Origin of the sequence: Kitasatospora sp. NPDC098663 (assembly GCF_044760075.1) — a bacterium.
GTDB lineage: Bacteria > Actinomycetota > Actinomycetes > Streptomycetales > Streptomycetaceae > Kitasatospora.
Genome location: NZ_JBIWAP010000013.1, coordinates 57,672 through 101,344, shown reverse-complemented (window position 1 = coordinate 101,344; position 43,673 = coordinate 57,672). Strand labels below are relative to the sequence as shown.

Annotated in this window: 31 protein-coding genes and 1 pseudogene (1 of these 32 only partly in view); 13 read left to right on the top strand and 19 right to left on the bottom strand. The window is 72.6% G+C overall.

Annotated features, from left to right (window positions below):
• Window positions 1-2,447: pseudogene (locus ACIQVZ_RS16685) on the bottom strand (hypothetical protein); the annotation flags it as partial.
• A 498-nt stretch (window positions 2,448-2,945) separates the two neighbouring features.
• Entirely contained in the window at window positions 2,946-3,389 is a 444-nt protein-coding gene (mce, locus tag ACIQVZ_RS16680; protein WP_402450731.1) for a methylmalonyl-CoA epimerase, read from the bottom strand.
• Window positions 3,390-3,690: 301 nt separating this feature from the next.
• Here mce and ACIQVZ_RS16675 point away from each other — a divergent pair, with 301 nt between their 5' ends.
• Together ACIQVZ_RS16675 and meaB are read left to right on the top strand one after the other, a co-directional pair.
• Entirely contained in the window at window positions 3,691-4,899 is a 1,209-nt protein-coding gene (locus tag ACIQVZ_RS16675; protein ID WP_350879581.1) for an acetyl-CoA C-acetyltransferase, read from the top strand.
• A 79-nt stretch (window positions 4,900-4,978) separates the two neighbouring features.
• Window positions 4,979-5,935: a methylmalonyl Co-A mutase-associated GTPase MeaB gene (gene meaB / locus ACIQVZ_RS16670; RefSeq protein ID WP_350879580.1), complete on the top strand. Its 957-nt coding sequence runs from the start codon at window positions 4,979-4,981 to the stop codon at window positions 5,933-5,935.
• Window positions 5,936-5,993: 58 nt separating this feature from the next.
• Here meaB and ACIQVZ_RS16665 read toward each other — a convergent pair whose 3' ends face one another.
• The 5 genes from ACIQVZ_RS16665 to ACIQVZ_RS16645 form a co-directional block, all read right to left on the bottom strand.
• On the bottom strand, window positions 5,994-6,509 hold the full coding sequence (locus ACIQVZ_RS16665; RefSeq protein WP_350879579.1) for a MarR family transcriptional regulator: 516 nt from the start codon (window positions 6,507-6,509) through the stop codon (window positions 5,994-5,996).
• Between the two features lie 39 nt (window positions 6,510-6,548).
• On the bottom strand, window positions 6,549-7,358 hold the full coding sequence (locus ACIQVZ_RS16660) for an AIM24 family protein (protein ID WP_402450728.1): 810 nt from the start codon (window positions 7,356-7,358) through the stop codon (window positions 6,549-6,551).
• A gap of 203 nt (window positions 7,359-7,561) precedes the next feature.
• Window positions 7,562-8,212 carry an AIM24 family protein gene (locus tag ACIQVZ_RS16655; protein WP_350879578.1) on the bottom strand — a complete coding sequence of 217 codons (651 nt, stop codon included), beginning with the start codon at window positions 8,210-8,212 and terminating at the stop codon, window positions 7,562-7,564.
• Window positions 8,212-8,850, bottom strand: coding sequence for an AIM24 family protein (locus tag ACIQVZ_RS16650; RefSeq protein ID WP_079135621.1), 639 nt, complete (start codon window positions 8,848-8,850; stop codon window positions 8,212-8,214). The genes ACIQVZ_RS16655 and ACIQVZ_RS16650 overlap by 1 nt, the downstream gene beginning before the upstream one ends.
• Before the next feature lie 80 nt (window positions 8,851-8,930).
• A complete protein-coding gene (locus ACIQVZ_RS16645; protein ID WP_350879577.1) occupies window positions 8,931-9,728 on the bottom strand; it encodes a DUF2127 domain-containing protein in 798 nt (265 codons plus the stop codon).
• Window positions 9,729-10,042: 314 nt separating this feature from the next.
• Here ACIQVZ_RS16645 and ACIQVZ_RS16640 point away from each other — a divergent pair, with 314 nt between their 5' ends.
• Window positions 10,043-10,354: a DUF3817 domain-containing protein gene (locus ACIQVZ_RS16640; RefSeq protein ID WP_371517107.1), complete on the top strand. Its 312-nt coding sequence runs from the start codon at window positions 10,043-10,045 to the stop codon at window positions 10,352-10,354.
• Between the two features lie 104 nt (window positions 10,355-10,458).
• Here the strand turns inward: ACIQVZ_RS16640 and ACIQVZ_RS16635 are convergent, their stop codons facing one another.
• Together ACIQVZ_RS16635 and ACIQVZ_RS16630 are read right to left on the bottom strand one after the other, a co-directional pair.
• Entirely contained in the window at window positions 10,459-12,087 is a 1,629-nt protein-coding gene (locus tag ACIQVZ_RS16635) for a M4 family metallopeptidase (RefSeq protein WP_402450606.1), read from the bottom strand.
• 436 nt (window positions 12,088-12,523) lie between these two features.
• Window positions 12,524-14,161, bottom strand: a complete 1,638-nt coding sequence (locus ACIQVZ_RS16630) for a M4 family metallopeptidase (protein ID WP_402450603.1) — start codon at window positions 14,159-14,161, stop codon at window positions 12,524-12,526.
• A 493-nt stretch (window positions 14,162-14,654) separates the two neighbouring features.
• On the opposite strand from ACIQVZ_RS16630, the gene ACIQVZ_RS16625 reads away from it, so the two are divergent.
• The 3 genes from ACIQVZ_RS16625 (at window position 14,655) to ACIQVZ_RS16615 (ending at window position 17,497) form a co-directional block, all read left to right on the top strand.
• Window positions 14,655-15,194 carry a MarR family transcriptional regulator gene (locus tag ACIQVZ_RS16625; protein ID WP_350879573.1) on the top strand — a complete coding sequence of 180 codons (540 nt, stop codon included), beginning with the start codon at window positions 14,655-14,657 and terminating at the stop codon, window positions 15,192-15,194.
• Window positions 15,195-15,271: 77 nt separating this feature from the next.
• On the top strand, window positions 15,272-15,613 hold the full coding sequence (locus ACIQVZ_RS16620) for a DUF3817 domain-containing protein (protein WP_402450600.1): 342 nt from the start codon (window positions 15,272-15,274) through the stop codon (window positions 15,611-15,613).
• Window positions 15,614-15,811: 198 nt separating this feature from the next.
• Complete coding sequence (locus ACIQVZ_RS16615) at window positions 15,812-17,497, top strand: methylmalonyl-CoA mutase family protein (protein WP_350879571.1); 1,686 nt, start codon at window positions 15,812-15,814, stop codon at window positions 17,495-17,497.
• A gap of 57 nt (window positions 17,498-17,554) precedes the next feature.
• Here the strand turns inward: ACIQVZ_RS16615 and ACIQVZ_RS16610 are convergent, their stop codons facing one another.
• Entirely contained in the window at window positions 17,555-18,115 is a 561-nt protein-coding gene (locus tag ACIQVZ_RS16610; protein ID WP_402450727.1) for a TetR/AcrR family transcriptional regulator, read from the bottom strand.
• A 494-nt stretch (window positions 18,116-18,609) separates the two neighbouring features.
• On the opposite strand from ACIQVZ_RS16610, the gene ACIQVZ_RS16605 reads away from it, so the two are divergent.
• From ACIQVZ_RS16605 to ACIQVZ_RS16590, 4 genes are all read left to right on the top strand, one after another.
• Window positions 18,610-19,602, top strand: coding sequence for a tetratricopeptide repeat protein (locus ACIQVZ_RS16605; RefSeq protein WP_402450599.1), 993 nt, complete (start codon window positions 18,610-18,612; stop codon window positions 19,600-19,602).
• 719 nt (window positions 19,603-20,321) lie between these two features.
• Complete coding sequence (locus tag ACIQVZ_RS16600; RefSeq protein ID WP_063347768.1) at window positions 20,322-20,984, top strand: DUF6230 family protein; 663 nt, start codon at window positions 20,322-20,324, stop codon at window positions 20,982-20,984.
• A gap of 132 nt (window positions 20,985-21,116) precedes the next feature.
• Complete coding sequence (locus tag ACIQVZ_RS16595; RefSeq protein WP_402450597.1) at window positions 21,117-21,773, top strand: DUF6114 domain-containing protein; 657 nt, start codon at window positions 21,117-21,119, stop codon at window positions 21,771-21,773.
• Entirely contained in the window at window positions 21,770-23,206 is a 1,437-nt protein-coding gene (locus ACIQVZ_RS16590; protein ID WP_402450595.1) for a hypothetical protein, read from the top strand. Before ACIQVZ_RS16595 ends, ACIQVZ_RS16590 begins: the two co-directional genes overlap by 4 nt.
• Window positions 23,207-23,304: 98 nt before the next feature.
• Here ACIQVZ_RS16590 and pyk read toward each other — a convergent pair whose 3' ends face one another.
• The 3 genes from pyk to pta form a co-directional block, all read right to left on the bottom strand.
• Complete coding sequence (pyk, locus tag ACIQVZ_RS16585) at window positions 23,305-24,732, bottom strand: pyruvate kinase (protein WP_350884703.1); 1,428 nt, start codon at window positions 24,730-24,732, stop codon at window positions 23,305-23,307.
• A 94-nt stretch (window positions 24,733-24,826) separates the two neighbouring features.
• Complete coding sequence (locus ACIQVZ_RS16580) at window positions 24,827-26,041, bottom strand: acetate kinase (protein WP_402450593.1); 1,215 nt, start codon at window positions 26,039-26,041, stop codon at window positions 24,827-24,829.
• Entirely contained in the window at window positions 26,038-28,191 is a 2,154-nt protein-coding gene (gene pta / locus ACIQVZ_RS16575) for a phosphate acetyltransferase (protein WP_402450592.1), read from the bottom strand. The genes ACIQVZ_RS16580 and pta overlap by 4 nt, the downstream gene beginning before the upstream one ends.
• A gap of 178 nt (window positions 28,192-28,369) precedes the next feature.
• On the opposite strand from pta, the gene ACIQVZ_RS16570 reads away from it, so the two are divergent.
• Together ACIQVZ_RS16570 and ACIQVZ_RS16565 are read left to right on the top strand one after the other, a co-directional pair.
• Complete coding sequence (locus ACIQVZ_RS16570; RefSeq protein WP_350884697.1) at window positions 28,370-28,651, top strand: type II toxin-antitoxin system prevent-host-death family antitoxin; 282 nt, start codon at window positions 28,370-28,372, stop codon at window positions 28,649-28,651.
• Entirely contained in the window at window positions 28,648-29,052 is a 405-nt protein-coding gene (locus ACIQVZ_RS16565; RefSeq protein WP_402450590.1) for a type II toxin-antitoxin system VapC family toxin, read from the top strand. The genes ACIQVZ_RS16570 and ACIQVZ_RS16565 overlap by 4 nt, the downstream gene beginning before the upstream one ends.
• Before the next feature lie 56 nt (window positions 29,053-29,108).
• On the opposite strand, the gene glgB is transcribed toward ACIQVZ_RS16565, so the two are convergent.
• The 4 genes from glgB to ACIQVZ_RS16545 form a co-directional block, all read right to left on the bottom strand.
• A complete protein-coding gene (gene glgB / locus ACIQVZ_RS16560) occupies window positions 29,109-31,457 on the bottom strand; it encodes a 1,4-alpha-glucan branching protein GlgB (protein WP_402450588.1) in 2,349 nt (782 codons plus the stop codon).
• Between the two features lie 127 nt (window positions 31,458-31,584).
• Window positions 31,585-33,075 carry a phosphotransferase gene (locus ACIQVZ_RS16555; protein ID WP_402450586.1) on the bottom strand — a complete coding sequence of 497 codons (1,491 nt, stop codon included), beginning with the start codon at window positions 33,073-33,075 and terminating at the stop codon, window positions 31,585-31,587.
• Between the two features lie 241 nt (window positions 33,076-33,316).
• Window positions 33,317-35,041, bottom strand: coding sequence for a maltose alpha-D-glucosyltransferase (treS, locus tag ACIQVZ_RS16550; RefSeq protein WP_063347760.1), 1,725 nt, complete (start codon window positions 35,039-35,041; stop codon window positions 33,317-33,319).
• Window positions 35,038-36,993 carry an alpha-1,4-glucan--maltose-1-phosphate maltosyltransferase gene (locus ACIQVZ_RS16545; RefSeq protein WP_402450724.1) on the bottom strand — a complete coding sequence of 652 codons (1,956 nt, stop codon included), beginning with the start codon at window positions 36,991-36,993 and terminating at the stop codon, window positions 35,038-35,040. Before ACIQVZ_RS16545 ends, treS begins: the two co-directional genes overlap by 4 nt.
• Before the next feature lie 1,007 nt (window positions 36,994-38,000).
• On the opposite strand from ACIQVZ_RS16545, the gene glgP reads away from it, so the two are divergent.
• On the top strand, window positions 38,001-40,682 hold the full coding sequence (gene glgP / locus ACIQVZ_RS16540; protein WP_402450583.1) for an alpha-glucan family phosphorylase: 2,682 nt from the start codon (window positions 38,001-38,003) through the stop codon (window positions 40,680-40,682).
• Window positions 40,683-40,865: 183 nt separating this feature from the next.
• Here glgP and ACIQVZ_RS16535 read toward each other — a convergent pair whose 3' ends face one another.
• Entirely contained in the window at window positions 40,866-42,725 is a 1,860-nt protein-coding gene (locus tag ACIQVZ_RS16535; RefSeq protein ID WP_402450582.1) for an ABC transporter ATP-binding protein, read from the bottom strand.
• Window positions 42,722-43,673, bottom strand: the 3' portion of a protein-coding gene (locus ACIQVZ_RS16530; protein WP_402450579.1) for an ABC transporter ATP-binding protein. The gene runs 866 nt beyond the window's last position; the window shows 952 of its 1,818 coding nt (coding positions 867-1,818); its start codon lies beyond the right edge, outside the window; it ends in the stop codon at window positions 42,722-42,724. Before ACIQVZ_RS16530 ends, ACIQVZ_RS16535 begins: the two co-directional genes overlap by 4 nt.

Genomic DNA, 43,673 nt, shown 5'->3' with positions numbered 1-43,673 from the left:
GCGGCCTGTTCGGCCTTGGCCCGGACGTCGGCGGCGTACGCCTCGGCGGCGGTGCGCTGTTCGGTGGTCTCGCGGTCGGCGAGCTCGCGCAGTTCGGCGCTCTCCCGCTCGGCCAGCTCGCGCAGTTCGGCGCTCTCGCGTTCGGCGAGGGCCCGTAGCTCGGTCGCGGTCTGCTCGGCCTGCTCGTGGGCGGCCTGGGCGGCGGCCAGCTGCTCGGCGGTCTCCTCGCGCTCGCGGTGCAGCCCGGCGGCGGCCTCCTCGTGCTCGCGCCGGCTCTCCTCTCGCAGCGCGTTCGCGGCGGCCTCGGCCTCGCCCCGGGTACGGGCCGCCTCGGCGTCGGCCTCGGTGCGGACGCGCTCGGCGTCGGCCACCGCGGCGTCCCGGACGGCGCTCGCCTCGGCCTGCGCGTCGGCGCTGAGGGCGGTCGCGGCGGCGGTCGCCTCGGCCCGGACCCGCTGGTCGAACTCGGTCGCGTCCCGGCGGAGTTCGGCGGTCTCGCGCTCGGCGGCGGCGCGGTTCTCGGCGGCCGCGGCCTTGGCGGCGGCGAGGGCGTCCTGGCCCTGCTGCTCGGCGGCGGTGGTGGTCTTCTCGGCCTCGGTGCGGGCCCGGGCGAGGGTCTGCTCGGCCCGGCCCTGGGTCTCGGCGGCCTGTTCCTGGGCCTGCGCGCGCAGCCGCTCGATCTCCCCGGCGGCGCCCGCGCGCAGCTCGTCGGCGTCGGTCTTGGCCCTGGTGAGCAGTTCCTCGGCGTTCTTCGCCGACTCCTCGATCTGCACGACGGCCTGGCGGCGGGCCTCGCCGCGCACCCGGTCGGCCTCGGCGGCGGCCTGGGCGCGCAGCTCCTCGGCCTCGGCCCGCAGCCGGGCCGCCTCGTCCTGCATCTGCTCGATCCGCTCGCGGATCGCGGCGGCGTCGTCGAGGGCGGCGTTCTGGGCCTGCTCGACGGCGGCCTGGGCCTGCTCGCGCAGGCGCTGCGCCTCGGCGGCGGCCTCGGTGCGGATCCGCTCGGCCTCGGTGGCGGCCTCGGTGCGGGCGGTCTCGGCGTCCTGGTCGGCCTGGCCGAGCACCTCCTCGGCGGTCTTGGCAGCCTTGGCGAGGTGGACGGTGGCGTCCTTGGCGCCGGCTGCCCGGCCCTCCTCCTCGGCCGCGTGGCGCAGCCGCTGGGCCTCGGCCTCGGCGTGGGCGCGGAGTTCGGCGACGTCCCGGTCGGCCTGGGCGCGCAGTTCGGCGATCGCGGCCTCGGCCTCGGCGCGCAGCTCGCCGGCCACCGATTCGGCGGTGGCCCGCAGCCGTTCGCTCTCCTCGGCGGCGGCGGCCTTGGCGGCCTCCGCCTCGGCCTGCTTGGTGGCGGCCTCGGCGCGGATCGCCTCGGCCTCCTTGGTGGCGTGGGCGACCATCCGGGCGACCTCGGCACGGGCGGTCTGCGAGCGCTGCTCGTTGGCGGCCTCGCCGTCCGCGGCCTTGCGTTCGGCGGCGGCCTCGGCGTCGGCCTGGAGCTGTTCGGCGGCCTGCTCGGCCTGGGCCCGCAGCTCGGCGGACTCGCGGCGGGTGCGTTCGGCCTCGGCGATCGCCTCGGCACGCAGCCGCTCTATCTCGGCCTGGGCGTGGGCGAGCTGCTGCTCGGCCCGGATCTGCTCGGCGGAGGCCTGCTCCTTGAGCCGGCCGATCTCGCCCTTCGCGACGGCGAGCTGCTGCTCGGCGGCGGCGTGCGCGGCGGCCAGCTGCTGCTGGGCCTCGCCGCGGGCGGCGTCCACGTCGGCGGCGGCCTGGGCGCCGGCCTGCTGGGCGTGCTCGGAGGCGGCGCGCAGCAGGCGCTCGGCGTCGCTCTGGGCCCGCTGGATGGCGGCCTCGGCGGCGGCCTGGGCCTCGCCGCGGGCGGCGTCGACGTCGGCGGCGGTCTGGGCGCGGGCCTGGTCGGAGAGCGCGACGGCCTCCGCGCGGGCGGCGGCGACCATGCGCTCGGCCTCGGCGCGGGCGTCCTGGAGCAGGCGCTGGGCCTCCTGCTCGGAGCCGGTCCTGGTCTGCTCGGCCCAGCCGTTGACGTGCTGCTCGGCGGTGCGGCGCAGCTCGGTGAGCTCGTCCTCCAGCTGGCGGCGGCGGGCGGTGAGCTCGGCCTCCAGTCGGGCGGTGCGCTCGGCGGCCTCGGCCATGATCCGCTGGGTGGCGGCCTGGGAGTCGCGCAGCTGGCGTTCGGCGTCGGCGCGCAGCTGCTGGGCCTGCATCTCGGCAGTGCGGAGCATCTGCTCGGCCTGGCCGGAGACGGCGTCGAAGGCGCGCGGCTGGGCGAGCATGCGGCGGGACTCGTGCAGCTTGGCCCGGAGCACCTCCACCTGGTAGGCGAGGTCCTCGGCATGCTCGACTGCCTTGTCCCGCTCCTTTCGAGTCCGACCCATCTCGGCCTCGAACTGGGAGAGGTGATCGTCAACCTCGTAGCGGTCGTTGCCCCGCACTCCGCGGTCCCATCCATCTCCTGGTCGCGTCCTCGACCCGGCCGGTCCAGGGCACCCGTTGTCCGGGTACTGGTCCGACTGGCTCCTTGCATCCGCAGCCGGTGGACGGCCCGCCGGTCAAGCCGGGGCCGCCCGCCGCGGTCGTCGGAGCCCTGGGCGTGGAAGCGCGGTGATGCCGCGTTCCCCCGTCCGGGTGGACTCCTGGGCGAACTCTTGCCTTGTGGAGAATGGTGACAGATCAGTGTTGCGACTGTTCAGCCGTGCCCGCGTTGTGGACTCCCCTGCGACGGGCCGGCCACCGTTGGGCGGACGGGCCTGTCATCGGCCGTGCTCGTCGCCTCCGTCCCCCGGAGCCTTCGCGCACCTGGGCATTGTAGTGGGAGCGCACTGCGGGGGAATGGCCGCGTGGTGGTTTTCCGGCTGTCGGACGAGGTTACTGACGGGTCATGACCGGTGATCGGGGGGTGCCGCCCGGTCGTGGGCGGCACCTGGCGGGGGTCAGTGGGCGTCGTGGGCGCCCGGTTCGGCGGAAGTGACCAGCTCGGTCAGGACGCCGCCGCAGTCCTTGGGGTGCAGGAAGGTGATCCGCGAACCCATCGAGCCGATCCGGGGCTCGTCGTAGAGGACCCGCACGCCCTTGGCCCGGGCGGCCTCGGCGTCGCCGTCCACGTCGGCGGTGCCGAAGGCGATGTGGTGCACGCCCTCGCCGTTCTTCTCCAGCCACTTGGCGACGGTCGAGTCGGGCCGGGTGGGCTCCAGCAGCTGGAGGTAGGAGGCGCCGCCGTCACCGGTGTCGTTGATCTTGAGCATGGCCTCGCGGACGCCCTGCTCCTCGTTGACCTCGGTGTGGAACACCTCGAAGCCGTAGGTGGCGCGGTAGAACTCGACCGTCTTGTCGAGGTCGCGGCAGGCGATGCCGATGTGGTCGATACGGGTCAGCACGGCGACCTCCGGGGGCGGGTTGGGTACCTCGGGAACCAGGTGGCACCAGTGCAGCGCATCGCCGCTGACCGGCGCCAGCGCCGGACGTGCGAGTCTGCTCACACGCCGGGGGTCCACCCGGGCCGCGCACCGGGGGCTCGCCCGGGGCGGACGCCGGGGTTCACCCGGGCCGCGTTGACACGGTGTTGACTGGAAGGTGCCAGTGCGCTCGATCACACCGTCGCTCCGGTGACGGGCGGGTAACAGGTCAGTACATTGAGCGCATCCTCACCTGGCCACGACGTGCGAAGGGGCTCGTCCCATGACCAACACCACCTCTGTGATCGTTGCCGGTGCGCGGACCCCGATGGGTCGCCTGCTCGGTTCCCTCAAGGGCTTCTCCGGTGCCGACCTCGGCGGTTTCGCGATCAAGGCCGCGCTGGAGCGGGCCGGCATCACGGGTGAGCAGGTCCAGTACGTGATCATGGGCCAGGTGCTGCAGGCCGGCGCCGGCCAGATCCCGGCCCGCCAGGCCGCCGTCCAGGCCGGCATCCCGATGAGCGTCCCGGCGCTCACCATCAACAAGGTCTGCCTCTCCGGCCTGGACGCCATCGCGCTGGCCGACCAGCTGATCCGGGCCGGCGAGTTCGACGTCGTGGTGGCCGGCGGCCAGGAGTCGATGACCAACGCCCCGCACCTGCTGCCGAAGTCCCGCGAGGGCTACAAGTACGGCGCGATCGGGATGCTCGACTCGATGGCCCACGACGGCCTCACCGACGCCTACGAGAACATCCCGATGGGCGAGTCCACCGAGAAGCACAACACCCGGCTGGGCATCGCCCGCGAGGTGCAGGACGAGATCGCCGCGGCCTCCCACCAGCGGGCCGCCAAGGCGCAGGCCGACGGCGTCTTCGACGCGGAGATCACCCCGGTCGCGATCCCGCAGCGCAAGGGCGAGCCGGTGCTGTTCGGCCAGGACGAGGGCATCCGCGCGGACACCACCGTCGAGGGCCTGGCCAAGCTGCGTCCGGCGTTCGCCAAGGACGGCACGATCACGGCCGGCACCTCCTCGCAGATCTCCGACGGCGCGGCCGCGGTGGTCGTGATGAGCAAGGCCAAGGCCGAGGAACTGGGCCTGAGCTGGATCGCCGAGATCGGCGCGCACGGCAACGTGGCGGGCCCGGACAACTCGCTGCAGTCGCAGCCGTCCAACGCGATCAGGCACGCGCTGGCCAAGGAGGGCCTGGAGGTCTCCGACCTCGACCTGATCGAGATCAACGAGGCGTTCGCGGCCGTCGCCCACCAGTCGACCAAGGACCTGGGCGTCTCCTCGGACATCGTCAACGTCAACGGCGGCGCGATCGCGCTCGGCCACCCGATCGGGATGTCCGGCGCCCGCGTGGTGCTGCACCTGGCGCTGGAGCTCCAGCGGCGCGGCGGCGGGGTCGGCGCGGCCGCGCTGTGCGGCGGCGGCGGCCAGGGCGACGCCCTGATCGTGCGCGTCCCCAAGGACGCCAGCCCGAAGGCCTGATCAGCTGACATGCCTTCGGGGCTGCGGACCGCCACGAGCGGCGCCGCGGCCCCGAAGGCATCCGCGCTAGGAGCTCCCGATGATCGATGTCGCCACGCTGGTCGAACAGGCCCGGGAGGGCCGGCCGCGGGCGGTCGCCCGGCTGATCACGCTGGTCGAGAACGCCGCCCCGCAACTGCGCGAGGCGATGGCCGCGCTCGCGCCGTACACCGGGCAGGCCTACACGGTGGGCCTGACCGGCTCGCCCGGGGTCGGCAAGTCCACCTCGACCTCGGCGCTGGTCTCCGCCTACCGGCGGCTCGGCAAGCGGGTCGGGGTGCTGGCCGTCGACCCGTCCTCGCCGTTCTCCGGCGGCGCGCTGCTCGGCGACCGGGTCCGGATGCAGGACCACGCCACCGACCCCGAGGTGTTCATCCGCTCGATGGCCACCCGCGGCCACCTCGGCGGGCTGTCCTGGACGGCGCCGCAGGCCCTGCGGGTGCTGGACGCGGCCGGCTGCGACGTGATCCTGGTCGAGACCGTCGGGGTGGGCCAGTCCGAGGTGGAGATCGCCGCCCAGGCCGACACCACCGTGGTGCTGCTCGCCCCCGGCATGGGCGACGGCATCCAGGCCGCCAAGGCCGGGATCCTGGAGATCGGCGACGTCTTCGTGGTCAACAAGGCCGACCGGGACGGCGCCGACGCCACCGCTCGCGAGCTCAACCACATGCTCGGCCTCGGCGAGGCCCGCGGGGCGGGGGACTGGCGCCCGCCGATCGTCAAGACCGTCGCCGCCCGCGGCGAGGGCGTCGACGAACTGGTCGAGGCGCTGGAGAAGCACCGCGCCTGGCTGGAGGAGCACGGCGAACTGGCGGCACGCCGCCGCCGCCGGGCCTCCGACGAGATCGAGGCGATCGCGCTGGCCGAACTGCGCACCCGGATCGGCGACCTGCGCGGGGACCGCCACCTGGCCGGCTTGGCCGAGCGGGTGGTGGCGGGCGAACTGGACCCGTACGGCGCGGCCGACGAACTCGTGGCCGGCCTCACCCGGGGCTGAGGACGGCGCGGGGCCGGCCCCCGGTGGGGCCGGCCCCGGTGTGCTGGGGGGCGGCGCGTCAGGCGCGGCCGCGCAGGCCGCGCAGGTGTTCGGCGACCGGGGCGAGGGCCTCGTACATGGCGTCGAGCTGCTCCTGGGTGAAGCGGTCGATGAAGTGGGCCCGGACGCTGCGCACGTGGTCGGGGGCGACCCGCTGCATGGTCTCCCAGCCGTGCTCGGTGAGGTGGGCGTAGAGGCCGCGGCGGTCGCCGGGGCACTCCTGGCGCAGCACCAGACCGGCGTTCTCCATCCGGGTGATCTGGTGCGAGAGCCGGCTCTTGGACTGGAGGGTGGCGGTGGCGAGGTCGGTCATCCGCATCCGGCGGTCGGGGGCCTCGGAGAGCACGACCAGGATCTCGTAGTCGTTGATCGCCAGGTTGTGCGGCTGGAGTTCACGGCTGAGCTGGTACTCCAGCAGCTTGGCGACCTCCAGATGGGCGCGCCACATCCGCTGCTCCCTGGCGGTCAGCCAGGGAGTCTCCTCCTCGGGCTGCGACGGAGGGGTGTCCGCAGTGTTGATCGTGTGCGTATCCATGGGCTCAGCATACCCTATTTAGTTCAATCTTGTACAAGTTTACAGGCCGAAACGTCGCCCCAGATCGCCCAGATTGCCGAGACCCGGCACGTTGAGGTTGCCCCCGCCGTGGCCCGACGCCGCCGGCTGCGACGGCACCCCGCCCACCGGCACGCCCGCCTCGGCGTCCACCTGGCCCACCGACCGCTCGGCCATCAGCTTCTCGCTGGACTGCAGCAGCACCTGGCCGGCGCCGATGAACTCGAACTGGTGCTCCTCGCCGGAGGCCCCGCCCAGCCCGGTCAGCCGCCGGATGCCGCCGATCAGTCCGTGCATGTAGTCGTGGTCGTAGTGGTGGCACGGCGCCGGGCAGTCCGCCCAGCCGACCAGCGCCTGCGGGTCCACCCGGATCGGCGGCTCGACGAAGTGCACCGGCCCGTTGGAGGCGGCGACGAACTTCCCGGTGCCGAGCAGGGTCAGGAAGCCCGGGATGATCGACTGCTTGAGCCGCAGCGACGGGTCGAAGGCCAGCAGGTTGCCGGAGCGGACGGTCAGGTTGCCGTCGTCCAGGTCGTAGGAGTTGAGGTCGAAGGCCCGGTCGGCCAGCAGCAGCTTGCCGCGGCCCTGGGCGACCACCCAGTCCGCCGCGTGCATCGGCGAGTTGAAGTTCTGGCCGATCACCCGGTCCAGCATGCCGGCGCCGACGCCCTTGAAGGTGATGTCGCCGTAGTAGGCGACCATCTTGCCCTTCTGCAGGAAGTACGAGCCGTTCAGGTCGACCGAGAAGGCGTACGGGTTGACGTTGTCGTTCACCGGCAGGGTGTACGCGTCGTGCACCACCGGGCCGGAGCCGCCGTGCGCACTCGGCAGCGGGGCCTGCGGGCCGCCGAACTGCTCCTGGGCGTAGGCCTGTTGGGGCTGCTGCGGGGGAGGTGGCGGCGGGTAGCCGCCCTGCTGGGGGTAGCCCTGCGCGGGCGGCGGCGCGTAGCCCGGCGGGGGAGGGGCGGCGAAGCCGGGCTGGGTCGGCTGGTCGTACGGTGACTGCCCGTACGGGGGCTGCGGCGGGTAGGACATCAGAGCTTCTCCTCGCTCGCCTGGACGTACACCGCGCCCTGTCCGGACAGCTCCAGCTGGAAGGCCTCGCCGGAGCCGCGGCCGATCATGTCGCGCCAGCCCAGCGCCGTGGACAGCTTGTTCTGCACCTGGCCGCGGTGCGCCACGTACGCCTGGGGGTCGACGTGCACCGGCCGGCCCGGGACGATCGGCAGCTCGAAGACGCCGCCGTGCGCCATCACCGCGACCGAGCCCTTGCCGTCCAGCTGGGTGGTGAACAGGCCCTGGCCGGTGACCTGACCGCGGACCATGCCCATCACCCCGCCCTGCGAGCCCATGAACATGGTGGACTGGCGCAGCGTGCCCTCGAAGGCCAGCAGCCGGTCCGCCTCGACGTACAGGGTGTCGCCGGCCAGGTCGATCACGTGCACGTGGTGGCCGCCGTGGCCGAACATCACCCGGCCCTGGCCCTCGACGGTCATCAGCGGGGTGTCCTCGTTGGCCACCCGGCGGCCGATCATCGACATCACGCCGCCCTGCCCGCCGGTGATGTTCGGCGTGAAACGGACGTCCCCGCTGTACGCGAGCATGGCGCCGCGCTGACTGAACAGCCGCTGCCCGGGCAGCACCACGGCCTCGACCATCTTGCCGTTGATCTTCGTGAAGCCCATCAGACGTCGCCCCCGATGGTGACCTTCTCCGACGGCTGCACGTACACCAGGCCCTCTCCGGTGAACTCCACCTGGACGGCCTCGCCGCCGCCCTCGCCGATCACCGTGGTCCAGCCCGCGCCCGACTTCAGGCTGCGGTGCAGGCTGCCGGTGTGCGCCACGTAGGCGCCCGGGTCCACCCGCAGCGGCTGGCCCTGGCCGACCCGCAGGATGATCGCGGGCCCGTTCGAGGTGACGGCGGCCCAGCCGTGGCCCTCCACCTTGGTGGTGAAGAGGCCGTTGCCGGAGGACATGCCGTTGAGTCCGGTGAAGGTGGTGCCGGTGCGCAGCGAGCCCTCCGTGCAGAGCAGGTTGTCCGCCTCGACGAACAGCGTCTCGCCGTTCAGCCGGACCAGGTTGATCTCGGTGGCCTTGTCGGCGAAGTAGCAGGTGCCCTGGCCCTTCACCTCCATGACGGTCATCTGCTCGCCGGTGAGCCGGCGGGCGACCATGCCGCGCAGGCCGTCCCCGCCGCCGGTCAGCTTCTTGAAGCTCATCTGGCCGGTGTAGGCGACCATCGAGCCGTGTCTGGCCTTGACGGCCTCGCCGGCCAACTCGACCGCGAGTACCCGGGATCCCTGGAGTCTGAACTGTGCCACGGCCGCAATCTAGCGGGCGCGGCCGGTGCAGGGGGAGGGGCGGGAGCGGAACTGGTACCGGTCTGCGACAAACGCGCCGGTCACGCCCGCGCGTGCGCCCCCCGGGCGGCGTGCGGGACGGCGCCGGCCGCCTCCTCGACCTCCAGCAGCGAGGCCGAGTGGCGCTCCGCCTCGAAGGCCACCACACCGCCGCGCAGCCCGAACAGCCGCTTGGACAGCATGATCCAGAGCACCGCGGCGATGTTCAGCACCAGCGTGCCGATCTTCACGGCGCTGACGTGCTCGCTCAGCTCGTAGCCCTCCAGCGGCAGGAAGGCGGCGGTGGCCACGACGGTGAGGTACTCGGCCCAGCGCCTGCCCAGCCAGAGGCCGACCGCCTCGACGATCTCGATCAGCGCGTAGGCCACCAGCGCGCCCGCGACGATCAGCAGGGTGCTCTTCTTGTAGTCGAAGGTCTTGCGGATGGTGTCGACGATCGGGGAGTGTTCGAGGTCCCAGTGGAAGTGGTCGGTGACCGGCCGGAAGACCGACAGGTTCTCGTCGAAGACCCGGTGCACGGCGTCCTGGCTGTTGGAGAACTTCCAGACGGCCCAGGCCACGATGATGATCAGCAGGCCGCGCAGCACCCGCTCGACGGCGAGGAAGCGCAGGATGAAGAGGTCCCGCAGCGCCTTGCCGCGCGGCACCAGCGGGGCGTCCTGCGCCGGGCCGGAGCCGTGCGGGGCGCCGAGCGCGAAGTCGCCGCAGCGCAGGCAGCGCCAGGCGTCGCCGAGGGCGGTCGCGGCGTGCAGCCGGGCGGCCAGCTCGGGCTCGGTCGGCGCGTAGGTGGTGTGGCCGCGCTTGGCGCAGGTCCTTCGGTCCCAGTCCCGCTTGAACATGTGGTCGCTACCCCCGGTCGCCCGATGTCTACGGCGCCCGGTGCGTCGGGCGCGGGCAGCAGGATAGGGGCAGCGGGTGACGGGCCGGCGCGACCAGCCGGGTTCTGGCGCACAGCTGTGACACGGACACGACGGCCGTGGCGGGGTCGGGCGCGACGGCCGTGGCGCCGGTGTCGGGCGCGGCGGTTGTGACGTCGGGCACGGTGCCCACCCCGGCCGGGGCTTCGGACAGGTGCTCGGTGATAATGGCCGGAAGGCTTGTGAGTCGCTTCACAAGCAGGCACGCCTCCGACCCCCGTATTGAGGTACCCATCGTGAACAGCAGCGCCGTCCACCGCCTGCGCCTGGTCTCCGGCCCCGAAGGGGTCTCGTTCATCCTGCTGCTGATCTGCTCCGTGCTGAAGCGGACCACGTCCTTCGACGGCGTCCCGGTGATGGGCATGGTCCACGGGATCCTGTTCATCCTGTACGTCGTCTTCTGGATCCAGGCCTGGCAGGCGCAGAAGTGGGACGCCAAGCGCGGCGTGCTGCTGTTCGTCCTCTCGGTGCTGCCGACCGGCGGCTTCTTCGCCGAGCGGATGCTCGCCAAGGAGGAGCGCGGCGAGCTGAAGCCGGCCACCGCGTAGGGACGCGCGCCCGCCACGCGACGGTCGACAGGCTGCCGCGGCCTCCTCTCCCAAAGGGCCGCGGCAGCCTGTCGCCGTTTCTTACCGGGGGTGGCTGGGGGGTACTAGTTGACGTTGACGCCGCTCCACGCGGCCGCCACGGTCTTGTACTCGGTGCTGGTGGCCCCGTACAGGTCGGTCGCGGCCTTCAGGGTCGCCGTGCGGGCGGCCTTGTAGTTGGTGGTGGAGGTCATGTAGACGGTCAGCGCGCGGTACCAGATCGCGGCCGCCTTGGTCCGGCCGATGCCGGTGACCGTCGAGCCGTTGGAGGTCGGGCTGTTGTAGCTGACCCCGTTGACCACCTTGGCGCCGCTGCCCTCGGACAGCAGGTAGAAGAAGTGGTTGGCGATGCCCGAGGAGTAGTGGACGTCGAGGTTGCCGACGCCCGAGTACCACGAGTCCGCGGAGCTGCCGTCCTTGGAGGGCTTGTCCATGTAGCGCAGCGGCTTGCCGTTGCCGAAGATGTTGAGCTTCTCGCCGATCAGGTAGTCCGGCGGGTCCGCGGGCAGGTTGGCCGACCACTCGACCATGGTGCCGAAGATGTCGGAGGTGGCCTCGTTGAGGCCGCCGGACTCGCCGGAGTAGTTGAGGTTCGCCGTGGCGGAGGTGACGCCGTGGGTCATCTCGTGGCCGGAGACGTCGATCGCGGTCAGCGGGTTGGTGTTGCCGGAGCCGTCCCCGTACGTCATGCAGAAGCAGGAGTCGTCCCAGAACGCGTTGACGTAGTTGGAGCCGTAGTGGACGCGGCTGGCGGCGCCGACGCCGTTGTTCTTGATGCCGTTGCGGCCGAAGGTGTTCTTGTAGTAGTCCCAGGTGGCCGCGGCGCCGTACTGGGCGTCCACGGCGGCGGACTCGCGGTTGGAGGCCAGGCCGTTGCCCCAGGAGTTGCTGGTCTTGGCGAACAGCGTGCCGTTGCCCGAGGTGGCGCCCTTGAGGTCGGTGGTGGACTGGCCGCCGCGGGTGGCGTCCTTCAGCGAGTAGGTCGAGCCGCTCTGGGTGGTGGTCAGCGTGACGGTGCCGACGTTGACGCCCTTGCCGGTGCCGGAGGCGGTCTGCACCTGCTCGCGGGTGGACAGCACCTCGCCGGTGGCGGCGTCGGTGACGACCTGCTGGCTGCTCGGGGTGCCGTCGGCCCGCTCGCCGTGGACCACCGTGCGGTGGGCCAGCCGCGGCGCGCCGTCGGCCGCCCACACCACCAGCTCGGCCGCGCCCGCGCCGTCGACCCGGCTGAGCGCCGCCTCGTCCTCGTCGGCGGCCGTCCCGACGGTCGCCCGCACCGCGGCGGTGGCCCGCTCGGCCGCCTGCCCGGCGGCGAGGCCCGGGGCCAGGCTCGGGAGCGACAGGCTGCCGTCGAAGGCCCGGTCGACCGAGTCCACCGAGCCGTCGGCGCGCTGGTGGACGACCAGGTCGCCGCCGAGCACCGGCAGGCCGGCGTAGGTCCGCTCGTAGCGCAGGTGGCGTTCGCCGTTGGCGTCCGCGACGACGTCCTTGACCACCAGCCGCTCCTGGCCGCCGAGGGCCAGGGCCTGGGCGACCGGGCTGCTCTGCCCGGCGGCCACCGCGAGCAGCGCGGCGCGCTGCTGCTCCGGCGACGGGGCGGCGGCCTGGGCGGCGGGGACGATGGCGATCTGGATCACGCCGGCGAGCAGGGCGGTGGCGGAGAGTATGGCGCCGGCTGTCAGCTTTCGCTTCACGTGCGGGGGTTCCTTCCACGAAACCGCGTGTGCGCGCGGTTGCGCCGCGTACCGGGGCGCCGGGGTTGGCGCCGTGGGGCGGTAGGGCGCGGACGTGCTGCTCCCGTGCGGTACCTGACGATCCGTCGACGGGTGGGGGTGACGGATGTCGGACGGGGCTTGGGCAGAAGCATGACAATCGATGGCAGGAAATGACAGAGCACGGACAGGGATTGGCCGGGATCCGCCAGTGCTGGTGCGGATGGTTCGGCTGCCGCCCGGTGCCCGCTACGGGCGGTTCGTCCGGCTGGCAGGACTTCGCCACCCGGGGAGCGGAGCGGGCGGGAGACCGGGCACGCGGGGGAGCGGGCGTGCGGGGGAGCGGGCGCGCGGACGCCCGGGGCCGCCCTTCGCGGAGGCCCCGGACGTCCTGTCACCGTGCGCCGTGCGCCGTGCGTCAGTTGACGTTGACCCCGCTCCACGCCGCCGCGACCGCCTTGTACTCGGCGCTGGTGGCGCCGTACAGGTCGGAGGCGGCCTTCAGGGTGCCGGTGCGGGCACTCGCGTAGTTGGTGGTGGAGGTGAAGTAGACGGTCAGCGCGCGGTACCAGATCTGCGCGGCCTTGTCGCGGCCGATGCCGGTGACCGCCGAGCCGTTGGAGGTCGGGCTGTTGTAGCTGAAGCCGTTGATGCTCTTCGCGCCGCTGCCCTCGGACAGCAGGTAGAAGAAGTGGTTGGCGATGCCCGAGGAGTAGTGGACGTCGAGGTTGCCGACGCCCGAGTACCAGGAGTCCGCCGAGGCGCCGTCCTTGCTGGGCTTGTCCATGTAGCGCAGCGGGGTGCCGTCGCCGTTCAGGTTGATCAGCTCGCCGATCCAGTAGTTCGGCGGGTTGGAGGGCAGGTTGGCGTAGAACTCGACCATCGTGCCGAAGATGTCGGAGGTGGCCTCGTTGAGGCCGCCGGACTCGCCGGAGTAGTTGAGGTTCGCCGTGGCGGAGGTGACGCCGTGGCTCATCTCGTGGCCGGCCACGTCGATCTCGGTGAGCGGGTGGGTGTTGCCGCTGCCGTCGCCGTAGGACATGCAGAAGCAGGCGTCGCTCCAGAACGCGTTCACGTAGTTGGAGCCGTAGTGGACGCGGCTGGTCGCGCCGACGCCGTTGTTCTTGATGCCGTTGCGGCCGAAGGTGTTCTTGTAGAAGTCCCAGGTGGCGGCCGCGCCGTACTGGGCGTCCACGGCGGCGGACTCGCTGTTGGAGGCCAGGCCGTTGCCGAAGGCGTTGGTCGAGTTGGCGACCAGCGTGCCGGTGCCGGAGGTCTTGTTCTTCAGGTTGACGGTCGACTGGCCGCCGCGCGTGGCGTCCTTCAGCTGGTACGAGGTGCCGCTCTGGGTGGTGGTCAGCGGGACGTTGCCGACGAAGACGCCCTTGCCGGTGCCGGAGGCGGTCTGCACCTGCTCGTGGGTGGACAGCACCTGGCCGGTGGCGGCGTCGGTGACCAGCAGCTGGCTGCTGGGGGTGCCGTCGGCGCGCACGCCCTCGACGGTGGTGCGGTACGCCAGGCGCGGGTTGCCGTCGCTCGCCCAGACCACCAGCTCGGCCTTGCCGGTCTGGTGCACGGCCGCCAGCGGGGACTCGTCCTTGTCCGCGGCGACGCCGACGGTGGCCTGGACGGCGCCGGTGGCCTGCGCGGCGGCCTTGTCGGCCGGGATCTGCGGGGCCAGGCTCGACAGGCTCAGCTGCGCGGAGACCGCCTTGTCGACCGACTCCACCGCGCCGCGGGCGCTCTGGTGGACGACCAGGTCGCCGCCGAGCACCGGCAGGCCGGCGTAGGTGCGCTCGAAGCGCAGGTGCCGGGTGCCGTCCTTGTCCACCACGGCGTCCTTCGCCACCAGCTGCTCCTGGCCGCCGAGGGCGAGGGCCTTCGCCAGCGGGCCGGACTGGCCGCCCGCCAGGGCGAGCGCCGCCGCGTGCTGCTCGGCGGCCTGCGCCTGCGCCGCGGGGATCGGGCTGGCCTGGGCGGCGGTGCTCACCTGGACGACGCCGGTGAGCAGGGCGGTGGCGGAGAGTACGGCGACTGCTGCGAGCTTTCGCTTCACGGACGAGTCCTTCCGGGTAACCGCGTGTGGGCGGTCGCACCGCGTCCCGGGGGCCGGGGTCGGCACCTGAGGGGCGGGACGGGCGCTGACGTGCTGGCCCCGTGCGGTCGAGCGGCTGGCCACCGGTGGGTGGGGGTGGTGGCTACCGGACGGGGTTGGCGGAAAGCATGACAATCGAGCAAATCAAATGACAGGTCTTGCTCATGAATTGGCCAAGTCCCGCCAGCCGGAGGGATTGTGAACGGGCGGACAAAAGGTGCGAATCACCCGGCCTTTCAGCGGGTTACCATCCGAACCGAGGCCTGATAGTGCGGCTGCGGACCGATCGGCCGTCAACTCCGCCGCGCCCCGGTCCCGTTGCCCCGCATTCACACCGGTGCAACGTCCTGGTATGGACCTGACAGCCCTTTTGGCGGGTTCCCGCCACGCATCGCGCTTGTCCACCATCAGGACGGCTGGTAGCGCCCGACCCGTCCGCCGGTACGGTAAGGAGGTGCCCAAGCCCCTAGCCCTCGACTTCGACCCGATCGCCCGCGCCGACGAGCTCTGGACCCGCCGCTGGGGCGGGGTTCCCCCGATGGCGGCGATCACCTCGATCATGCGAGCCCACCAGATCCTGCTCTCCCGGGTCGACGCGGTGCTCAAGCCGTACGGGCTGACCTTCGCCCGGTACGAGGCGCTGGTGCTGCTGACCTTCAGCCGGACCGGCGAGCTCTCGCTGTCCAAGATCGGCGAGCGGCTCATGGTCCACCCGACCAGCGTCACCAACACCGTCGACCGGCTGGAGCGGGCCGGCCTGGTCGCCCGCCGCCCCAACCCGCTGGACGGCCGCGGCGTGCTCGCCGCGATCACCGGCCGCGGCCGCGAGACGGTCGAGGAGGCCACCCGGGAACTCATGGCGATGGAGTTCGGGCTGGAGGAGTACGACACCGAGCAGTGTCGGCAGGTGTTCGAACTGCTCAGGCCGCTGCGGATCGCCGCCGGCGACTTCACCGACGAGCGCGGCGAGGGGGCTGCGCGGGAGCGGCCGTGAGGACGGTTACCCTCGTGTGAGCGGTGCGCGGATCCGGGCGTACCGGTCGATCCCTGCCGAACGAGGCGATGAAGAGTATGAAGGCGACCCCCCTGCTGGGCTGGTACCGGGCCCTGGCCATTGCGACCGGTGTGGCCCTGCTGGTGTTCTGCGGCTTCATGGTCGCGAAGTACGGCTTCGACGCGGCCGAGGACCTGACCACGTACGTCGCGATGCTGCACGGCTACCTGTACATCGGGTACTTCGTGGTGACCTTCCTGCTCGGGCAGAAGCTGAAGTGGCCGCTCGGCCGGATGATCCTGACCCTGGCCGCCGGCTGCATCCCGTTCGCGTCCTTCGTCTTCGAGCGCAAGGTGGTCCGCGAGGCCGCCGAGCGGCTCCCGGTCGGCGCCGACGCCCGCCAGCCCGCCGGCGTCTGATCCGACGCCCCGGCGAGTGCCCCTTCCCCCGCGGGGGAAGGGGCACTGCGCGTTTCCGGCCCCGGAGAGGGCGGCCCCCGGCGTTTCGCCCCCGGCATCCATCGACAGCTGCTAGGACGTCCGAGTAAATTAGTAGGACGTCCTAATAGCTGTGCCGCCCCGGTGCCGTGGCGGCCGTACGGAGCGGAGTTCGGGGTCATGGACGCCGAGGAGATCGAGCGCGGACGGCAGCGCTGGCAGCAGCGGTACGACAGCGCCCGCAAGCGGGACGCGGACTTCACCACCCTGTCCGGCGACGAGGTCGAGCCGGCGTACGGTCCCGCCCCCGGGCAGGCCGTCGAGGGCTTCGAACGGATCGGCTGGCCGGGTGAGTACCCCTTCACCCGCGGGCTGCACCCCACCGGCTACCGGGGCCGCACCTGGACCATCCGCCAGTTCGCCGGCTTCGGCAACGCGCAGCAGACCAACGAGCGCTACCGGATGATCCTGGAGGCGGGCGGCGGCGGCCTCTCGGTCGCCTTCGACATGCCCACCCTGATGGGCTACGACTCCGACGACGCCAAGTCGCTCGGTGAGGTGGGCCACTGCGGCGTCGCCATCGACTCGGCCGCCGACATGGAGGTGCTGTTCAACGGCATCCCGCTCGGCGAGGTCACCACCTCGATGACGATCAGCGGCCCGGCCGTCCCGATCTTCTGCATGTACCTGGTCGCCGCCGAGCGCCAGGGCGTCGACCCGGCGGTGCTCAACGGCACCCTGCAGACGGACATCTTCAAGGAGTACATCGCCCAGAAGGAGTGGCTCTTCGCCCCCGAGCCGCACCTGCGGCTGATCGGCGACCTGATGGCGTACTGCGCCCAGGGCATCCCCGCGTACAAGCCGCTGTCCGTCTCCGGCTACCACATCCGCGAGGCCGGGGCGACGGCCGCGCAGGAGCTCGCGTACACCCTCGCCGACGGCTTCGCCTACGTCGAGCTGGGCCTGTCCCGGGGCCTGGACGTGGACGTCTTCGCGCCCGGCCTGTCCTTCTTCTTCGACGCGCACCTGGACTTCTTCGAGGAGATCGCCAAGTTCCGCGCCGCGCGCCGGATCTGGGCCCGCTGGATGCGCGACCGCTTCGGCGCCAAGACCGACAAGGCGCAGTGGCTGCGCTTCCACACCCAGACCGCCGGCGTCTCGCTGACCGCGCAGCAGCCGTACAACAACGTGGTCCGCACCGCCGTGGAGGCGCTGTCCGCGGTGCTCGGCGGCACCAACTCGCTGCACACCAACGCCCTGGACGAGACCCTGGCGCTGCCCTCCGAGCAGGCCGCCGAGATCGCCCTGCGCACCCAGCAGGTGCTGATGGAGGAGACCGGCGTCGCCAACGTGGCCGACCCGCTGGGCGGTTCCTGGTACGTCGAGGCGCTCACCGACCGGATCGAGCAGCAGGCCGAGGCGATCTTCCAGCGGATCCTCGACAAGGGCCGCGAGGACCACGGGATCGGCCCGATCACCTCCGGCATCCTGCGCGGGATCGAGGAGGGCTGGTTCACCGGCGAGATCGCCGAGGCGGCCTTCCAGTACCAGCAGTCGGTGGAGAAGGGGGACAAGCGCGTGGTCGGCGTCAACTGCCACCCCCGCAGCGTCACCCCCGAACTGGAGATCCTCCGGGTCAGCCACGAGGTCGAACGCGAGCAGGTGCGGGTGCTGCGCGAGCGCAAGGAGGCCCGGGACGAGGCGGCGGTGCGGGCCGGGCTGGACGCCATGCTGGCGGCCGCGCGCTCGGGCGAGTCGATGATCCCGCCGATGCTGGACGCGGTGCGCGCCGAGGCGACCCTGGGCGAGATCTGCAACGCGCTGCGCGAGGAGTGGGGGACGTACCGGGAGAACGCGTCCTTCTAGGACGTGCCGGTGGGCCGCCCCGTACGGAGCTCCGTGCGGGGCGGCTTCGTCGTACCCTCAGTCGCCCAGCAGGCTGGGGAAGGGGCCGAGCAGCAGGTTGGTGAAGCGGCGGGTCCAGTCGGCGGTGATCGGCTCGCCGCTGACCAGGACGCGGTGCTCGACCGTCCCGGCGATGGTGTCGAAGATGATGTCGATCTCCTCGCAGGCCGTCCGCGGGTCGGCGTCCGGGGCGAGTTCGCCGCGCGCCTGGGCGGCCGCCCGGCCCTGCCGGACCAGGCGCTTCTGCGGGTCGACGATGGCCTCCCGGATCCGGCGGCGCAGGTGCGGGTCGCGGGTGCCCTCGGCGAACAGCGCGAGCAGTGCGGCCTGGGTCTCGGGGCGGGCCAGCAGGTCGGCGAACTGGGCGACCACCGCCTCGATGTCGGCCCGCAGGCTGCCGAGGTCGGGCATCACCAGGTCGTCGAAGAGGCTGGCGACGGCGTCCACCACGAGTTCGTTCTTGGACGGCCAGCGGCGGTAGAGGGTGGTCTTGGCGACCTTGGCGCGGGTCGCGACGTGGCCCATGGTCAGCCCGCCCCAGCCGAGTTCGGCGAGGGCCTCGCGGGTGGCGTCGAGGATGGCGCGGTCGGCGGCGGCGCTGCGCGGGCGGCCCTTGGCCCTGGTCGCGGCACCCGCCGAGGGGGCGGGGCCGTCCGCGGTCTCCGGGCCCGTGACGTCCGGGTTCGCGGGGGGCTGGGGGGCCGGCAACCGGGCCTCCTTGCGCTCTACTGGTGAGTAACATGGGTGGGGCTGGTAACGGTAGCGGCTGTTCGCCCGTTCGGGCAGCCGGGCCGCCCCGGAAAGTGGGGCAGGTCACGTCGCGGAACCGCCGGTGGGGCTTGCGGCCGGGACCCCGGCTCCAGTTACGCTACGACTCGTAGCGAAAGCAGTGACAACCAGGCGCCGCACCCGTGGGACGGGGCGGCGCGGGCGCGGGTGGGGATCCGCGCCGAACGGTTCAGGCTACCGGGGGAGGGCCACCGCGCCCGGGAATCCGCGCCGCGCGGCCCGTGCGGGGCGACTTTCCGGAGGTTGGTTGCCCGCAGGCGGCGCGGACGGGGGAGGATGGTGCCATGCAGCCACGGAATTCGCGTCTCAACAGCTCCGCCCTGCGCGGTGCGGTCGACCTCGCCGCAGTGAAGGCAGCCGGCGAGGCTGCCCAGAAGGCCGAGCAGGCCAGGGTCGAGCGGGCCCGCCAGGCGGCCGCCGACGAAGCGGCCGGAGTCGCCCCCGCGCAGTCCGCCTACGCGCTCGTCATCGACGTCACCGAGGACACCTTCGAGGCCGAGGTCGTCCAGCGCTCCACCGAAGTGCCGGTCGTCATCGACTTCTGGGCCGAGTGGTGCGGCCCCTGCAAGCAGCTCAGCCCGATCCTGGAGGGCCTGGCCGAGGAGTACGCCGGCCGGTTCGTGCTCGCCAAGATCGACGTGGACGCCAACCCGCTGATCTCCCAGCAGTTCGGCATCCAGGGCATCCCGGCCGTGATGGCCGTGGTGGCCGGCCAGCTGGTGCCGCTGTTCCAGGGCGCCGAGAGCGCGGCCAACGTCCGCAAGGTGCTGGACCAGCTGATCCTGGTCGCCGAGCAGCGCTTCGGCGTGGTCGGCGGCGCCGGGGTCCCGGGCGAGGCGCCGGACGCCGCCCCGCAGCGGCCGGAGGACCCGGCCCTGGCCGCCGCGCACGACGCGCTGGACAGCGGCGACCTGGGCGGCGCCGTCCAGGCCTACCGGAACGTTCTGGCCGACCAGCCGGGCAACACCGAGGCCAGGCTGGGCCTCGCCCAGGCCGAACTGCTGCAGCGGATCGAGAGCGTGGACCCGCAGGCCGTCCGCGCCGCGGCCGCGGCCGACCCGAAGGACGTCGAGGCCCAGCTGCGGGCGGCCGACCTGGACCTGGTGGGCGGTCACGTCGAGGACGCCTTCGGCCGGCTGGTGGATACCGTCGGCCGGACCGCCGGTGAGGACCGGGACGCCGCCCGGCTGCGCCTGCTGGAGCTCTTCGAGGTGATCGGCCCGGAGGATCCGCGGGTCACCGCGGCCCGCACCGCGCTGGCGCGCGTGCTGTTCTGACGCCGCCTCCGGTCCTGGCCCGGGCGGTCCCGGGTGGGTCCTGGCACGGCGAATGACCTGCGGTGTCGCCGGGTGATTTGGCGACAATCCGGTCAACCGGACAGAGGTTTACCAAATCTTGACAACACCCGTGGACAGTCACACTTGGTGACTGTCCACGGGTGTTTCGTTCGTGTTTCCGGCGGATTTCTTCGTCACGTTTCCTTCATGGCGTCACACACGGTGCATGCTGCGCCGATTCCGTGGTCAATGCCACCGGGTGTTGCATTACCCGTCAGTAAGGAACCTCTTGTGCTTCGCCCGGGATTCGAGCACGATCGGCGACGCCCGGTCCCTGACTCCACACCCTCCGATCCGGTCGGCCACGTGGAGCACGGGATCCCCACCGGGTGATCCGCCGGCCCCGGTCGGCGGTAGGGAGGGCAGGGGGGTATCCGCGGTCCCACGGCGGTTCCTGTCCTTCGACCGGCCGCGCGGCCCTGCGCGGTCGCTGGTTGTCGCTCGGGGGTGATCGCCGATGTCGTCGGTCCTGCCCGCCGCCCCGCAAGGACGGCCGGTGGAGGGACGGGAGTGCCGCTGTGTGCCGGCCGCTCCCGCGTCCGACGACGCCCAAGGCGCTCTCCGCTACCGAGGACGTAGCTCTCTCCCATCCCAGTCCCCCACCGGTGCGGGCGCGCCGCCGGGGAGCCGGAGATGTACGTCCTAGAAGGAGGACTCGCATGTCCCAGACCTACGGCAAGACCCGCTGGAAGCGCTTCGCGCTGGTGATGGTGCCGAGCATCGCGGCCACCGCGATGGTCGGCGCCGCCATGGCCAACAACGCGCTGGCGGCTTCGTTCAGCGTCTCCGGCCAGAGCTTCAAGGTCACCACGCCGGAGCTGCACGGCAAGAACTTCGCCCAGTTCGGCTCGATCGACGCCGAGGTGAACGGCACTCCGCACCCGGTCGCCGTCTCGGCCTTCGACGAGGCCACCATCAAGGGCCTCTGCCAGTCGGTGGTGACCGACCCCAACGTCATCCCCGGCCTGCCGTGGAAGCTGCCCAAGATCGTCCTTCGCCTGGAGGCGGGCAACAGCGACGACGTCAAGAAGCAGGTCTACGCCAAGAACCTGCTGATCGACCTCGACCAGCTGAACGCGGACGCCGAGTTCACCAACATCAACATCGGCCAGGACGCCTCGACCCTCAAGGGCGAGGCCACCCAGGGCTGGAAGTCCAAGCTCGGCGGCCTGCCGTCCGGCGCGACCGGCTTCGCCCAGGCCGCCGACAAGGCCGACCTGTACAACGTGCAGCAGACCGCCTGGGCCACCTCGGCCGGCACCTTCAAGCTCCCCGGCCTGAAGCTCGCGCTGCACACCGACGGCACCGGCGAGTGCTACTAGGCCGTTGACGGGCGGCGGACCGGGCCCGGTCCGCCGCCCCGACGGCACCTGTGGGACCGGTGGCGGCGCGTGCGCCGCCACCGGATCCCGTGTCTCGTCCATCCCTCGTTCACACCATCGAGGAGCTGCACCGTGTCCAGCGCCCTTGCCTCATTCCGGCCCGCCGAGCACGAGAACCCCGTCCAGTGGCTGCGCCGGGTGTTCCGTACCTTCCGTCGGACGCGGCCGTACTACGGCGGCCTGCTGGCCATGATCGCCGGCGTCCCGATCATGTACTTCCCGTACGCCAAGCTCTCGTTGGGCGGCATGACGGTGGCCATGGCCACCACGGCGGGCGCCGGATCGCTGATCATCGGCGTGCTGCTGATCGTGCTCGGGCTGACCGCGTGGTTCCAGCCGACCGTGCGGGTCTTCGCGGGGGTCGCCACCACCCTGCTGACGCTGGTCTCGATCCCGGTCTCCAACCTGGCCGGGTTCGGCCTGGCGCTGCTGCCGGGGCTGATCGGCGGCGGTCTGATGGCGTCCTGGGCGCCGCTGCCGGAGCCGAAGGCGGCCAAGACCGCCGTCGCCGCGAGCGTCGCCACCGAGGCCCCCGCCACCGAGGCCCCCGCTGCCGAGGCCCCCGCACTTGGGACCCCGGCCGCCGAGGCCGCCGTCGGCGAGAGCGCGGTCGTCGTCGAGAGCGTCGCCACCGAGCCCGCGGCGGCCGAAGCGCCCACCGCGAAGCTGCCCGCACAGGCCGCGTCGAACGAGCAGGCCGCCGCCGTGGACCCGAAGGAGGCGCGGTGAGCGCGTCGGACGACCAACCGCAGCGCGCCGGTCGACACGCGGCGCCGCGCACGCCCGTCCGGGTCCGGCTGAGAGGCCGCGCGCTGGCGATGGCCGCGGTGCCGACGGCACTGCTGATGGCCGCCGCGTACACCCCGAACCCGGCCGTCGCCGAGTCCACGGCGGGCAAGCCCTGCGGGACCGCGCCCGCCACCGTGCCGGACGTCGCGCCGCTGGAGACGCCCGTCCCCAAGAGCGAGCTGCCCGAGCCGCCGCCCGGCCCGTCCACGGTGCCCCCCACCGCGCCCTCGACGGGGGCTTCGACGGGGCCGAGCGCGATCCCCACCCGGACGCCGACCGGCGCGCCCACCCAGCAGCCCTCCGCGCCGGCCGGTACGCCGAGCGACGGCGCGACCCCGACCGGCACGGCCGGCACCCCGGCGACCACGCCGCCGGCCGCCCGCTCCGCCGCCCCCGGCGGTTCGGACACGGTCCACCAGGCCGGGCTGATCGGCGACGTCCTGGGCGGCGTCAACCACCTGCTGGACCCGGGTGGTTCACCGAGCCCGACGCCGAGCGCCAAGTCGACCGGCACCCCCGCGCCGGCCACCACCCAGGCCCCCGCACCGGCCGTCCCGGCCCCGCGCGCCGACACGCCGGTCCAGCCGCAGGCCCCGACGACCGGGGCCCCGGCCGACGGGCCGCCCGGCACCCCGCCGCCCGCCGCCGGCAGCGGCGAGCAGACCCCGGCGGGCGACCAGGCCTCGCCCGCCGCGCCGGCCTCCGCCACCAGCGGCCCGGCCGGCGGTACGACGGGGAAGCCGAGCGGCAAGGCGAGCCCGAAGACGGCCTCCGCCACCCCGTCCGGGACCGCCGCCGAGATCCCGTCGTCCTCGCCGAGCGCCAACCCCAACTGCGCGGTGGACACCAGCGGTCTGAGCGCCGGCGCGCCCGCCACCGGGGACGTCGTCCCGCAGCAGAACTGGACGCTGGCGACCAGCAGGCTGGCGTTGCACGGCGCGGCCTTCCACGGCGTCTACGACGTGCGGACCCCGACCGGCACCAAGCGGGTGCTGAAGTTCGTGGTGGACAGCGTCGACATCGACAACCTCGACATGTCGACGTTGCAGGGCAACGGCAAGACCTTCCACGTGAAGGGCGCCCCCGGCTCGACCTCGACCATGCGCAAGGGCCCGGTCACGATGTACGTGGAGCGGCTGTCCGGCCACCTCTCCAAGGTGCTCGGCCTGCCGATCCCGATCGACCTGGGCGAGATCACCCTCACCCCGGACACTCTGCCGCGCTGGCTGTACGACCTGATCGGTTCGATCCCGATCCCGCTGGACCTGGAGCTGACCGGGGTCACCGCCAAGCAGGCCGGCCAGTTCGGCGGCACGCTGACCATCCCCGGCATGCGCCTGTTCAACGACGACGCGCCCTACAGCGACAAGTAGGCGACCGGCGGACGCGCCACGGCGGCGACGTCGCGAGAACGCCCGTGGGGCGGCCCTCCAGCGGAGGACCGCCCCACGGGCGGCGGTGCCACGGGGTGTTACTCGCCCCGGGTGCCCAGGTGGTGCACCTGGACCATGTTGGTGTTGCCGGGGATGCCGGGGGGCGAGCCGGCGGTGACGATGACGGTCGCGCCCTCGGCGAGCTTGCCCATGCGCAGCAGCTCCCGGTCGACCTGGGCGACCATCTCGTCGGTGGACCCGACCTGCTCGGTGACGTGCGCCTCGACGCCCCAGCTCAGCGAGAGCTGGTTGCGGGTGGCGACGTCCGGGGTGAACGCGACCACCGGGATCGGCGAACGGTAGCGGGACAGGCGGCGGGCGGTGTCACCGGACTTGGTGAACGCGACCAGCGCCTGGCCGTTCAGGAAGTCGCCCAGCTCGCACGCGGCGCGGGCGATCGAGCCGCCCTGGGTGCGCGGCTTGCGGCCCGGGTTGAGCGGCTGGAGGCCCTGGGACAGCAGCTCCTCCTCGGCCTTCTCGGCGATCCGGCTCATGGTGCGGACGGTCTCGATCGGGTACTTGCCGACGCTCGACTCGGCGGACAGCATGACCGCGTCGGTGCCGTCCAGGATGGCGTTGGCGACGTCGGAGACCTCGGCGCGGGTGGGGCGCGAGGCGTGGATCATCGACTCCATCATCTGGGTGGCGACGATGACGGGCTTGGCGTTGCGGCGGGCCAGCGTGATCAGCTGCTTCTGGACCAGCGGCACCCGCTCCAGCGGGTACTCGACGGCCAGGTCGCCGCGGGCGACCATGATGGCGTCGAAGGCGAGGACGATCTCCTCCATGGCCTCGACGGCCTGCGGCTTCTCGATCTTGGCGATGACCGGCACGCGGATGCCGACCTCGTCCATGACCTCGTGGACGTCCTTGATGTCGTCCGCGTTGCGGACGAAGGACAGGGCGATCATGTCGACGCCCAGGCGCAGCGAGAAGCGCAGGTCGTCCTTGTCCTTCTCGGACAGGGCGGGCACGTTCACGGCCGCGCCGGGCAGGTTGATGCCCTTGTTGTTCGAGAGCACGCCGCCCTCGATCACCACGGTCTTCACCCGCGGGCCGTCGACGCTGACGACCTCCAGGGCGATGACGCCGTCGTTGATCAGGATCGGGTCGCCGGGCTTGACGTCGCCGGGCAGGCCCTTGTAGGTGGTGCCGCAGATGTGCTGGTCACCGGGGACGTCCTCGGTGGTGATGGTGAACTCGTCGCCGTTGTCGACGGTCACCGGGCCGTTGGCGAAGGTCGCCAGACGGATCTTGGGACCCTGGAGGTCGGCCAGGACGCCGATGGCCTTGCCGGTGTCCTCCGAGACCTGGCGGACCTTGCGGTACCGCTCCTCGTGGTCCGCGTGGTTGCCGTGGCTCATGTTCAGTCGGGCGACGTTCATGCCCGCCTCGACGATGGCCTTCAGCTGTTCGTAGGAGTCCGTCGCCGGACCCAGGGTGCAGACAATTTTCGCTCGGCGCATATGGATCAGTCTATCCGTTCGTGTTATAGGTGCATTCGGCACGAATCGAGAGGAATCGCCGACGAAGGATTCCGAGGGGCGAGACGGCGGCCGGTCAGTTCCCGGGCCGCCGGTGCACCAGGGCGAAGGCCTGCCGGGCGATCTCCAGTTCCTCGTCGGTGGGCACCACGGCGACCGCCACCCGGGCGTACGCGGGCGAGATGATCCGGGCCTCGCCGGAGCGCACCGAGTTCAGCTCGGGGTCGACCGCGATGCCCAGTTCGTCCAGCCCGGCGGTGGCCGCCGCGCGCACCGGCGCCGCGTTCTCCCCGACGCCCGCGGTGAACGCGATCGCGTCCACCCGGCCGAGCACGGCGTAGTAGCCGCCGATGTACTTGCGCAGCCGGTGGATGTACGCGTCGAAGGCGAGCTTCGCGTCGGCGTCCCCGGCCCCGGCCCGGCGCATGATCTCGCGCATGTCGTTGTCGCCGCACAGGCCGCGCAGACCGCTGCGGCGGTTGAGCAGGTCGTCGATCTCGTCGATCGACAGCCCGCCCACCCGGTGCAGGTGGAACACCACACCGGCGTCGATGTCGCCCGAGCGGGTGCCCATGACCAGGCCCTCCAGCGGGGTCAGGCCCATCGAGGTGTCCAGGCAGCGACCGCCGGCGACCGCCGAGGCGGAGGCGCCGTTGCCCAGGTGCAGCACGATCACGTTCACCTCGGCCGGGTCCTTGCCGAGCAGCCGGGCGGTGGCCCGCGAGACGTACTGGTGCGAGGTGCCGTGGAAGCCGTAGCGGCGCACCCGGTGCTCGTCGGCCACGGCCTTGTCGATCGCGTACCGGGCCGAGAACTCGGGCATCGAGGCGTGGAAGGCGGTGTCGAAGACGGCCACCTGGGGGAGGTCCGGGCGCAGCGCGCGGGCCACCTCGATGCCGGTGATGTTGGCCGGGTTGTGCAGCGGCGCGACCGGGATCAGCCGGCGGATCTCCTTGAGCACGTCGTCGGTGACCACGGTCGGCTCGGTGAACCGCTTGCCGCCGTGCACCACCCGGTGGCCGATCGCGGCCAGCTCGGGGGAGTCCAGCCCGAGGCCGTCGGCGGCCAGCTCCTCGGCGACGGCCTTCAGGGCGGCGGAGTGGTCCGGGAAGAGCTGCGGCAGCTCGCGCGGCCCGCCCGAGTGCGGGGTGTGCACCAGCCGCCCGCCGGGCTCGCCGATCCGCTCCACCAGGCCGGAGGCCAGCCGGGTGCCGTCCAGCATGTCGATCAGCTGGTACTTCACCGACGAGGAGCCGGCGTTCAGGACGAGAACGCGCGTTCCTTCGCTCATGCCTTCGACTCCTTCTCGTCCTGGGCCTGGATGGCGGTGATCGCGACGGTGTTGACGATGTCCTGGACCAGCGCGCCGCGCGAGAGGTCGTTGACGGGCTTGCGCAGGCCCTGGAGGACGGGGCCGACCGCCACCGCGCCCGCCGAGCGCTGGACCGCCTTGTAGGTGTTGTTGCCGGTGTTGAGGTCCGGGAAGATCAGCACGGTCGCCCGGCCCGCCACCGCGGAGCCCGGCAGCTTGGTGGCCGCGACGTGGGCGTCCACCGCCGCGTCGTACTGGATCGGGCCCTCGACCAGGATGTCCGGCCGCAGCTCGCGGACCAGTTCGGTGGCCTTGCGGACCTTGTCGACGTCCGCGCCGGACCCGGAGGTGCCGGTCGAGTACGAGAGCATCGCGACCCGCGGCTCCACCCCGAACTGGGCGGCGGTGGCGGCGGACTGGATCGCGATGTCGGCCAGCTGCTGGGCGTCCGGGTCGGGGTTGACCGCGCAGTCGCCGTACACCAGCACCTTGTCGGCCAGGCACATGAAGAAGACGCTCGACACGATGGCCGCGCCCGGCGAGGTCTTGATCACCTCGAAGGCGGGCCGGATGGTCGCGGCGGTGGAGTGCACCGCGCCGGAGACCATGCCGTCCGCGATGCCCTCCTGGACCATCAGGGTGCCGAAGTACGAGACGTCGGTGACCACGTCCAGCGCCAGCTCGACGGTCATCCCCTTGTGGGCGCGCAGCCGGGCGTACAGCTCGGCGAACTGGCGGCGCAGCGGGCTGGTGGTCGGGTCGACGATCCGGACCTGGGCGCGGTCGCCGCCCGACTGCTCCTGCGGGAGGTCGATGCCGAGGCCCGCGGCCTTGCGGCGCACCGCGTCGGCCTCGCCGAGCAGGGTGAGGTCGCAGATGTTGCGGCGCAGCAGGATCTCGGCCGCGCGCAGCACCCGCTCCTCGGTGCTCTCCGGCAGGACGACGTGCCGCCGGCTCGCCCGGGCCCGCTCCAGCAGCTCGTGCTCGAACATCATCGGGGTGACGCGCTCGGACCGGCCGACCTCGATCAGGTTGGTCAACTCGGCCGTGTCGACGTGCAGTTCGAACAGTCCGAGGGCGATCTCGGCCTTCCGCGGACTGGCCGCGGTGAGCTTGCCCTCCAGGTGGGTGAGGGTCGCGGCGGTCGGCCAGCTGCCCTCCGGGACGACCGCGACCGGGGTGCCGGGGGCGAGCCGGGCGGCCAGTGCCATCACGTTCGGGCCGGGGTGCTGGCCGAGCGTCAGCAGCACGCCGGCGATCGGCGGGGCACCGGCGGCGTGCGCGGCCAGTGAGCCGATCACCAGGTCGGCGCGGTCCCCGGGGGTGACGACCAGGGCGCCCTCGGTCAGGGCGTCCAGGAAGGTGGGCAGCATGGCGCCGCCGAAGACGAAGCCGCGGACGTCCCGGGCCAGGCCGGCGGCGTCCCCGAGCAGGACCTCGGCGCCGGTCGTCTCGACCAGCTGGGCGACGGTCGGCGCGGCCAGCGCCGGCTCCTCCGGGATGACGTAGGCGGGGATCGGCAGCTTCTCGGTGAGCTTGCGCTGGATCCGCTGCTTGGCACCCGGGGCGACCCGGTTGGCGATCATCGCCAGGGTCTCGCAGCCCAGGTCGGTGAACGCCCGGTGGGCGTTGCGGACCTCGGCGATGACGGCCTCCGGGTCCTCGGCGTGCCCGCCGACCACCGGCAGCACGGCGGCGCCGAACTCGTTGGCCAGCCGGGCGTTGAAGGCCAGCTCGTCCGGGATGTTGGTGTCGGCGAAGTCGGTGCCGAGCACCAGCACCGCCTGGCAGCGCCGCTCCAGCGCGCGGAAGCGGTCGACCAGGGCGGAGACCAGCTCGTCCTGCCCGTGGGCGGCCTGCAGCGCGGCGGCCTCCTCGTAGCTGAGCCCGTACAGCTCGGAACTCGGCAGGTCGATCCGGTACCGGCCGCGCAGCAGCTCCACCACGTGGTCCGAGCCCGGCGCGCCCCCGGCCCGGTGGCCGGGAGGCGCCCCCACGGGCGCGTGCACCAGCGGCCGGAACACCCCGACCCGGTCCACCTGGCGGGTGAGCAGTTCCATGACCCCGAGTTCGACCGCCTGTCGGCCGTCCCCCCGGTCGATACCGGTCACGTACACGCTGCGCGCCACGTGGGTGTCTCCGTCCCGTCGTCTCGGAATATGGCCATATCGACCATACCTTCGCACTGCGAACGGACGTCCGCGAGCAGAGCGGCCGAGTCGGGGCAAGGGCTGAACGTCCTGGGCACGGGGTTTGCGCTGCCGCCCGCTCTTGATGTACCTACATGAGGTAGTTACATTGGAGGGCATGGAGACCATGGGACTGCGTGAGCTGAACCAGAACCCGTCGAAGGCGGTCGCGCGGGTCCGGGCCGGCGCGACGATCGTCGTCACCGACCGCGGGCGGCCCGTGCTGAGACTCGTGCCGGAGGAGCCCCCGGCGACGACCCTCGAACGCATGATCGCGGCCGGCGAGGTCACCCCGCCCGCCGAGGAGGGCATGCCCGAGCTGGCCCTCGATCTGCTGCCGGAGATCGGCAGCCTCTCGGACCTCCTGGTGGAAGACCGCGAACGGGAGCGGAACCGTTGATCTACCTCGACTCCTGCGCGCTGCTGAAGTTCATCAAGCCGGAGCCCGAGACGGCCGCACTGCGGGCGTGGCGGCGGGCGCTGCCCGCCGGGACCGAGCTGATCACCGGCGCGCTGGCCCGGCTGGAGATCACCCGCACCCTGCTCCGCGCGGGCCTGGCCCACCAGCAGGTCCCCTACTACGTGGACCAGGCGCTCCGGGGCAGCCACCAGGTCGACCTCAGCAGCGCGGTGCTCGCCCGGGCGCTCTCCTACCGCACTCCGCGCCTCGGCTCGCTGGACGCGTTGCACCTGGCCAGCGCGGACCCGTTCCGGACGGAGCTGACCGAGTTCATCACCTACGACCGCGAGCTGGGCAGGGCCGCGGAGGACCTCGGCTTCCCGGTGTCGGCACCGCGCTGAGCGCCTGCCCGGCCGGGCAGACACTCAGGCGCTCAGGTGTTCTGGTGCCCAGGCCCTCAGCGGGCCGGGCGGAGCCAGAGGGTGGCGAGCGGGGGGAGGACCAGTTCGGCGGAGCGGGGCTGGTCGTGCCAGGGGGTCGGTTCGGCCTTGACCGGGTGGGAGTTGCCGATGCCGCCGCCGCCGTAGGCCTCGGCGTCGGTGTTGAGCAGTTCCTCCCACAGCTGGTCGCGGCCGTCCAGGTCGGGCAGGCCGATCCGGTGGCCGTGCCGGACGACGGGGGAGAAGTTGCAGACCGCGACCAGTGGCGAGCCGTCGGCCGCGTACCGGACGAAGGAGAGCAGGTTGTCCTCGGCGGCGCCGCCGTCGAGCCAGCGGAAGCCGTCCGGGGTGGTGTCCCGTTCCCAGAGGGCGGGGGTGTCCAGGTAGTGCCGGTTGAGGTCGCGGACCAGCCGGCGGACACCGCGGTGGTCCTGGTGGGCGGGCCACCGCTCGTCGAGCACCCACCACTGTGGGCCCTGCTCGTGGTCCCATTCCGCGCCCTGGGCGAACTCCTGCCCCATGAAGAGCAGTTGCTTGCCCGGGTGGGACCACATGAACCCCAGGTAGGCGCGGTGGTTGGCGCGCTGCTGCCACCAGTCGCCGGGCATCTTGGAGACCAGCGCCTGCTTGCCGTGCACCACCTCGTCGTGCGAGATCGGCAGGACGTAGTTCTCCGAGTAGGCGTACACCATCGAGAAGGTGATCTCGTTGTGGTGGAACTTGCGGTGCACCGGCTCCTTGGACATGTAGACCAGCGAGTCGTGCATCCAGCCCATGTTCCACTTGAGTCCGAAGCCGAGGCCGCCGGCGTCGGTGGGGCGGGTGACGCCGTCCCAGGCGGTGGACTCCTCGGCGATGGTGACCACGCCGGGGCAGCGCCGGTAGACGGTGGCGTTCATCTCCTGGAGGAACGCGGCCGCGTCCGGGTTCTCCCGGCCGCCGTGCTGGTTGGGCGTCCAGGCGCCGCCCTCGCGGGAGTAGTCGAGGTAGAGCATGGAGGCGACGGCGTCCACCCGCAGGCCGTCGATGTGGAACTCCTCGCACCAGTAGACCGCGTTGGCGACGAGGAAGTTGCGCACCTCCGTGCGGCCGTAGTCGAACTCCAGGGTTCCCCAGTCGGGGTGCTCGGCACGCAGCGGGTCGGCCGGCTCGTACAGCGGCTCGCCGTCGAAGCGGGCGAGCGCGAAGGCGTCCTTGGGGAAGTGGGCGGGCACCCAGTCGACGATCACGCCGATGCCGTGCCGGTGCAGGGTGTCGACCAGGTGGCGGAAGTCGTCGGGGCTGCCGAGCCGGGCGGTGGGCGCGTAGTAGCCGGACACCTGGTAGCCCCAGGAGCCGCCGAAGGGGTGCTCCATGACCGGCATGAACTCCACGTGGGTGAAGTTCAATTCCTTGAGGTAGCGCGGAAGTTCATCGGCGATGGCGCGGTAGTCGGTGAGGTCGGGCCGCCAGGAGGCCAGGTGCAGCTCGTAGACGGACATCGGTGCCCGGTGGTGCGCGGCGCGGGCCCGGCGGGCCATCCACTCGCCGTCCTGCCAGTGGTAGTCGGAGGAGGTGACCACCGAGGCGGTGGCGGGCGGGCACTGGGCGGCCCGGGCGAGCGGGTCGGCCTTGTCGAGCACCCAGCCCTGCCGGGTGTGGACCTCGTACTTGTACGCGGCACCCTCGGCGAGGCCCGGGACGAAGAGCTCCCAGATGCCGGACGAGCCGAGCGAGCGCATCGGGTGCCCGGTGCCGTCCCAGTGGTTGAAGTCGCCGATCAGCCGGACGCCGACGGCGTTCGGCGCCCAGACCGCGAAGGCGGTGCCGGCGACGCCGTCGACGGTCCGCACGTGCGAGCCGAGGGCCTGCCACAGCTGCTCGTGCCGGCCTTCGGAGATCAGGTGCAGGTCGAGTTCGCCGAGGGTGGGCGGGGTGCGGTAGCCGTCGTGCTGGGCCAGCGGCTCGCCGCCGGGGTAGGTCACCAGCAGCCGGTAGTCCACGGCGTCGGCGCCGGCCACCAGTCCGGTGAACAACCCGCCCTGCTGATGGGTGAGTTCGGCCGGGCCCTGGGTGGTCTCGACGACCACCCGCTCGGCGAACGGGCGCAGCACCCGGATCGCGGTGCCGCCGTGCACCGGGTGCGCGCCGAGCAGGGCGTGCGGGTCGTGGTGCTGCCCGCCGACCAGCCGGTCCACCTCGGACGGCGGCAGCGGCGCCTCGGGCAGGCGCAGCGAGGCCGTGGGCGGAGCCGTGGCCGGTGCGGACTCCGCGACCGGCGCGGACTCCTCGGCCGGGACGGGCTCGGGCCGGGGCGAGTCCGGGCCGGCCAGGAACGTGGCCGGGACGGGGCGGGTGGTGCGGCCGGGCGGGTCGAGCGGCGTCACGGCTGGGTCCTCCTGCGACGGGGGGTGGGCTAACTCCAGGGCGGCGGAACCGGGGGTGCGGGTAGGGCAGGGGGTGCGGGCGGGGCCGGGGGTGGGCAGGGCAGGGGTGCGGGTGGGGCCGGGGCGGTCAGACGGTGAGGGCGAGCCGGTTGATCGCGGCGAGCGGGATCGGCAGCCAGCTCGGCCGGTGCCGGGCCTCGTACACGACCTCGTACACCGCCTTGTCGATCTCCAGGGCCCGCATCAGCTCCGGTGAGGCCGCCGGGTCGGCGCCGCCGCCGGCGGTGTAGCCGGCGCAGAAGGCGGTGCGGTTGCGCTGGGCCCAGGCGGCGGCGAGGTGGGCGAGTTCCGGGTCGACCGGGCCGCCGGCCAGCAGGTGGGCTGCCGCGTAGTCGAAGGAGCGGAGCATGGCGGCGACGTCGCGCAGCGCGGGCTGGGGTTCGCGGCGTTCGTTGACGGACTTGGCGGGTTCGCCCTCGAAGTCCAGCAGCACCCAGCCGTGCGGAGTGCGCATGGCCTGTCCGAGGTGCAGGTCGCCGTGGATGCGCTGGACGGGCAGGCCGTCGGGGTGGGCGTCGGCGAGCTGCTGGAAGGCGGTGCGCAGTGCGGCCCGGTAGCGCAGCAGGCCGGGGACGGCGGCGACGGCGCTGTCCAGCCGGTCGGCCATGGTGGTGGCGAGCCGGCTGGTCTGGGCGCGGTCGAGCCGGGCGACCGGCATCGAGCGGGCCAGGACCCGGTGGACTTCGGCGGTGGCCCGGCCGAGCCGGTGGGCCTCGATGGCGAAGTTGCCGGGGGAGGGGTCGCCCTTGAGCCGGCCGACCTGGTCGAGGGCGAGCTCCCAGCCGTCCTCGGCGTCCGGCAGGTAGCGCTGGAGCAGCCCGAGGGTGGCGGGTTCGGCGCGTTCCAGCCGGCTCTCGAACCAGGCGGCGACCCGGGGGATCCGGGTGGAGCCGGCTCGGGAGAGGGCGAGGGAGAGTTCGAGGTCGGGGTTGGTGCCGGGGTGGATGCGGCGGAACAGTTTGAGGATGTACGAGGTGCCGTAGATGACCGAGCTGTTGGACTGCTCGGCGGTGGAGGCGCGGCCGGGGAGGTTGGCGGGGAGCCCGGAGCCGGGGGTCCGGCGGAAGGACAGCGCGCCGAACCGGTCGCCGGTGGCGAGGTGTTCCAGCAGCCGCCCGGTGAGTTCGGGGTCGTGGACGGCGTCGTAGAGCGCCGCGCCGTCGTACGGTCCCTGGCTGAGCCGGCCGAGCACGGCGCTGGGCTCGATGTCCGCGGGCCCCTCCGAGCGGATGCCGAGCAGGAGTTGGTAGATGTCGCCGTGCGGGGCGCCGGCCGTGGTGGCGTGCTCGACCCGCAGCAGCAGGTGCAGCAGGGCGGGGTCGCCGACCTGGAGCGGGGTTCCGACCATCGGGGTGAGGCCGGTGATGGGCCGTCCCTTCCCGGCGTACCACCGCTGGGTGGGGAGCCACTCGGCGATCAGCGGCAGCGCGGCCTGGACGAGTTCGCTGACCCCCAGGGCGGTTCTCCGGGCCCCGGTGCTCCGCGCGCCCGCCGGTGCGGCGGGGTCGGCGGGGGCGTCCTGCTGCACATGGGCTTGAGAACGGGAGGTTTCGGACATGACTCCCTTTCCCCGGAAGCGGGCGGACTGCCCGACGGGTCTGGCCGGGTCCGTCAGTCTTCCGGATTTCGGCGGCGCGGCGGCGGCGGCACGCGAGCGGGGCTCAGGTGTCACGCCTTCGTGTGGGTGGCCGTTGGGCTGTTCTCCGTACGCGGCGGTGCAGAGAACTCCGGGGGCGCAGGGGTACAACTCGCGCCCCCGGAGGGTCTGGTGGTGCTGTGGGGCAGGGTGTGGCGGATCGTTACTTCGAGCGCCTGGTCCCGCTCAGCCGCGGCGGCTGCCGGAGCTGGAACCAGTAGAAGCCGTGGCCGGCCAGCGTGAGCAGGTAGGGCCACTCGCCGATAGAGGGGAAGCGCACCCCGCCGATCAGCTCGACCGGGTACCGTCCGCCGTACTGCCGCAGATCCAGCTCGGTCGGCTGCGCGAACCGCGAGAAGTTGTTCACGCACATGACCAGGTCCCCCTCGTGTTCGCGCACGAAGGCCAGCACGGCGGGGTTGCTGGAGGGCAGTTCGGTGTACGTGCCGAGGCCGAACGCCGGATTGAGCTTGCGGATCTCGATCATGCGACGCGTCCAGTGCAGCAGCGAACTCGAACTGCTCTGCTGTGCCTCGACGTTGGTCACCTGGTAGCCGTACACCGGATCCATGATGGGCGGCAGACTGAGCCTGCCCGGGTCGGCGGAGGAGAAACCCGCGTTGCGGTCCGGGGTCCACTGCATCGGCGTGCGCACGCCGTCCCGGTCGCCCAGCCAGATGTTGTCGCCCATGCCGATCTCGTCCCCGTAGTAGAGGACCGGCGAGCCGGGCAGCGAGAACAGCAGGGCGGTGAACAGCTCGATCTGGTTGCGGTCGTTCTCCAGCAGCGGGGCGAGCCGGCGGCGGATGCCCACGTTGGCGCGCATCCGGGGGTCCTTGGCGTACTCCGCGTACATGTAGTCGCGCTCCTCGTCGGTGACCATCTCCAGGGTCAGCTCGTCGTGGTTGCGCAGGAAGATGCCCCACTGGCAGCCGCCGGGGATCTGCGGGGTCTTGCTGAGGATCTCCGACACCGGGTAGCGGGACTCCCGCCGCACGGCCATGAAGATCCGGGGCATCACCGGGAAGTGGAACGCCATGTGGCACTCGTCGCCGCCCGCGGTGAAGTCGCCGAAGTAGTCGACGACGTCCTCGGGCCACTGGTTGGCCTCGGCCAGCAGCACGGTGTCGGGGTAGTCGGCGTCGATCTCCTTGCGGACCCGCTGGAGGAACTCGTGGGTCTCCGGCAGGTTCTCGCAGTTGGTGCCCTCGCGGGCGAACAGGTACGGCACCGCGTCCAGCCGGAAGCCGTCGATGCCGAGGTCGAGCCAGAACCGCAGTCCGGCGATCATCTCCTGCTGGACGCGGGGGTTGTCGTAGTTGAGGTCCGGCTGGTGGGAGAAGAACCGGTGCCAGAAGTACTGCTTGCGGACCGGGTCGTAGGTCCAGTTGGAGGTCTCGGTGTCGACGAAGATGATCCGGGCGTCCGGGTACTGCTTGTCGTCGTCGGCCCACATGTAGAAGTCGCCGTACGGGCCGTCCGGGTCCGTCCGGGAGGCCTGGAACCACGGGTGCTGGTCGCTGGTGTGGTTCATGACGAAGTCGATGATCACGCGCATGCCGCGGGCGTGCGCGGCGTCGACGAACTCCATGAAGTCGGCGAGGTCGCCGAACTCCGGCAGCACCGACTTGTAGTCGGCCACGTCGTACCCGCCGTCGCGCAGCGGCGAGGCGAAGAACGGCGGGAGCCAGAGGCAGTCGACCCCGAGCCACTGCAGGTAGTCGAGTTTGGTGGTGAGCCCCTTCAGGTCCCCGACCCCGTCGCCGTTGCTGTCCTGGAAGGACCGCACCAGCACCTCGTAGAAGACCGCACGCTTGAACCACTCCGGGTCCAGGTTCTTCTTCGAGGTCTCCGGGAAGGTGTCGGGGACGGGCTCGTTCACAGTCACGCTGGGTTCCTCCGAACCGTGAGGAGGTGAGCCGGCTCGGCTGAGGGATCGAGCCGGACGTAGTTGTGCCGGCCCCAGGTGTAGACGGCGCCGGTGAGCTCGTCGTGCACCGCGTACGGGCCGTCGCCGTCGAGGGTGACGGTGGCCTCCTGGACGTGGTGCGGGTCGAGGTTGACCACGGTGACGACCTGGTCGGTGAGGCCCTCGGGGGTGGTCGCGGTCTTGGAGTAGGCGAGCACCTGGTCGTTGTCGGTGGGGTGGAAGCGCAGGTTGCGCAGCTGCTGGAGGGCGGGGTGGCGCCGGCGCAGCCGGTTCAGCACGGTGAGCAGCGGGGCGAGGGAGTCGGTGCGGGTCCAGTCGCGCGGGCGCAGCTCGTACTTCTCCGAGTGCAGGTACTCCTCGGAGCCGGGGTGGGCCGGCTCGTCCTCGTACAGCTCGAAGCCGGCGTAGACGCCGTAGCTGGGGGCGAGGGTGGCGGCGAGCACGGCGCGGATCGCGAACGCGGCGCGGCCGCCGTGCTGGAGGTAGCCGTGCAGGATGTCCGGGGTGTTGGCGAAGAAGTTCGGCCGCATGTAGGCGGCGGCGTCACCGGTGAGTTCGGTGAGGTACTCGGTGAGTTCCGGTTTGGTGGTGCGCCAGGTGAAGTACGTGTACGACTGGTGGAAACCGATCTTCCCCAGGGTGTGCATCATCGCGGGCCGGGTGAAGGCCTCCGCCAGGAACACGACGTCCGGGTCGGTGCGGGAGATGTCGGCGAGCACCTTCTCCCAGAACGCCACCGGTTTGGTGTGCGGGTTGTCGACCCGGAAGATCCGAACGCCGTGGGACATCCAGAACCGGAGGATCCGGATGGTTTCCTTGACGATTCCTTCCATGTCCTGGTCGAAGTTGATCGGATAGATGTCCTGGTACTTCTTCGGCGGGTTCTCGGCGTACGCGATGGTGCCGTCCGCGCGGTGGCTGAACCATTCCGGGTGCTTGTTCACCCACGGGTGGTCGGGGGAGCACTGGAGGGCGAAGTCCAGCGCCACCTCCAGGTGCAGGGCCTCGGCCTCGGCGACGAAGTGGTCGAAGTCCTCGATCGTGCCGAGGTCGGGGTGGACGGCGTCGTGGCCGCCCTCGGGGGAGCCGATCGCCCAGGGCGAGCCGACGTCGTGCGGACCGGCCGTCAGGGCGTTGTCCGGCCCCTTGCGGAAGGCTCGCCCGATCGGGTGCACCGGCGGCAGGTAGACCACGTCGAAGCCCATCCCGGCGACGGCCGGCAGCCGCTCGGCGGCGGTGCGCAGGGTGCCCGAACGCGGCGGCTCGACGCCGCTCGGGTCCACCACCGCCCCCTCCGAGCGGGGGAAGAACTCGTACCAGGAGCCGTACAGCGCGCGCTCGCGGTCCACCTGGAGCGGCAGCGGGCGGGAGGTGCTGAGCAGTTCGCGCAGCGGGTACCGGGCCAGCAGGTCCAGCACCTCGGGGGCGAGCGCGGCGGCCAGCCGGGACAGCGGCGGCAGGCCGGGGTCGCGCAGCGCGTCGGCGGCGGACAGCACGTGCGCGCGGCCCTCCTTCTTCGGCACGCCGGCGGCGGCCTGCTCCAGCAGCCGGGCGCCGTCCTCCAGGACCAGCGCGGTGTCGATCCCGGCGGGCAGCTTCACGGCGGCGGTCCGGCGCCAGGTGGCGACCGGGTCGCTCCACGCCTCGACCAGGTACGACCAGCGGCCGGGCGCGGTCGGGGTGACGTGCGCGCCCCAGCGGTCGGTGCCCTCGGCCAGCTCGCGCATCGGCGTCCACGGGCCGCCGCGGCCGCGCGGGTCGCGCAGCACCACGTTGGCGTTGACGGCGTCGTGGCCCTCGCGGAACACGGTCGCGGTGACCAGGAAGGTCTCGCCGACGACGGCCTTGGCCGGGCGACGGCCGGCGTCGACGAGGGGGCTGACGTCCAGGACGGGGATGCGGCCGATCACGGTGTCGCTCTCTGTCGTCTTGCGGGCGGCGGGCTTGCGGGCGGAGGCCTTGCGCGGCGCGGCGTCGGAGGCGCCCTCGGCGGTGGTCCCGGCGGTCCCGGCAGCGTCGGCGGTGGCCTTCGCGGTGGCGGCGGCGCGGCGCGTGGTGGTGGTGCGCCTGCGCGGTGCCGCGGTCCGGCCCTCCTCGGCCCCGGGTTGTCGGGCCGCTTCGGCCGGCTCGGTGCGGACCGCCCCGGCGGCCCGCGGCGCCGGCATCGCCGGATCCGTCCGAGTGTCAGAATCCATCCGTCCGGCGGATTCCGCGACCGCTGCGTCGTGGCTGTCGGCCACCGGTGTGGACTGGTCCCGCGTGTCGCCGTGCATGTCAAACTCCTGCCCGAGATCGGCGGCAGCTCCCGCGGGCCGGGGATGGGCCAGGGGAGTACCGGGAGGACTGCTGGGTGGGGAGGACGTGCGACCGGAAGCCTGCCCGCGCCGCCGTCCCCGGCAACCTGCCCGGCGCCCGCCGAGCCCTCGACGGGAGCCCTGGAGCCGCGCGCGTCCCGGCGCGCGCCTCCAGGGGCACGCCCCTGGGCGACCCGGTCGACCCGTGAACGAGCAGGCCGAGCACGAGGACACGCGTCGGTGCGAGGTGAGCGCCGAATGGGCTAAGAAGAAGGGGAACGATCAACGCGAAAAGGATTCGGACGTGCTGCTTCAAGGCGGACGCCACCCGCCGCCGCACTCCCCGCAGCATCAACGACCTTGAGTCATCCTCGCACCGGGGACAAGACTTTTGCAGCGGTACGACAGTAGTTTCGGGCTTTGTCCTGAGCGGATGAGCCATCGGAAATGGACCTGTTCCGCAGTGTTCATGCATTGGTAGCGCAGGACCCCGGAAATGTGCGCCGCGCGCGCCCCCCGTGCAGACCAATGCGCCGAATGCGATCTCATCAATAGGCCGAACGGATGCCCAATAGCCCACTTGACGCACTGTCATGACGGACATCGCGGCTACGCTTCACGCCGTGAAGGCAATCCGCAGATTCACCGTCCGCACCGTCCTGCCCGAACAACTCCAGCCGCTGCACGAGCTGGCCCTCAACCTGCGCTGGTCCTGGCACCCCGAGACCAGGGACCTCTTCCGGTCCGTGGACCCGGAGGTCTGGGCCGCGACCGGCGAGGACCCGGTGCGGCTGCTCGGGGAGGTCCCGGCCGCCCGGCTCGCCGCCCTCGCCGCCGACCGGCGGTTCCTGCGCAGACTCGGCGACCTCGCCGACGACCTGCGCGAGTACCTCAGCGGCCCGCGCTGGTACCAGGCCCAACAGGAGAACGGCGCCACCCCGCCGCCCGCCGCCATCGCCTACTTCTCCCCCGAGTACGGCATCGCCGCCGCGTTGCCCCAGTACTCCGGCGGGCTCGGCATCCTGGCCGGCGACCACCTCAAGGCCGCCAGCGACCTCGGCGTCCCGATCATCGGCGTCGGCCTGTTCTACCGGCACGGCTACTTCCGGCAGTCCCTCAGCCGGGACGGCTGGCAGCAGGAGCGCTACCCGCTGCTCGATCCGGACGAACTCGCGGTCAGCCTGCTCCGGGAGGACGACGGCACCCCCGGCCGGGTCGACCTCGCCCTGCCCGGCGGCCGCACCCTGGCCGCGCACATCTGGAAGGCCCAGGTCGGACGGGTCCCGCTGCTGCTCCTCGACTCCGACATCGAGGCCAACTCGCCCGCCGAGCGCGACGTCACCGACCGGCTCTACGGCGGCGGCAGCGAGCACCGGCTGCTCCAGGAGATGCTGCTCGGCATCGGCGGCGTCCGCGCCGTCCGCGCCTACTGCCGGCTCACCGGGCACCCCGCCCCCGAGGTGTTCCACACCAACGAGGGCCACGCGGGCTTCCTCGGCGTCGAACGGATCCGCGAGCTGGTCGCCACCGGCTCAGCCGGCCCCGGCGGCGTCGGCCTGGACTTCGCCGCCGCCCTGGAGTCCGTCCGGGCCGGCACCCTGTTCACCACCCACACACCCGTCCCGGCCGGCATCGACCGCTTCGACCGCGAGCTGGTCGCCCGCCACTTCGGCGGCGACGCCGCGCTGCCGGGCGTCCCGGTCGAACCGGTGCTCGCGCTCGGCGCCGAGACCTGGCCCGGCGGGGACCCGAAGCTCTTCAACATGGCCGCCATGGGCCTGCGGCTCGCCCAGCGCGCCAACGGGGTCTCCACCCTGCACGGCGAGGTCAGCCGCTCCATGTTCAACGGCCTCTGGCCCGGCTTCGACACCACCGAGGTGCCGATCACCTCCGTCACCAACGGCGTCCACGCCGCGACCTGGATCGACCCGGCCGTCGTGCGGCTCGGCGCCGCCGAGATCGGCGCCGACCGCGCCGAGGACGCCATGACCACCGGCGACGCCAAGCGCTGGACGGGCCTGGAGCGGATCGGCAACACCGAGATCTGGGACCTGCGCCGCAGCCTGCGCGCCCAGCTGGTCGACGAGGCCCGCCGCCGGCTGCGCGACTCCTGGCGCCAGCGCGGCGCCGGCGAGGCCGAACTCGGCTGGGTCTCCTCCGTGCTCGACCCCGACGTGCTCACCATCGGCTTCGCCCGCCGGGTGCCCTCGTACAAGCGGCTCACCCTGATGCTGCGCGATCCGGACCGGCTGCGCGCCCTGCTGCTGCACCCCGTCCGGCCGGTGCAGATCGTGGTCGCCGGCAAGGCCCACCCGGCCGACGACGGCGGCAAGCGGCTGATCCAGCAGATGGTCGCCTTCGCCGACGACCCGGCCGTCCGGCACCGGATCGTCTTCCTGCCGGACTACGACATGGCGATGGCCCGGCACCTCTACCCGGGTTGCGACGTCTGGCTGAACAACCCGCTGCGCCCGCTGGAGGCCTGCGGCACCTCCGGGATGAAGGCCGCGCTCAACGGCTGCCTCAACCTGTCCGTCCTGGACGGCTGGTGGGACGAGTGGTACGACGGCCAGAACGGCTGGGCGATCCCCACCGCCGACGAGGCCGGCGGCGTGCTCGACCCGGAGAGCAGCGAGGCCGAGCGCCGCGACGACATCGAGGCCGCCGCGCTGTACGACCTGATCGAGGACCAGGTCGCCGGGCGGTTCTACGACCGGGGCACGGACGGGCTGCCGCACCGCTGGATCGCCATGGTCCGGCACACCCTGGTCACCCTCGGCCCCAAGGTGCTGGCCGGGCGGATGGTCCGCGAGTACGTCGAACGGCTGTACACCCCGGCGGCGCTGGCCCAGCGGGAGCTGGCGGCGGCGAAGCACCACGGCGCCCTGGAGCTGGCGGCTTGGAAGGCGAAGGTCCGGGAGGCCTGGCCGGCCGTCCGGGTCGAGCACGTCGAGGCGGACTGTCCGGACGAGGCGCAGGAGCTGGGCAGCTCGCTGGCACTGCGGGTGCAGGTCGCGCTCGGGGCGCTGGAGCCGGGCGACGTCGAGGTGCAGGCGGTGTCCGGCCGGGTGGACGAGACGGACGGCATCTCGGACGGCTGCGTGCTCGCCCTCAAGCCGGTCGGCGGGTCCGACCTGGACGGCCGGACCCGCTACGAGGGCTCGCTGGAGCTGTGCCGGACCGGCCCGTTCGGCTACACCGTCCGGGTGCTGCCGGCCCACCCCCGGCTGGCCTCCCCGGCGGAGCTGGGGCTGGTGGCCCTGCCCGCCGAGTCGTCGGGGATGGACGCGGGGGTGCTGCGCTGACGCCCTGCCGCGGGGAGGGTGAGGCCCTGTCCGGCCGATCTTGCCGGGCCCGCGACGCCGGGCATCCCGCCTGGACGCACGCCCGAATCGCCCAAGTACGCCCAGTACGAGGACGATCCGGGTGCACGCCCAGCCGGGCGCCCACCGCCGCGGGCTGATCCGCCAAGATCGACCGGACAGGGCCTAGACCAGGCTGTCCCGCCAGGCCTGGTGGAGGGCGGCGAAGCGGCCGGATCCGTCGATCAGCTCCTGCGGGGAGCCGTCCTCGACGATCCGGCCCTGGTCCATCACCAGGACGCGGTCGGCGATCTCCACGGTGGAGAGCCGGTGCGCGATGATCACCGCCGTCCGGCCGGCCAGCACCGTGCGCATGGCCCGCTGGACGGCCTGCTCGCCGGGGACGTCCAGCGAGCTGGTCGCCTCGTCGAGGATCAGCACCGCCGGGTCGGCGAGCAGGGCGCGGGCGAAGGCGACCAGCTGGCGCTGCCCGGCGGAGATCCGGCCGCCGCGCTTGCGCACGTCGGTGTCGAAGCCGTCCGGGAGCGCGGCGATGAACTCGTACGCGCCGATGTCCCGGGCGGCCTGCTCGACCTCCTCGCGGCCGGCGCCGGGGCGGCCGATCGCGATGTTCTCGGCGACGGTGCCGGAGAACAGGAAGGACTCCTGGGTCACCATCACCACGCCGCGCCGCAGCTCGGGGGTGGCGAGGTCGCGCAGGTCCACGCCGTCCAGCCGGATCCGGCCGTCGGCCGGGTCGTAGAAGCGGGCCAGCAGCTTGGCGACCGTCGACTTCCCGGCGCCGGTCGCGCCGACCACCGCCACCGTCTGCCCGGCCGGGATCACCAGGTCGAACGGCGGCAGCACCTGCTTGCCGGTGCGGTAGGCGAAACGGGTCTTCTCGAAGCGGACCTCGCGCCCCTTGCCGGCGGCCTGCGGCAGTTCGGCGGGCGCGGCCGGTTCGGCGACGGTCGGCTCGTGGGCGAGCAGGCCGGCGATCTTCTCCAGCGCGGCGGCGGCCGACTGGTAGCTGTTCAGGAACATCGCCAGCTGGTCGATCGGGTCGTAGAGCCGGCGCAGGTAGAGCACGAAGGCGGTGAGCACACCCAGCTCGACCGTGCCGTCGGCGACCAGGTAGGCGCCGAGCAGCACCACGCCGGTGGTCCACAGGTTGGCGGTGACGCGGGAGAGGCCGACGTAGCGGGCGATCTCCAGCAGGCCGTCCGCCGTCGCGGTGGCGGACTGCCGGTTGACCACGGCGAAGGCCTCGTCGTTGGCCTTCTCGCGGCGGAAGGCCTGCACCGGGCGGATGCCGTTCATGGTCTCGGTGAAGCGGACGATCAGTGAGGCGGCCGAGGTGCGGGAGCGGCGGTAGACCCGGCGCGAGCGGCTGCGGAAGGACCGGGCGATCAGCGCCAGCGGCAGGACCGACGCCAGCGAGACCAGGCCGAGCCGCCAGTCCAGCACCAGCAGCAGCACCGAGATGTAGCAGACCGACAGGAGGACGGTCAGCAGTTCCTGGAGGCCCTCGGAGAGCAGCTCGCGCAGCGCGTCCACGTCGCTGGTGGCGCGGGAGATGATCCGGCCCGAGGTGTAGCGCTCGTGGAAGTCCAGGCTCAGCCGCTGGGCGTGCCGGAAGATCCGGCCGCGCAGCTCCAGCAGGATGTCCTGGTTGACCCGGGCGCTGATCTTGATGAACGCCCACTGCAGCAGCAGGCTGAGCAGCGCGCAGCCCAGGTAGGCGCAGACCACCGCGACCAGCGGGCCGCTGTCGCTCTCGCGCAGTGCCGGGATGCCGCGGTCCATCGCGATGGCGACCAGCAGCGGGCCGGACTGCAGGGCCGCCTGCTGGACGAGGATCACCAGCATCGCGACGGCGATCCGGGCCCGGTGCGGGCCGAGCAGTGAGCGCAGCAGCGCCCGGGGCGCGCCGGGCGGGACGGGGATGTCCTCCTCGTCGGCCGGGGGCGGCGGCGGCAGCTGTTCCTCGACCGGCTCGGCGGTCTCCCGTCCGGCGGGGCCGACGGGCGAGATGGTGGTGGTCATCGGGTGGTGCCCCCCTCGGAGACCAGGACGGCCTCGGGCGTCGGGGCGGACTCGCCCGACATCAGTTCGCGGTAGTGCGCGCAGTCGCGCAGCAGGTCCTGGTGGGTGCCGACGGCCTCGATCCGGCCGTCGGAGAGCACCGCGACCCGGTCGGCGAGCAGCACGGTGCTCGGGCGGTGGGCGACCACCAGGGCGGTGGTGGCGCCGAGGACCTGGCGCAGTGCCCGTTCGACCAGGGCCTCGGTGTGCACGTCGAGGGCGGAGAGCGGGTCGTCCAGCACCAGGAAGGCCGGCTCGCCGACCACCGCGCGGGCCAGGGCGAGGCGCTGGCGCTGGCCGCCGGACAGACTCAGGCCCTGCTCGCCGACCTCGGTGTCCACGCCGTCCGGGAGCTTGTCCACGAAGGAGGCCTGGGCGGTGGCCAGGGCGGCGCGCAGCTGCTGGTCGTCCGCGCCCGGGGCGCCCATCAGGACGTTCTCCCGGACGGTGGCGGAGAACAGCGTGGGCTCCTCGAAGGCGACCGCGACCAGCTCGCGCAGCCGCTCCCGGGGGAGGTCGCGGATGTCCAGGCCGTCCAGGGTGATGGTGCCGGCGCCAGCCTCGTACAGACGGGGGAGCAGCGCGGTGAGCGTGGTCTTGCCGCTGCCGGTGGCGCCGACCAGGGCCATCGTCTCGCCGCTGCGGATGTGCAGGTCGATGCCGGCCAGCAGGTCGGGGGTGTCGTCGGGGGCGTCGGGGTAGCGGAAGCGGACGCCGGTGAAGCGGATGCCGTCGGGGGCGCCGAGTCCTTCGGCGGTGCCCGGGTCGGCCGTCTCGGGCTCGTCCAGCACCTCGAAGAAGCGGTCGGCGGCGGTGGCGGCCTCGTTGGCGTAGGCGAGCAGCCAGCCCAGGGACTCGACCGGCCAGCGCAGCGCCAGCGCGGTGGAGAGGAAGGCGACCAGGGTGCCG

Excerpts from the sequence above, each read along its gene's own strand:
- ACIQVZ_RS16580 (WP_402450593.1), bottom strand. The coding sequence starts at position 26,041 with ATGAGCGAAGGAACGCGCGTTCTCGTCCTGAACGCCGGCTCCTCGTCG.
- meaB (WP_350879580.1), top strand. The coding sequence starts at position 4,979 with ATGATCGATGTCGCCACGCTGGTCGAACAGGCCCGGGAGGGCCGGCCG.
- ACIQVZ_RS16605 (WP_402450599.1), top strand. The coding sequence starts at position 18,610 with ATGCAGCCACGGAATTCGCGTCTCAACAGCTCCGCCCTGCGCGGTGCG.
- ACIQVZ_RS16570 (WP_350884697.1), top strand. The coding sequence starts at position 28,370 with ATGGAGACCATGGGACTGCGTGAGCTGAACCAGAACCCGTCGAAGGCG.
- ACIQVZ_RS16645 (WP_350879577.1), bottom strand. The coding sequence starts at position 9,728 with ATGTTCAAGCGGGACTGGGACCGAAGGACCTGCGCCAAGCGCGGCCAC.
- ACIQVZ_RS16600 (WP_063347768.1), top strand. The coding sequence starts at position 20,322 with ATGTCCCAGACCTACGGCAAGACCCGCTGGAAGCGCTTCGCGCTGGTG.
- ACIQVZ_RS16655 (WP_350879578.1), bottom strand. The coding sequence starts at position 8,212 with ATGGGCTTCACGAAGATCAACGGCAAGATGGTCGAGGCCGTGGTGCTG.
- ACIQVZ_RS16555 (WP_402450586.1), bottom strand. The coding sequence starts at position 33,075 with ATGTCCGAAACCTCCCGTTCTCAAGCCCATGTGCAGCAGGACGCCCCC.
- ACIQVZ_RS16665 (WP_350879579.1), bottom strand. The coding sequence starts at position 6,509 with ATGGATACGCACACGATCAACACTGCGGACACCCCTCCGTCGCAGCCC.
- ACIQVZ_RS16535 (WP_402450582.1), bottom strand. The coding sequence starts at position 42,725 with ATGACCACCACCATCTCGCCCGTCGGCCCCGCCGGACGGGAGACCGCC.
- pyk (WP_350884703.1), bottom strand. The coding sequence starts at position 24,732 with ATGCGCCGAGCGAAAATTGTCTGCACCCTGGGTCCGGCGACGGACTCC.
- ACIQVZ_RS16615 (WP_350879571.1), top strand. The coding sequence starts at position 15,812 with ATGGACGCCGAGGAGATCGAGCGCGGACGGCAGCGCTGGCAGCAGCGG.
- ACIQVZ_RS16620 (WP_402450600.1), top strand. The coding sequence starts at position 15,272 with ATGAAGGCGACCCCCCTGCTGGGCTGGTACCGGGCCCTGGCCATTGCG.
- ACIQVZ_RS16675 (WP_350879581.1), top strand. The coding sequence starts at position 3,691 with ATGACCAACACCACCTCTGTGATCGTTGCCGGTGCGCGGACCCCGATG.